A 57157-nucleotide genomic window follows, 5' to 3' on the forward strand; every position below is an offset into this window, starting at 1 on the left:
AACATCATGTTCTTCCTGAAACTTAATCAACGCATGTCGAGAGATATAGACGGAGAGACAATCGGTACGCCCCTTTTGTACCGACGAATGCTCCCGATTTAAGTCCAAAAGCATAAACTGGCCAGCCACCCGCGGGGCCATGTACGCAGGTCGCCCGTCGACCCAATAAGGGGCAGAGGGCAGATAATGCCGTTCGAGGCACACCAGATACGCATCACTGGTCTGTAGCTTTATGGGTGTGCCGTCTTCCCCGTAAGGGCCAGTCAACCTTGTCGCAGAGAATTCCGGGGCCTGGAATGTTCCAAGCCGCAGGGTGGCAGGCTGCTCGAGCCCCGTGAACTTGCCTAATCGAGGCGCGTAGTCTCGTGTCATCCGCTGTCCGCGAGTAGTGATCGGGCACCATTTTGGTAGCCGGACGATGCAGCACTGACAAGCAAAAACCAACACTGCGCGCTGGCGGCTTCCAACAATAAATCCACGTTCATAAACAAGAAATTCACGTCCATGAAGTCACGAGGCAGACTGATCGCCAAAAGAGCACTATCGTACAAAATGCAGCACTGCTTTCGCTGGCTGCCTTGCCGTGAGCCTGCAACCTTCCGCCGCGAGCGATGCGGCCGAAAAGCGCGCAGCCGCTCTATTGTTGGAGGCAAGATGACCGACCGAAACCTGATTGAAGGCGAGGCAGGCAAGAATGCGAGGCAGCCTGCCACGTCGGACCCGCTGGCGCTATCGCGGCGTTCCCTGCTGCAGATGGCGGGCGCCGCGGCAACGTTTGCAGCCATTCCGAACCATGCCGACGCGCAGCCCTCGAATGCTGCAGCCGACGCTGCGAAACCGGAGGGATCCCCTCTCCGGCTGGTGGTGAATCGCGAGCATGTAGAGCTGGCCGTCGATCCCAGGCAATCTCTGCTGGATGTGCTGCGAGAGAAGATCGACCTCACCGGCACCAAGAAGGGCTGCAATCAGGGTGCCTGCGGTGCCTGCACGATCCTTGTGGACGGCCGACGCATCGTCTCCTGCCTTACCCTGGCTGCGATGTACCAGGGTGCGGAGATCACGACGATCGAAGGGCTCTCGGCAAACGGCGAACTGCATGCCTTGCAGGAAGCCTTCATCGAGCATGAAGGCTTCCAATGCGGCTACTGCACGCCAGGTCAAATAATGTCTGGCGTCGGCTGCATTTCCGAAGGGCACGCCGGTTCGACAGAGGAGATCCGGTTCTGGATGAGCGGCAACATCTGCCGATGCGGAGCCTATCCCGGCATCGTCGAAGCGGTCGCCGATGCCGCCAAGAGGGTCTGATCATGCTTCCCTTCCAGATCACCAAGGTTCGCTCCGTGCAGGACGCGCTCCAATCGGCCGCGGTGGGCGGGCGCTACATCGCCGGTGGCACGACGCTCATCGACCTTATGCGCGATGAAGTGGAGCGGCCAGATCGCCTGATCGATATCAACGCCCTGCCATTCAAGCAGATCCGAGCCGAAGGTTCCGACCTGGTGATCGGAGCGTTGGCACGGATGTCCGAGGTGGCAGCCCATCCCGACACGCTCCGCCTTCATCCGGTCATCGCCGAGTCTCTCATCGAGGGCGCGTCGCCGCAGCTTCGGAATATGGCGTCAATGGGCGGCAACCTGCTGCAGCGGGTCCGTTGCCCCTACTTTCGTATGCTGGACGCTGCCTGCAACAAACGGACTCCCGGCTCGGGCTGTTCGGCGATCGACGGGCTCAATGTCGGCCATGCCATCCTTGGCACGAGCGATCATTGCGTCGCTACGCATCCGTCCGACGTTGCAGTTGCCCTCGTCGCGCTCGATGCCAAGATGCGTGTGTGGGGGCCGCAGGGCGAGCGGACCTTTCCGGTGGAGCAACTGTTCCGTTTGCCAGGCGATACGCCGCATCTTGAGCATACGCTGCTCCCGGGCGAACTGATTATTGAGATACGCGTTCCCGGTCTCTCCTACAGTCGGAGGGCCCGCTATCTCAAGGTCCGGGACAGGGCGTCCTATGAGTTCGCACTAATCGCGGCAGCCGCCGTCCTCGACCTTGAAGGCGGCGTGATCCGTCAGGTGCGCCTTGCCGTAGGCGGGGCGGGCACGCGGCCCTGGCGGTTGAGGGCAGTCGAACAGGAGCTGACCGGAAAACCCTTCGAACGCTCGGTCTTGGAAGCGGCCGCGCGTACCGCGCTGGAGGGCGCGCGTCCGTTATCGGGCAACCACTACAAGGTTGAATTGCTGCCTCGGACCATCGTCCGCGCGCTCGAAATGGCGGGAGAAATCGCATGACAACGAACGTCATCGGGAAGCCGATCACACGCGTCGACGGGAGGGACAAGGTTACGGGCCGCGCACGCTACGCGGCCGAATTCAACCAGCCCGACCAGGCCTACGCGGTGATCGTCAATGCCACAGTCGGCCTCGGTCGCATAACCGCGATCGACGATGCGGCAGTCGCGAAGATGCAGGGCGTCATCTCGGTGCTCAGTCATCTCAACGCGCCAAAGCTCCCTTATCGGCCGCACAAGGGGTCGATCGATCCCCAGGCCGGCGAACGTCTCCACGTCTTGCAGGACGACGCGGTCCGCTTCCACGGCCAACCGGTCGCGCTCGTCGTGGCAGACAGCCTCGATCATGCTGAACGCGCAGCGGCTGCGCTTCGGATCATCTACGAGGCGCGACGCCCGGTCGTCGATATTAGCGATCCGGACGCGCAGCCCATCCTTCCGGAGGTCAGCGAGGACCACACTCGCGGCGATGCCGAGGCCGCATTCGCGAACGCGCCCGTGAAGCTCACGGCCACCTACGACATCGCGCGCGAAAACCACAATCCGATGGAACCTCACGCGACGATCGCCACGTGGCAGGGCGAGAAGCTAACCATCTGGAGCAAGAGTCAGTACGTGGTCAACGAGCAGGCCGAGATCGCCGCCATCTTCGGGATTCCGGCGGAAAATGTGCACGTGATCTGCCCATTCATCGGAGGCGCGTTCGGCACCAGCCTGCGCACCTGGTCGCATGTCACTCTGGCTGCAATGGCCGCTCGCGTGACACAACGTCCGGTCAAGCTGGTCCTCACCCGTAAACAGATGTTCTTCGCAACCGGCCACCGGCCGCGGACTCTGCAGCAGGTCTCGCTGGGGGCCATGCATGACGGCAAGCTCACTAGCCTGATTCACGAAGGAACCGGCGAGACAAGCCGGTACGAGCAGTTCGTCGAGGCGCTGGTCACGAGCTCGAGCTACATGGTCTCGTGTCCGAATGTGACCACGCGTTATAGGCTGACCCCGCTAGACACAGGCACTCCAGTGTACATGCGCGGCCCTGGCGAGGCGAGCGGAGTCTTCGCCCTCGAATCCGCACTCGACGAGCTCTCATATGCGCTTGATATCGACCCAATAGAGCTGCGCCGCCGGAACGAGCCGGAAATAGACGAGGGCCAGAACAAGCCGTTCTCCAGCCGACCTCTCATGACATGCTACGAGGTGGGGGCGGAGCGGTTCGGGTGGTCGCAGCGCAAGCCGCAGCCGCGCTCGATGCGGGATGGCCGCCTCTTGATTGGGATCGGGGCGGCCTCGGCCACATACCCAGCCTATCAAGCGCCGTCGAGCGCGCGTGTGCGGTTGCTCGCCGACGGCACTGCCGAGGTCGAGGTCGCCGCCAGCGACATGGGGCCGGGAACCTATACGTCGATGACGCAAGTGGCGGCTGAGACGCTGGGACTACCTTTCGACAAAGTGCGGTTCAGCCTCGGTCGCTCGGACTTCCCGCCGGCACCCTCTCACGGAGGCTCATGGACTATGGCGTCGGTCGGCTCCGCAATCCGGGCCGCCTGCATTGCGGTCCTAGAGGAAGCCGGGAAACGACCCGCAGGCGAGCGACCGCTGGAAGCGATCGCCTCGACTGAGCGGGACACGGACGTCGCCGGCCGTTTCTCCATGCACGCGTTCGGGGCTGTCTTCGCGGAAGTCGCGATTGACCCCGACGTCGGGACGATCCGGGTGCGCAAAGCGCTCGGCGTCTATGGTGCCGGCCGTATCATCAACCCGCTGCTGGCCAGGAGCCAGTGCAGCGGCGGCATGATCGGTGGCATGGGCATGGCCCTGATGGAACGGACGGTGCTCGATGCTCGGGACGGCCGGCCGGTCAACGCGCACATGGCGGACTACCTCATGCCGGTGAACCTCGACATACCTGACATCGAGGTCCAGTTCGTCGATGAGGTCGATCCTCACGTCAACCCGCTTGGAGTCAAGGGTCTCGGCGAGATCGCCCTTGTCGGGATGGCGCCAGCGATTGCAAACGCGGTCTTCCACGCGACCGGGAAGCGCATCCGTAGACTTCCGATCCTGCTCGAGGACATGCTGGAAATTTAGAAAGGCTGCGCCACATCTGAGCGGATCGCTTCGCGACGACAGCCGCACCGCCTCAAACGTGCACCCGCGAATATCCGACCGTCGTAGCTGTCGGTCCGCTCTCGCCCCAGAACGCGACGCCGGAGGATTTGCTCGCGCAATGGGAGCTCTTGGCGCCAAGCAGCCATGCAGAACTGGGCATCCATTGAACGCTCAAGCCGAACACCCGCCAACGCGGCGGCGACAGTTATTGCCGCTCGCCGAAGGAAATCGGATAGGCCGCGCTGCGCACTTCAATCATAGGGTCGGCCACCTCGATGCCATCGGGCACGTTGTTGGGGAGAAACAGCAGGCTTTTGTTCAATCCTTCCTGGTCGGCGGCCTTCGCGGTGATCTCGAGCTTGCCCAGCTTTATGAGTTGCCGATCCTCCGGCCATGGCGTGGACGGGTCGTCGGCCTTGTCGCCCGCTTGGGCGATCTGCGCAAACCAATCGAACGCGACCGGCCCTTTGGCGACCCGCTCGGCTATTTCATCCATCAGATAGTTCGGCCCCTTGGCAGCCGCCGCGGCCGCATCGAGGTACCTGTCCCCCGCCTCCGGAACGAACCGATAGCGCACGATGCTCCTTTTGCCTGAATCATCTACGAATGCGAACGCGTTGACTCCGAAATAGGTGGTCGTGGCCAAGCTTTCGGGTGGTGGATTCTGCTTCGTAACGAAGGGCACCGCGTTGGGGTGAGCCTCCAGATATTTTTCGATCGGCGTAGGCTTTGTCGCGCCGGGCCCGCTCGCTGCTACAGCCTTGAGGAACATGTCGAAGTCTGCGGCGGTGGCGGCGGGAAAGCCGTTGAAGCTGTGCGTAACGACATCCATTTCGGAGCCGTCGCCCAGAGTGAACTTGATCGCGAGCCCATGCGGGCTGGCATTGGGATCGGCATCGGGAATCTCTGGTATGCCCGTCGTATCCGACAGGCGAATAGTCGCTTTGACCTTGCCTGCAAACACGGCCGCCTTGCTGAGCTGGCGCGCCTCCTCAGTCGGCTCGAAGGTCGCATCGAGCACAACGCCCTTGGCGTGCACGGCGCGGGCATGATGCTCGCCGAAGATGGCGTGAATGTCCTTGACCAATTCGGCCGGATCCACGTCCTGCGCTACGCTCCTGTCGCTCAGGCCAAAGGTGCCAAGGACCATTGCGCCGACGGCACACGCTCCAAGTAGTCTCACACTGCCCATGAACGGCCCTCTCCTAGCTGCGTCACCAGCCTACGACAGTCGTATTCGCACTTCTAGCGCTCGATTTTCCTTGGCGCGGACCGCGGAACAACCTGGCGCACTTGTCGTTACATCAGAATTGTCGTTAATTAGCAGTAACAAAAATAAGAGGCCGGCTATGCCCACGACACGACGACACGTCTTTCACTCAACTCTGACGAGGAGAGGATGGGTAGTTCGCGAGGGAGGCGAACCCATCTCCAACCATCCAAATCAAAAGGCTTGTGAGCAGGCAGCCATTGCCGCCGCGCGACGAGACTGGGAGGAGCGTGGAGAACTGACACGCGCCATCCTCCACAGACGCGATGGCAGCATCCGTGTTGCGCGAACCTACGGAAGCCCGGATGGACCTGGTCCGACAGAGCACCGCGCCGGCGACAGGTCCCAAACCCCTTACGGGCTGACGGAAGCAGGGGATGAGCACGGCATCGACCGCTGAGCGTAACGGCGCCGACATCTCTTGACCGTTTCGGCGATATATGTGCCAGGCGCAATGCGCTGCCGCGACTGGCCCTAGAATCGCCAAACAGGCAGCGCGTAACATCCTGCCAAGCTAGCCCTTGTAACTGAGTCTCATCTGCTCGTTCGGGCTGGTTCCCTGGAATTGTCTGGATTTTCTCCTTGAACAAGGATGCAACCAGCAGCGCGCCGCAACGCGGCAAGGCGTTCGCCCACGTCGCGGAAGCGTCCTGGGGCAAAGGTCTCGGCACGTTGCTTCGAATTACCAGGATGACGTTGCGTCACCCCTGGCAAGTGGCAATCGCCATCGTGTCGACATTCATAGCGGCGACACTGCAGCTGTTCATCCCGCGCCTGCTCGGGCGAGCGGTCGATCAGGCCGAAGGCGTGCTTGCCGCAGGCCCGGGCGGCGCGACCGAGCACGCGCTATGGATCACCGCCCTCACGCTGCTGGTGGTCAGCGTGCTGCGCGGCATTTTCACCATGCTCCAGAACTACTACAGCGAGGCAGTCGGTCATCAAACCGGCTACGAACTGCGCCTAGCGTTCTATGAGAAGATCCAGCGCCTGAGCTTCTCGTTCCACGACAAAGTCCACACGGGCGACCTCATCACGCTCGGCCTGCTCGATCTCGACGGCGTGCGTATGTTCTTTTCGACCGGCATCGTGCGCGTAGTCCTGTTGAGCGTCTTGATCGGCGTCGGCGCCTATCTCCTGATCAGCACCGATCTGATGCTCGGCTTGTTGAGCCTCAGCTTCGTTCCATTCGTCGCCTGGCGGTCCTCCGTAACCCAGCTGTCGCTCAGAAGCACATGGCTGACGTTGCAGGAGCGCCTCTCGGTGCTGAGCCAGCTGATGGATGAGAACCTCGGCGGCGTCCGTGTCGTGCGGGCCTTTGCGGCACAGCGGCACGAGATGAAGAAATTCGACCGCGCCAAAGAGCGCGCGCTGGATCTCGCGAAGCAGCGCGTCGACATTCGCGTCAGCAATACCAGCGCGATGAACTTTTCGTTCTTTGCCGCAATGGGGCTGGTGCTGTGGTTCGGCGGCGAGAAGGTGATCGCCGGCGAGATCAGCGTGGGTACGCTGGCGCAGTTCCTTACCTTCATGACCATCTTGCAAATGCCGGTGCGCCAGCTCGGCCTGATGGTCAATTCATTCGCGCGCGCTTCGACCTGCGGCACCCGTCTGTTCGCGCTTCTCGACACCGAGCTCGATATCGAGGACGCGCCTGACGCCAAGCCGCTGGTCGTGACCGAAGGCGTGCTGCGCTTCGACAATGTCGGCTTCCGCTACGAGGGTTCCGGCGAGCGCCCGGCACTGTCCGGCATCTCGTTCGAGGCCAGGCCCGGCGAGACAATCGGCATCGTCGGCCCGCCGGGCAGCGGCAAGTCGACCATCGCGCACCTGATACCGCGCTTCTACGACGTGAGCTCGGGTGCTATCACCATCGATGGGCAGGACATCCGCACGGTGACGCTGCAATCGCTCCGCAAGGCCGTGGGAGTGGTACAGCAGGACGCCTTCCTGTTCACGACCTCGATCGAGAACAACATCGCCTACGGCAATCCATGGGCGCGTGAGCAGCGTATCGAGCGTGCCGCCGAATCCGCGCAATTGCACAACTATATCATCGGGCTTCCGACCGGCTACGGGACCGTCGTCGGCGAGCGCGGCGGATCGCTTTCCGGCGGCCAGCGGCAACGCCTGACGATTGCCCGCACGCTGGTGCTGCATCCGTCGGTGCTGGTCTTCGACGATTCCACCGCCGCCATAGACGCCGGTACCGAGCAGCGCATCCGGTCGGCGATGAAGCGTTTCGCCAAGGAACGCGTCACGCTGATCATCTCGCACCGGCTGAGTTCGCTGATGCATGCCGACCAGATTCTGTTCATCGAGAACGGTCGCATCGTGGAGCGCGGCACGCATGCTCAATTGCTGGCTATGGGTGGGCGCTATCGCGCGCTTTACGACTTGCAGCTTCGCCCCGACGACGAGCGGGCCACGGCAACGGGAGCCGCCTGATGTCGGTCCAAAGCCAGGACGATGAGGACGATGACAAGGCAGACGCCGGCGCGCAGCCGATCAAGGCGGTCGTCGGCTCGCATCGCCATGAAGAGGAGATCTTCGGCAAGGCATACGATCCGCGCATCGTGCGCCGCATCTGGAGCTTCGTGAACCCGTACCGGTCGAGAATTCTCGTCTCGGTCGCGGCCGTGCTGGTGTTCACGCTGACCCAGCTCGCCATCCCGCTGATCATCCGCTATGCCATCGACCATGGCATGGCGGCAGGCCAGCCTAACCACTCGGTGCTCGGCTGGACGGTGTGCGTCTTCGCGGCGACGATCCTGGTCAATTATGCCGCGAGCTACGTGCAGGAAAGCGTCGTCGGCAAGGTGGCCGAGGACGTTCTATCGGACCTGCGCCGCGCCATGTTCGGTCACCTGCAGCGTGTTTCGCTTGCCTTCATGGACAAGACCGAAGTCGGCCGGCTGATGTCGCGACTTCAGGGCGACGTCAACTCGATGCAAGAGTTCCTGGAAACATCGGTCATGTCGGTCGGCGACATCGCGCTCCTGTTCGGCATCGTCACGGTGCTGCTGTGGCTGGATTTGCGGCTCGGCCTGCTGACGCTTTCGACCATGCCTGCATTGTTCATCGTGCGGTTGTTCTGGTTGCCGCGCGCTAAGGTCGCCTTCATGGCGGCGCACGAGACCAACTCCATCGCCAATGGCGCGCTGGCCGAGGGCATCCATGGCGTTCGAACTGTGCAGAGCCTCGAGCGCCAGCACGTGAATTTCGATCTTTACGACGAAAAGGTGCTGACCAATCTGAGGACGCACCTCACCTCCGCGAAATATGCGCAGGTCATGGTGCCGATCGTCGACACGCTGACCGGTATTGCCATGGCAACCGTCATCGTGGTCGGCGGCTCGATGGTGCTGAACAGCAGTCTCGACATCGGCGTGATGGTGGCCTTCCTGTTCTACATCCAGCGCTTCTTCGATCCGATCCGCTCGCTCACCATGCAGTACAGCGTGATGCAGCGCGCCATGGCCTCGGGCCAGCGCATCTCCGAGGTGCTCGACGTGCCGCTCGACATCAACGACAAGCCCGGCGCAATCACCCTCTCGCGCGACAATGATGGATCGGTCGAGTTCCGGCACGTCACTTTCGGGTACCGGCCGAACCTGCCCGTGCTGAAGAATGTCAGCTTCCGGGTCAATCCGGGTGAGACCGTGGCGCTGGTCGGCCCGACCGGATCGGGCAAATCGAGCTCCATGGCGCTGGTGCACCGGTTCTACGATGTCTGGTCGGGTCAGGTGCTGGTCGGCGGGCACGATGTCCGCGACCTGACGCAGGACTCGCTCGGCGAGCAGATAGCGATGGTGCTGCAAGAACCCTTCCTGTTCTCAAGCACCGTGCTGGAGAACATTCGCTACAACAAGATCGACGCGACGCGCGAAGATGTGATCAGGGCGGCACGCGCTGTCGGTGCACACGACTTCATCGAGCAATTGCCGGACGGCTACGACACCATGCTCGAGCAGCGCGGCGGCAATCTTTCGCTCGGCCAGCGTCAGCTGATCAGCTTCGCCCGCGCGCTGGTCGCCGACGCAAAGATCCTTGTGCTCGACGAGGCCACGGCCAGCATCGATTCCTACACCGAGATGCTGATCCAGAAAGCGCTGGCGACGCTGCTCGAAGGCCGTACCGGCCTGGTCATCGCCCACCGCCTGGCAACCGTGCGCGGCGCCGACCGCATCATCGTGCTGCAGAACGGCGAGATCATCGAGAGCGGCAACCACGAGCAGTTGATGAGGAAGAAGGGACTCTACGCGCGCCTCTACAACATGAACTACGCCTCGTTCGACGACATCCCCGATGAGATGCTGGAGGCAACGGTCCCGGCAGGGCAAGCGACGTGAGGTCCTTGCGCGACGTATCCTCTAACTACGCGTAGGCGAGGAAGTCTCTTTGTGGAAGATCGCTCGCGCGGACGAGCTACTCTGGATAGGTCTCGGCGCTCTCCGGCTTCCCTTTGTTGAATAGGATAAAAACCAAAGGGTTGCCGGGCTCGGCCATCGCATCGCTGCGCTGGCCCGTAATCTCTCCGGCCACGCCGCTGCTATACTCCGCAACCACTTCGCCGAAGCTGTTGCGCTGGATGGCCACCTTCTGTCCGGGTTCGACCTTGTCGTTGAGCTTGAGCAGATGTTCCACGATCCCGCCAGCGGTGGCCAGGATCGGAAATGCACTGTCGCCAACGAAGACAGTCACGTCCTTGCCTGTACGGCCCATCGGTCCGGCGACGATGCCGTGATGCTTGAGGACATTCATCGTACCTTCCACGAACAGGGAGATCATCTCGAGGTCCAGCACGCGCGCGGCACCGATCTCCGGCGTAAAGGACGGGATGCCCACGTCCATGAACGCATTGTGCAGGACACCGGGATAGACATGGTTGTCGAAGATCTGGCCGACGGGATAGAGCTCCACCATCGCCTTCACCTCAGGCACATCCATGCCCCCAATATTGAATGCGGTGACTTCGAAGCCGGTTGTTCCGGTGTGGAAGTCGATCGCGAAGTCGGCATTTGGCCGCAGCAGCCGGTTGAACAGGAGCCCGGCGTGCCGGCTGGGCGCGCTGGCGCCGTTCTCGTTGCCGGGCCACTCCCGGTTCATATCGATCAGGTCGATGCCTCTGCCCTGATTGGGCCATCTGCGTTGCATGCCCTCCAGGGCCGGGCGGGATATGTCCGTTACTGCCATCACCGTGCCCGACATCTGCGCCGGATCCAGCTGGTCCACCACCGTCTGGATCGTATGTATGGAACTCATTTCGTCGCCATGCACCCCGCTGACCAGGACGCCGCGCTTGCCCGGCTTTGCTCCCTTGGCGACCGTGACGGACACATACCAATGCTGTCCGGTGGGCATCTCGACCCCCTGGAAATACAGGAAGTGCTTCTGCCCGGGCGCCAGGTCGTTGACGTCGAGCGCGCTGACGACTTTCTTCCCGTCGATCACATCGCCGACATAGACTGTTCCTTGTGAGGCCGGGCCGGCGGCGGGCACAGCCTTGTCCTGCGCATTTGCGGTAGTGGCATTGACGGCGAGAGAGGCCGACATGCCGACCGTGGCTATGGATGCGAGCATGAAGTCTCGACGGTCGAGGCCTTCCTTGTGTCTATCCGGCATGACCAGAAATCCTTGTTTGGAAAACTTCGTTTGATCGAACATGATCAGTCTCACGCGCGCGCGGCAGCCGGGAGTTATGTAACTGTAACGACAGCGAACAATGTCCGCTGCAGCCCCGCCTGGGCGCAGGGCTGATCAGCACCATCGTGACAGATCCGGCAATGCTGGAAACCTCCGCCCTGCAGGCCAAGCGACGTGGGTTCCGTCCGAGCGTTCTGAGCTCCGGCTGTCTTATTCAGTCGCCAAATCGCAGAACACGCTCGCCAGCGCGGAACCGTTGGCGGGCCTCATCGGGCGGTCTGCGAACGGATCAGTTCGTTGACCCGGCTCGCCGCCTCCATCTGCGCCATATGACCGGCATCGGCGAGGACCTCCACCCGCGCGTTCTGCAGCGCTTGCGCCTGCGCGACGGGAATGACGGCGTCCTTGGCGCCCCAGATGACCAGGATAGGGATCTTCAGGGCCGCAAGTTCGTCGACAAGCAGCGTCACCTGCCGGCCATCCCTGTACATGGCTGTCGCCAGACCGCGCAGCGCCTCAGCCACGCCGTCCAGTCGTTTGAACTTCAAGAGATCGTCGACCATCTGTCGGCTGACCAGGTTTTCATCTGCGAACAGATCCTTGAGGACCGGCTTGAGGTCACGGCGGGATTCGGCGGCAACGAAGCCGTCGATATAGCTGGTGTTGATTTCAGAGCCGAACCCAGCCGGGCTGACCAGCGTCAGCGACTTCACAAGACCTTGGTCGCGCAATGCGACGGCACACGCAACCGCACCGCCCATCGAGTGGCCGACGAGATGAACGTTCGCCAGCCCCATCGCCTCCAGGAATTGCTCTACGGCGTCGGCAAGCGCGGCCAGTCCCGGGTTCGGGATCGTCTTGGTCGAGCCTCCGTGACCGGGAAGGTCGAGCGCGAAGACCGGCCTCCCCGCACCGACGGCATCCAGGTTGAAGAGCCAGTTGTTGAGGTCGCCGCCGAAGCCGTGGATGAAGACAATCGGGTCGCCCTCTCCCGCCCGCTCGGCATAACGCAGCCGGCCGCTCTGTGTGTCGGCGAACCGGTAGGCTGGCCCCTGGTCCTCCTCGTCCTCGTCGGCCGCCGGAACATGGAATGCCGCGACATAGGCATCGATGTCGGCGTCGCTCACCTCGCTTGGCGCAAGCACGCCAAGCAGCGCCTTTACCGGGTAGACCTGCCCCACCTCCCCGATCCGTCGGCGCAGCAGGCCGCCATCGGCCGCTTCGACGGCATTGGCGATCTTGTCTGTCTCGACGTCCATGATCTCCTGGCCTGGCCTGATCGTCTGGCCTTCCTCGACGTGCCATGCCGACAAGGTGCCCTCCTGCATCGAAAGCCCCCACTTCGGCATGACGAGCGGCGTAATGTTCGGTTTCATGGTCACCTCACGCCGCCTTTCGCGTTCCGCCGTCGATGGTCTTGCGGACGGCTGCGGCAATCGCTTCGGCCGTCGGCACGTAGATGTCTTCCAGAACTGGAGAAAAGGGTACCGGTGTATGGGGAGCGGTGACCATACGAATGGGAGCCTTAAGGGCGTCGAAGGCCTCCTGCGCGACCGTAGCGGAGATGTCCGCCGCAATGGAGCAGCGTGGATTGGCCTCGTCGACGCAGATCAGCCTTCCGGTGTTCTCGACGCTCTCGATCACCGTGTCCATGTCGATCGGCGAAAGCGTGCGAAGGTCGATGACTTCGCATTCGATGCCTTCCCCTGCGAGCGCCTTCGCCGCATCGACCGAACGGTGGACCGTCTGGCCGTAGGTGACGATCGTGGCATCCTTGCCTTCACGCACCACATTCGCCTCGCCGAACGGGATCGCGTACAACTCCTCCGGTACCTCGCTTTCGTGTCCGTAAAGATTCTTGTGCTCCAGGAAAATGACCGGGTCATTGTCGCGGATCGACTGGATCAGGAGGCCCTTGGCGTCATAGGCATTGGAGGGGCAGACGACCTTCAGGCCCGGGATGTGCGTGAAGATCGGCGTCAGCATCTGGCTGTGCTGCGCCGCGGCCCGGAAGCCCGCGCCGCACATCGCCCGAATAACGACCGGCGTCTCGGCCTTGCCGCCGAACATGTACCGAAACTTGGCCGCCTGGTTGTAGATCTGATCGAGGCAGACGCCCATGAAATCGACGAACATCAGCTCGGCGATCGGCCTCAGTCCACAGGCAGCAGCGCCGATTGCGGCTCCCACATAAGCGCTTTCCGAGAGCGGCGTGTCCATGAGCCGGTCGCCATACTTGGCGTAGAGGCCCTTGGTGACACCGAGCACCCCGCCCCAGGCGTCAGCTTCCCCCGGCGAACCGGTTCCTCCGACGATATCCTCGCCCATCACGATGACGGTCGGGTCGCGGCGCATCTCCTGGTCGATAGCTTCGTTGATCGCGTCCTTGATGCTGAGTTTGCGAGCCATGTTCTCCTCCCTTCGGGATATCGTTGGGAAATGTCAGTAAGCGACGTACACATCCGTCAGCAGATCTCTGGCAGAGGGCAGCGCGGCGGCCTTCGCCTCGGCTACGGCCTCATCGATCAAGCGCGCGACCTCATCGTCGATTTTCTCGAACTCGTTAGCCGACAGGACGCCAGCCTCCCGAACCCTCGCCTGGAAGAATTTGATGCAGTCCTTGTTGGCACGGATGTCCTCCAGCTCGCCCTTCGCTCGGTAGGTCTGCGCATCACCTTCGAAGTGGCCGTGGAAGCGCACCATCTTGCATTCGAGCAGTGACGGACCGCCGCCCTCACGCGCCCGCCTGATGAGCTCGCCCGCTGCTTCGTAGACGGCAAAGAAGTCCGTTCCGTCGACGGTGATGCCGGGAAGACCAAAACCGGTCGCGCGATCGACATAGGAGTCAGAGGCCACGGCCCAGTCGACGGAGGTCGATTCAGCATAGCCGTTGTTCTCCACCACGAAGATCGCGGGCAGGTTCCACACTGCGGCCAGGTTCAGGCTTTCGAGAAACGTCCCCTGGTTGGACGCGCCGTCGCCGACGAACGAAATGCCGACCCCGCCATGGCCGAGCTTCTGGGCGGCAAGTGCCGCACCGCAGATCAGCGGCGCGCCGGCGCCAAGAATGCCGTTGGCGCCCATCATGCCCTTTGAAAGGTCGGCGATATGCATCGAGCCGCCTTTGCCGCGGCAGGCTCCCGTTGTCTTGCCGTATATCTCGGCCATCATCTCCTTCACATCGACGCCCTTGGCGATGCAATGGCCGTGGCCACGGTGCGTCGAGGCGATGCGATCGTTGTCGTTGAGGTGCATCATGATGCCGACGGCAGAGGCCTCCTCCCCCGCGTAGAGATGCACGAAGCCCGGTATGTCGCCGCGGGCGAAGTCGACATGCAGCCTCTCCTCGAACTCGCGGATCGTTCGCATCGTGCGATAAGCCTGAGAGAGCTTCTCCTTGCTCAACGGAAACGGATTGTTGCTCATGAATGTCCTCCCTGCTGACTGATGATTGGCAGTTTCCCGGCCGGTTCCACGAACCAGCCATTCGATGCGGCCTGCGCCATGCAGGCCGACACGTCGATCGTCCGGAAGGCTGCGTCGCGCAGCGTCACGCAGACATCGTCCTTCTCCGAGAAGGTGACCTCGCGCTCACCATCGAGGCAGATGGCGCCCGCCGGCACAGTGAGCCGCGTCGCTGTGTCGACGCCGATCGTCTCGATCCGCTCGATGCCCACCGGCTCTACGAGACCCGGCGCGATCGGCGCCTGAAGGCGGAACGGAGCGGTCTCGGGACGGTCGAAGATCACTCTGCGACCGAATGGCGAGCAGCGTTTGACCGGAGCAAGCAGGCCGACAACCGACGACATTCCGATGCCGCCCGGCTCGCCGAACGTCACGAACAATTCGCGAAACCCGTCCGCCTTCCAGATCGCACGGGAACCGACATAGCGCTCGCGCACGATCGTCACATCGACCAGGGCGATCTCGCGTCGCTCGTTGATGCTGACTTCCAACTGCTTGTTGTCGACGAAGGCGGCGGCCGCAGGCACTAGTCCGCTGACCGCGAGGCCCACAGCGAGCCCGGTGATCGTCGGTTCGCGGGTTTCCGGAAAAGCGTTGTTGGTGCCCGTCGACACACCCGCGATCGGGGTGTTGCCGCATTCGGATACGACCACCCGGTGGGTTCCGTCTCCGCCGAGAACGACGATTGCCGCAACACCCATCCGTCTCATCATACGCGCTGCTGTCGCGCTGTCGGCGGCCTCTCCCGTGACCTTCATCTCGAGGAACTCGAGGTCTGGGAACCGCGCCTCGCCGACATTGGCCGCGCGCACCATCGCGCGTGTGACGTGTCTCCTGATGCCCGCATTCTCCGGCATCATGACAACAGTGCCGACCCCAGCCGCTGCAAGGCCAGCCAGAACACGAAGCACGATATTGGCGCGATCGGTGACCTGCAGGGATCCGGCATGTGCAATGACACGCCGGATATCTCGCGCAGATACCGGATTTGCGATAACGCCGACGACCGGTCCTGCCACTTTGTACTCCCGCAATTGCTTGCAGACAGTCGAGCAAGGGTCGCGCCAAGTCTTTTCTTGGCGTTTTTGTTTATTCTTTCAAAGCCTTCGGTCCAACGACCAATATCATCATAGCACCTTGGCCGATTGCGTGCATCAGGTGTCGCAGCCGGATTGAAAGGACCTGCCAGCAGCCGAAGGCAGAGCCGATGACGAGATACCGGAGAGTCCGACTCGCGTCAGGCTGTTGGCGGGAATGGTACGGGATAGAGGGAAGTGGTGCCCCTGGCCGTCACCACTTCCTGATGCTTTACGGCGTCGGCCTTCCTGCTCCATTTTTCTCCATGTTCTGTCTGAGCAGGTCCTGCATCTTGGGGAGCAGATCATCGACGGGTGGATTGTTCGAGAGGAAGCCGACCTTAAACTGCGGTGGATACTTGATCAGCTCCTTCATGTAGAAGGCCGCCGCGCCGAGCACCGGGACGGCCATCGGAATGTGACGAACGCCGATGCTCACATCTTCTTTGGGATCGGTGTAGAGATTGAAAGCTATGGCACCGCCACTGTCCGTGAATACCGAGCCACTGAACCCGCCCCAATCGCCTCTTTGGACCACCGCGTTTTCAAGTTCTGCGGTCCAGACATATTTGAATTCATCCACGCGAATGGCAGCGAAGTATTGGTTCAAAGCGTATGGACGGCTGCGGCGAGCCGAAAGGCCATCGTCCGCCACAAGGAACGAGGCTTGATCCACGCCGTCGATGTAAGTCGTCTTGGGGAACAGATCGGCAAGTTTGCTGGCTACAAAGGCGGCGACTTACTGTGCCTTGTTTATCGTTTCTTGGGCCTTTTGATGGAGGACCATTTCTTCCGCAGCTTTCAACGGGACCAGCTTGACCGTTAGCTTGTCGATCTTGCCGGTGAAGCGGAATGGCGGCTGGTAGTCGTTGTCGTCCACGCCGGTGCGGGTGTCCACACCGACATCGAAGGTCTCGTAGATCGTCTCGACGAATGGAATGGTATGCGGGATCGTCCTACTGGCGACTTCCTTGCCATCCACCGACAGGACGCCTGTACCGCCTTTGCCGAAACCGGGACCGTCGTACTTGAAATCAAACACGACCGTATGCTTGCCCGGCGTAAGCGCCTCTGGGGCTTCCCATCGGAAGCGTTCCACGTCAAAAAAGTTGTACACGAAGACTGGTTTGCCCTTGAGCAAGTAGAGAGCATGGCCACCGCCGCGCCCGCCGAGCGTGTTGATCATGCCTTCTGCACCTCCCTGCGGAATTTCGACCTCAGCGGTGATGGAGAAAGACTTGCCGGCAATGTCGGGGGCGCTGCTGTAAGGAAGACCAGATGACTCACCCGAGTAGGTGAATACAGTCCGACCCGCTGTCGCGCTCGGTCGCGGCGTAGCTGCGCGAGCGGTGAAGCTGTTATCCAACGGGAACACGCTGTATTTAGCAGCCTCGACCATAAAGAGTTCCTTCATGTCGCGAAGCTTGTCCGGCATCTTGGCGGCGAGGTCGTTGCTCTCCGAGTAATCCTCGGCGAGATTGTAAAGCTCCCAGTTGTAACCGTTGGCGACATCGGGAAACTTGCCGAAGCCCAGATCCCACGGTGGCGAGGGCGGCGTGGTGGCTGCAAGCCAACCGTCTTGGTAAATCGCGCGGTTGCCGACCATCTCGAAATATTGCGTGGTGCGGGTCGATGGGGCATTCGCGTTGGCCTTGTCGAAGGTATAGGCCATGCTGACGCCTTCGATCGGCTTCTGAGCAACGCCGTTGACCATCACCGGCGCCTGAATGCCGGTGGCTTCGAGGATCGTCGGTACGATGTCGATCATGTGATGAAACTGCCTGCGGATGCCGCCGACGTCGTTGATGTGGCCGGGCCATGAAATGGCCATGCCTTGACGGGTACCGCCGAAGTGCGACGCGACCTGCTTGGTCCATTTGAATGGTGTATCAAAGGCCCACGCCCAGCCGACCGCAAAGTGCGGCGTGGTCTGGTCCGAACCCCAAACGTCGTAGAACTTCAACTGCTCCGCGACTGGAATGTTGACACCTTCGATCGCCGCTATCTCGTTCGGAGTGCCGAGGATCGAACCTTCAGCGCTGGTGCCGTTGTCGCCGCTGATATAGATGATGAGTGTGTTGTCGAGCTTGCCCTCGTCTTCGACTTCCTGAATGACCCTGCCGATTTCGTGGTCGGTATAGGCCGTGTAGGCTGCAAAAACGTCCGCCTGACGAATGAAAAGCTTCTTTTCATCGGCACTGAGCGTGTCCCATTTCTGCAGCTTCGCTCCGCCGTATTCGGGCTGGCCGTCCGGCCACGGCGTGAGCTGGGTGTTCGCCGGAATTACCCCGAGCCGTTTCTGGTTGGCGAAGATTGTCTCGCGCAGCTTTTCCCAGCCCTGATCGAACAAGTGCATGTCGCCGATCTTCTTGATCCACTCTGGCGTGGGCTGGTGCGGCGCGTGCGAGCCGCCGGGCACATAGTAGATGAAAAACGGCTTGTCTGGCGCGGCGTTATTCAACCCCCTCATGTAGTTGATCGCATCGTCCGCCATGTCGGTGGTGAGGTTGTAGCCGGGGTGTCCGACCCACGGAAAGACCTGTGTCTGGTCGCGGAAGAGAAACGGCGTCCACTGGTCAGTCTCGCCACCTAGGAAGCCATAGAAGTGATCGAACCCCATGCCGTTCGGCCATTGATCGAATGGCCCGGCCAAACTCATTTGATAGCTGGGAGTGTTATGGTCCTTGCCGATCCACGCCGTCGCGTAGCCGTTCTCCCTCAGGATCGTGCCGATGGTGGCACTCTCCGGCCCGATGACGGAGTCGTACCCAGGGTATCCGGTGGACATTTCGGTGATCACGCCGAAGCCCACCGAGTGATGGTTGCGGCCAGTGATCAGCGCTGCCCGTGTCGGCGAGCAGAGAGCAGTCGAGTGGAACTGCGTGTAGCGCAGTCCGGCGTTCGCGATGCGATCCATTGCAGGAGTTGGGATGACGCCGCCGAAGGTACCCGACACTCCATAGCCCTGATCGTCTGTCATGATCAGGAGCACGTTGGGCGCACCCTTGGGCGGCACCACCTGGGGTGGCCAATACGGTTTCGACTGGCTGGCCTCGAGGTTGATGTCGCCACCGAACTTCGGTGGTGGCGGCGGAAGATATCTTCCATCGATCGTCGTTGTGGCGCTTGGCGAGCCCGGCGTACCGGTGATTGTCTGCGCGTGGACTGTGACGGTGCAAAGCCCGGACGCAATCAGATATGAGAAAAGCAGCCTACGTGAATTCATAGCGCTCTCCTTTGCTTCCTGCGTTAGGATTGCACCTCAGTCACGTCCCCGAATGCGATCCAGCATGAGCCGATGTCGAAGTGCCGCCTATTGTCCTTTGGGGAAGCGATCTTAAGAAAAAACACTTGAAGTACGTGATTGCCTCAAAGCACGCCTGCCCCTTTCAGCAGCAACCAATGTGCTTCAACCCGGTAACGGTCGGCAGCATCGGCCCCGCCGGACCGAGCGCGGCCGACCGGCCTCTCTCAAGGTCTCGCGCGCCGCGTCGTTGGTCGTTCGGATCAACTGCCCGCAACTGATGCAACTGATTTAGTATGGGATTTTCGGGACGGGCCTGCGAAGGTCGCGGAATAGCGCGATCAAGTCGAAGTGTCTCGGTTGGGAGGGTCTATGAGGCAAGGGGGTCAAGCAAAAGGAGAATTGTAATACCAGCTTGAAACCTCTTCGAAATTTTGTGAATAAATCGACAGGCGGCCACGAGACCGAAGATACCGATGGATGACGCGACGGTTTTGGATTTTATGCGCCGGCACGTGGCGGATGAGAACAGCGCGGAGCCGCTCTATCGGCGCATCAAAGCGGCACTCGGAGAGGCAATCGCATCGGCACTGCTGAAGCGCGGTGCAGTGATCCCCAGCGAACGAGTGCTGTGCAAGGAACTTGATGTCTCGCGGGTCACCGTGCGCAAGGCCCTAGACGATCTGGTTGCGGAGGGCCTTCTGCAGCGACGTCACGGCGCCAAGACGGTGGTCTCGTCGCGGCTAGAGAAGTCGCTGGCCACCATGACAAGCTTCTCCGAGGACATGCGCTGGCGCGGTCTTCAACCTGGATGCGTCTGGATTTCAAAACAAATTTCCCGCCCCTCGCCGGCAGAAATGATGGCGCTCGGGCTGTCCCGCGCCGACGGGGTCGCTCGCCTGAAACGCATCCGCACCGCCGACGGCACGCCAATCGCCATCGAAACAGCGGCCGTGCCCGCCCGCTTCCTGCCTCATCCGGAAGAGGTCGGAGATTCCCTCTATGAAGCGCTCGACGCGCGTGGCGCCATGCCGGTTCGAGCCATCCAGCGGATGCAATCGAGCCCGATCAGCGAAGAAGAAGCAGAACTTCTCAATGCTCCCTCGCACATCAGCCTGCTGGTGATGGAACGCCGCTGCTTCCTCGCCGACGGGCAGATCGTCGAGTTCACCGAGACACGCTACCGCGGCGACGTCTACGACTTCGTGATCGAGCTCCATCGATAATACCAGTTACAAACTGGTTGCTAGCTCTTTGTTTCTGCCTAAGATGGCGCTGGACAGCAGGGGTAACCGCGTGGAGTTTGATTTCCGGAAACTCAGGAATGGATTGATCGTGTCCTGCCAGCCCGTAAAAGGCGGGCCGATGGATGAGGCGTCGATTGTTGTCGCCTTCGCGCTTGCGGCTCTTGCCGGCGGGGCCCAAGGCCTGCGCATCGAGTCGGCCGAATATGTGCGCGCTGTGCGGAGCGCGACGGCCGCGCCGATCATCGGGCTCGTCAAGCGCGATCTTGCGGATTCTCCCGTCCGCATCACGCCTTGGATTGACGACGTGAACGCCTTGGCGGAAGCTGGTGCGGACATTATTGCCTACGATGCTACGCTTCGCAAAAGGCCTGTCGCGACCGCCGATCTCATAGCCCGTATTCATTCTCACGGCAAAATAACGATGGCGGACTGTGCGACGATCGACGACGCGCGCGAGGCTCTTGCCGAGGGAGCCGATATCGTCGGCTCTACGCTTGCTGGCTACACCGAAGGACCGGAGCCCACCGAGCCGGATCTGGCCCTGGTTCGCAGCATGCGTCTCCTCACCCCGAACGTGATCGCCGAAGGTTGCATCCGCCTCCCCGGGGATGCCAGGGAGGCACTGGCGGCGGGCGCGCACGCAGTGGTGGTCGGCTCTGCCATTACCCGGCCGGAGCACATTACCTCCTGGTTCCGCACGGAAATGGACCGGCAATATGCCGTGACGGAGTCGGCCGCGCCATGAGTGCGCCCGGCACGACACTGGCGCTCGACATCGGCGGCACGAAAATCCTCGCCGCGCTGGTCGAAGCAAGTGCAGTCGTTGACAGCTTCGAAATGGCAACGCCGCGCGATGGGAATCCAAGCGGCTGGCTGGACACGCTTTCCGGACACACGGCCCACTGGAATGGCCGCTACAGCCGGGCTGGCGTAGCCGTGACGGGCATCATCGATGATGGCTGCTGGTCAGCGCTGAACAAAAAGACACTCGACCTGCCGGATCGATTTCCGCTCACAGCCACCGTTTCTGCCCTTTTCGCCTGTCCGGCTTTTGCCGCCAACGATGCGCAGGCTGCGGCCTGGGGAGAGTATCGCTTCGGCGCCGGAGCGGGGGAGGACATGGTGTTCCTGACAATCTCGACTGGTATCGGCGGCGGCATCATTGCGGGCGGACGCCTGCTGACCGGTATTGCCGGTCATTTCGGCCTCTTCCGTCTGCAGGATTTCGAAGGCTCGGGCGCTGTCGACAGCGCGTTGGAAGATCACATTTCCGGCCATTGGATGGCCGGCATGGCTGCGGCCCACGAGAAAGCAGTCACGGCCCGCTATATATTCGAAACGGCACGCGGCGGCGCGAGCTGGGCTGAAGAGATCATCGCGACATCCGCGCGACGGACCGCCATCCTTTGCCGGAACGTGCAGCTGGCACTGGATCCGTCCCGCATCGTGATCGGCGGCGGGATCGGGCTTGCTCCTGGTTTCCTGGAGCGGATCGAGGCCTGCCTGGAGGATATGCCTGCGAGGCTCCGGCCGAGACTCGTTGCCGCCCGTTTGGGCGACAAGGCCGGCGTCGTAGGCATTGCCGATCTCGCCAACAACCAACCAGAGAATAAAGGGGAAATGATATGAGAACAGCTTTCAAGATGGCAATGCGCCTTCTCGGCTCCGTTTTCGTCGGCGGACTGATGCTGGGCGGCGCCCAGGCTGACGTCACCGTGCTCGGCTGGCCCGGCGGGCCGGAGGAGACTGCGCTCCGTGCCGTCGCCGACGTCTACAACGCCAGGCCGGATGTTGCGGCGGAGAACAAGGTCAAGCTCCTCTTCTTCAACCGTGACGGTTTCTGGGACAAGCTGCAGGCCGATCTTGCGGCAGGTTCCAATGCCTTCGACATCAACCTGCTCGCCACCTATTCCATCGGCCGCTACGCGCCTTTCATGGAGCCGGTGACCCTTTCCGACGGGGCCGGCGAGCTATTCGGCCCGGCAGTGCTCTCAACGATGCAGTTCGACGGCAAGCAGTATGGCGTGCCCACCGACCTCTCGCTGCATTTCATGTATTACCGCAAGGACCTGATCGACGCCTTGATGAGCGACGATGCCGCCAAGGCGCGCTATGCCGAGATTTCTGAGAAGCATCTGGGCAAGGCTCTTCAGCCGAAGAACCCGGACGACTGGACCTGGGACGATTTCGCTGCGACAGCGCTCTATTTCACCAAGTCCGTGAATCCCGACAGCCCGACACGCTACGGCACCGTGCTGCAGCTGAAGAACCTGCTGTTCAACATCATGGTCTGGCAGTCGATACCGCGCTCCTATGGTGGCGACTGGAAGGATGCACAGGGCAATATCACGATCGACTCTGATGCCTTCCGCAAAGGGCTGGAGCTCTACAAGCTGCTCTACGACGCCGGGGCGACGCCGCGCGACTCGCTCTCCTACGAATTCGCTGAAGCCAATGCCGCCTTCGCCTCGGGACAGGTGGCGGCCATGCTGCAATGGAATGCGGCGGCTACCGACCTGACCGATCCGCAGAAGTCGCCCACAGTGGCAGAAGTGACGAAGACGATGGCTCCCCCGGCGGGCCCGGAGGGCCGCAAGACGCATATCCACGGCCTCGGCCTGGGTCTGAACAAGAACGCCCCCAACAAGGAGGGTGCGAAGGCGTTCCTCTCCTGGCTCTCGACCAAGGAGGCAGCTCTCGACTATGCGCGCAACGGCGGGGCGCCGGCGCTTGCCCCGAAAGCCGTGGCTGAGATTGCCGACAAGCGGCCGGATCTGGTGCAGCTTGGCGAATATGCCGGCGCCTACGGCTATGTCATGAATGGCGGCGCCTCGGCCAACGCGCTCGCTATCTATGAGCTGCAAGCCAAGGAATTCACCGGCTACTGGTCGGGCCAGCAAGACATCGATACAGCGCTGGCCAATGTGAAGAAAGGCATGACCGATCTTCTCAAGTAGCAGCAGCAAATCCCCTTGGCGGGTCATCCGCCAAGGGGCCCCTTGCCCGATACGAAACAGGCGCTTTTAAAAACGTGCAGCTCTCCGAACGCACTGAATGGACTCTGCTGGCCACCCCATTGGTGGCCTTTCTGCTTCTGAGCCTCGGCTTCCCGGCGATTGTGAATCTTGTCTATTCCGTTTCAGAGATCAGTTTCGCCACGCTGCGCAGCCCCGTCCTCTCGGGCTTCGGCAATTTCGCGGCCGTGCTGCAGGATCCGGACTTCTGGCGCGCCAACTGGTTTTCGCTGCGTTTCGGTCTGCTGACGGCGCTGCTGGAATGCGGCCTCGGCCTGTTCCTGGCAGTCTTCCTCGCGCCGCTCTTCAAAAACCGAAGCTGGCCTCTCGCCATTCTCATGATGCCCATGATGGTAGCGCCGGCGCTGATGGGCCTCATGTATCGGCTGGTCCTGCACGAATTTGCGGGACCAGTGCCCTATTATCTGTGGCAGTGGTTCGGCGACAGTCCGTCCTTTCTCGGCCCCAATTCGGCTTTCTGGACGCTCATTGCCGTCGAAACGCTGCAATGGACGCCCTTCGCCTTCCTGCTGTTCCACATGGCCTATCATGCGATCCCGGAACACCTGCGCGAAGCAGCCGCCATCGATGGCGCCGGCGCGTTCCAGCGTTTCCGGATGATCGAGCTGCCGCTGATGGTGCCCACACTCGCCGTTGCGCTGCTGATCCGCTTCATCGACGGCTTTCGCGTCTTCGACAATGTCTATGTGCTGACCGGCAGCGGCGCGGGCGGCGCCACGGCGTCGCTGTCGATCTACATCTATGAGGCTTTCTTCAAGCAAGGGACCATCGGCAAGGCGGTGGCAGCGTCCGTCCTGCTCTTTCTCGCCTCTTTTGCCGTGCTCTACGGCCTCAATGCCCTCGCCCGGCGTAAGAGGAAGTGAAGTAACCATGCTCAACCTTGTCCGCTGGATCGTCTTCGCGCTCGCGGCTTTCGCGATGAACTTCCCGGTCATCGTCACGCTGGTGACGTCGTTCAAGAGCGCCCGCGAGCTTTCGACCAATCCCGGCCTTCTGGTCAAAGCGCCAACGCTCGAAAGCTATCTTGCGGTTCTGCAGGTCTCGGAGCGGCTGAACATATTTCTCTATCTCGCCAACAGCTTGATCGCTGCCGCCATCGGGACCGGAATTGCCGTGCTGCTGGCGCTTCCCACCGCCTATGCCATGGTTCGTGGCCGGTTCGGCGAGCGGACTCTGCTCCCCTTGATCGTGAACCTTCGCGCCGTGCCACTCATCATCTTCGCAATTCCGATCTACATGATGTTCCAGTGGCTGAACCTGCTCGACACGCGGCTCGGCCTCGGCCTTGTGCTCGCCGTCGTCAACGTCCCTCTGGTGCTGGTGATCCTGGTGAACGCGATCTCCGACGTACCGGTCGATCTCGACGAGGCGGCCCGGATGGACGGCGCCAGTCGAACGGGCATACTTCTCAGGATCATCGCGCCGGTTTGCCGGCCCGCCATCGCTACGAGCCTGATCTTCGGCTTCATCACTGCCTGGAACGAATTCTTGTTCGGACTGATCCTGACGACATCCAAGGCCGTGCCGGTGACGGTCGGCGCCTCCTTCTTCTTCGCCACCAGCGCGGGCGGCGTGCAATGGGGCGTAGCGGCGGCCGTCATGATGATCGGCGCGCTTCCGCCGATGCTGCTCGGCCTCGTCATGTACCGCAAGATCAGCAGTTCCATGATCGGGGGCGCCGTGAAAGGCTAGCGCATCGGCCGAAAAGTGCGAAGCGGTTTTCGGACGAATCCGATGCGCAAACAAACAGATAGAGTGGCGTGGTGGTTCAATTTGAACGCACGCCGCTCTAGCCCTGAACAACCGGTGGGATCAGAAGGAAGGCTTCTATACCTCCCCTTCCCTTCAGATTGATCCGCCCTCGCGACTCGAAACTGTATCGACCCGCGAGAGCTCTGCGCGCTGCTTCTGAGACCTGGATCCGGCCGGGCAAGCTGTTTGCCTCGAGCCGGCTCGCCACGTTCACCGTGTCGCCCCACACATCATAGATGAACTTGTGGTGACCGATGATTCCCGCAACCACGGGTCCTGTGTGGATGCCAACTCGAATCCGAAGCGGGCTGTCGTGGGTTGTGCCGTTGATTTGCTCCAACACCGTCAGCATGCCGAGCCCGAACTGCGCGATCAGATCCGTGTGGTCGGGCTGCGGCTCCGGGAGTCCTGTCGCCGCCATATAGGCGTCGCCAATCGTCTTGATCTTCTCCACCCCGAGCCGAAGGGCGAGCATATCGAATTGGGAGAACACTCTGTTGAGGCGCTCCACCAGCCGGGATGGTGTGATCAGCGCCGCCGCTGGTGTGAACTCGACAAGGTCGGCGAAAAGAATGGAAACATTCTCGAACCGGTCGGCGATGAGCGTCTCGCCCGCGTTGAGGCGCGCTACGACCGGGCTCGGAAGGATATTGCGCAGTAAGGCCTCCGAGCGCTCCTTCTCGGCTTCGAGTTGGGCCAGATATTCCTGCTCCCTGTCATGCCAGCGCTTGCGATCCAGGCAGGCGTTGATACGGGCGCGCAGCAATATGTGATTGAAAGGTTTCGGCAAATAGTCGTCCGCGCCTGCCTCGATACAGCGGATGACGGCATCCGTCTCGCTGAGCCCCGAAATCATGATGACCGGAATGGAGTGCCATCGTTCATCCGCCTTCAGCCGTTCCAGGACCTCGATGCCGTTCATGTCGGGCATCAGCAGATCGAGCAGGATCAAGTCGAACCGATCCTGCTCCAGGATGGACAATGCTTCCAGACCTGAGCTGGCTCCCACGACCTCATGACCCTCATGCATCAGGCGGCGGTTGAGCAGGTCGCGGTTGGTGCTGTTGTCGTCCACCACGAGTATGCGCCCGGCCTCATTGTGCTTCGGCGAACTTTCGTCCGGGCGGAGCGAATGAAGGAGGCTGACGATAGCTGCCTCGGCTGCAGCAGCCGGTTGGCTTTCGGCGATGTCAGCGCGAGCCGTATCGCCTCGACTGAGATCCACGATTGCGTCGATCCGATTGAGCAGCTGCCGCGCCTCGACCAGCAGCCTTTCGAGATCAGGCCGCAACGCATCTGCGCCGATGGAGCGGTCCAGATCCTCGATCACCATCTCGCTGTAACCGATGATCGCGTTGAGCGACGTGCGCAAATCGTGCCGGAGTTTTGCCTGGAAGCTATCCGGATCGTCCCCGCCTGTTTCCGCGTCTGCCTTGATCTCGAGGATCCGGTCGACGAGGTCGCTGAGCATGCCGGCGGCGATAAGAACCTGGTCGAGATACGGGAGCACGTCGTCGAGCCGAAGGCGCTGTCCCTCCTCGACGATGATTTCCTGGTAACCGAGGATCGCTCGAACCGGCATCACCAGATCCTGCCATATGATGGCAAGGGAGGCGCGCCGCTTGAATTCCGCATCGACCCTGGTGCGCGCCATCAGCCGGTCTTTCTCGCTCCCTAACGCTTTATCTTTTGTCGGCGCATCGGATTTGCCGAAAGCCGCTGCGCAGTTTTCGGTCCGCTGCACTGAACCAACGATCACCGCCGGGCCAGCAGGCGTTGCATTTTCTCCAGGAGCCGTGGCAGCTCGATCGGCTTGGTGTCGTAATCGTCGCATCCCGCAGCCAGCGCCCTCTCCCGGTCCGCCGTCATCGCGTGAGCGGTAAGAGCGATGACAGGGATCGAGCGGGTCTCTGGATTGGCCTTGAGGCGCTGGGCCGCCTCCCATCCGTCAAGGACGGGCAGGCTCATGTCCATGAGCACGAGATCCGGGAGCTCCGTCCCAGTCATTTCCACACCGCTCGCGCCGTCATAGGCGACCAGAACGTCGTAGCCGTGCCGAACCAGCCGTCGGGACAGCATGTCCCTGTTCAGCTCGTTATCCTCGATCAGAAGGATCTTCGCCATGGCAGGCTCTCATCCCCCGCCCCGGCCAGGCGGCACCATCCGGGAGGACGCGACACGCGCGGCATCGACCATGGCACGCACGGTCGCGATGAGTTCTGCGCGACTGTAGGCCCCTTTCTGAAATACGTCCATGGCATGACCACGCAACCACTCGAGCTCGTCCCTGGTCAGATCCTTGGACGTCACGATGACGACGGGAATGTCGCGCCAGGCTGCGGCCTGTCGCACCGCCCGCAAAACCTCGAAGCCATCCACCTCGGGCATCATGAGGTCAAGCAGCATCACAGCCGGCACTGCCCGCGCGAGCTGCTCCAGACCCTCGGCGCCGTTGGCCGCCTCGCGCACCCTCCAGCCCTCCTTGACCAGCATCCGGCGCAGCATCGCGCGCGTCGACTGGTCGTCATCCACTACGAGGACGTCCGGCGCGACCTCCGGGCGCTGGACGCGGGCCAGCAGCCTCAGCAACTCCTTGGGATTGATCGGTTTGGTGAGGTGCTCCGCGGCTCCGAGCGCGAACCCCATGTCACGGTCGTCCAGCACGGTCACCAGGATGACCGGAATATCGCAGAGATCCGTGTCGGTTTTGAGCAACCGCAGGATTTCCCAGCCATCGAATTCCGGATTGACCACGTCGAGGATGATCGCGTCGGGTGTACCCTCCCGCGCCAGCCGCAAACCATCCGCGCCACCGCCGGCCGTGATCACCCGATAGCCCTCCTGGGTCAGCGGCCCGGCAAGCGATTTGGTTGCTTCACGCCCATCCTCCACCACCAGCACAGTGCCGACGACACGGTGCTCCCAAACCGGCTGCGGCGCCGCGAGGGCAGTATCGGAATCGATATCCGGAACGGTAACCTTGAACGTCGAGCCTTCGCCGAATGTGCTGTCCACGGTTACGTCGCCGCCGAGCATGCGGCAGAAATGCCGGGTAATCGCCAGCCCTAGTCCTGTCCCGCCATATTTCCGGGTCGTAGACGCATCCGCCTGGCTGAACGGCCGAAACAGCCCGGTCAGCTGGTCCGGTGTCATCCCGATCCCCTTGTCCGTGACCTCGAACTCTACTCCGTCGCCGCCGCTCAGACCCCTCCGCCTTGCCGTGAGCGTTATCCGCCCCTTGGTCGTGAACTTCGCGGCGTTGCTGAGCAGGTTGAGCAGGATTTGCCGAACCTTGATTGGGTCAGAACGCAGCATCCCAAGCTGCGCCTCGCAATTCACCGTCAAAGCGTTGCCGTTCTTCGCTATCAGAGGTTCGACGGTGGCTCCTACCTCATCGAGCAGGGCGACTACGTCGAAGCTCTCCAGGAACACGTCCATCTTGCCTGCCTCGATCTTCGACAGGTCGAGTATGTCGTTGATCAGGCCGAGCAGGTTCCTGCCCGCGCCGCGTATCTTTTCGAGATCGGGCCTAAGCTCGGACGGCACCAGATCCTCAGACTCTTCGAGGAGGATCTCGCTGTAGCCGATAATCGCGTTCAGTGGCGTTCTGAGCTCGTGGCTCATGCTGGCGAGGAAGTCCGATTTCGCCTTGCTTGCCCTGATGGCCTCGTCACGAGCGGCGGCAAGCTCGGTGGTGCGCTGACCTACAAGCTCTTCCAGACGATTGTTGAGCTGTTGCAGACGGACGTTCGCGTCGTAAATCTCGCGCGTCTTCTCCTCGGCAATCGCCTCCGCAGCCTTTCGCGCCTGTCTCTCCCGTTCCAGGCGACGCTCTAGTTGCTCGATACTACTCACGCCGAGCGTCTCGTTGGGTGACGACGAACCGTGCCGCTGTCCCCGCACCGGCGGAAAGGTCTTCAATCTGGAGATCGGCGTTCTCGCCGAAATGAGCGAGGCAGCCGCGGATCAAGCCCTCTGCAAGGGGCGCGAACGGTCGAGTGGACTGATATGTGAGACGCAGGTGTCCGGGTTCGGACGCATCACAGCTGAAACTGGGCAGCTCGGCCTCGGGGTAGAGCTTGCGCACCTCCACATGTATGTAGCTCTCTACATTTTCGAGAAAACTGAAGGACGAATTCGTTCCTTCAAAGTATCTTGGATACAACACGGAAAATCTACCGAATAGATGCTCGCCGAATACCTTCATTAATTCGGAAGTTGGAATGCCCGTTTCCTTGCTGAGACAGGATACAAGCCTTATCATCTCCGCGTGGTCGTATGTGCCGACCGACGTGTAGACTCCCCCGGAGGCAAGTTTAGCCCCATCAACGATGCGGTCGACGATTTCGGGCGAGAACTTTTCCTCGACCATCTCGAGGAACTCTGTGAAGACAATTCCCTTCATGGTCTGATCGTCCTCTGCTCTGCAGAATCGACATCATCCCTTCAGGTCCCGTAGTGACCGGGGGCCTTGCCATCGCCCGATGGGCAGAATGCCACCGATTATCTTCCGTTGGAAGGGCAAGTAACTGCTGCGCTGCGACACTGATCGAATAACCGGCTCAGCACACGCCTCAGACGGCAGAGGTTCCTCCTTCCAGAATCCTCCAGTCGAATTCGCGTGCCCAATCAGCGAAACTGTGCCAGCGGACCTCCGGAAATTCGCGATGCAACGCGGCGATATCGGCATCGTAACCGCAGCGGTCGAACCATTCGAACATGCGCGCGGCATCCTCGCTTTGCCGGCGAGCCGCAGCGATCGGGATTTCCTGATAGTTGATCGTCCGGCCGATGGCTTGTGACAGGATCTTCGCTTGCTCCTCGCCCGACAATTCGTCCCCGGCGATATCGAAGCGTTTTCCGAAGACCTGATCGCGCCGCTCTACGAGCGCGGTGACGAAGGCCCCGATGTCCGCCAGGCCTATCAGCTGGAGGACGCGCCTCGGCGGCAGTGCAAAGGCGTATGTGCCCTGGCGCAGGGCGCCGATCGACCATGCCGCGACGATGTTCTCCATGAAGGCGACCGGCGCGCTGATCGTATAGGGGATGCCAAGGCCGGTGATGTGCTCCTCGACGAGATATTTGCTTTCGAAATGCGGGATGCCCGTCTTCTTGTTGGCGTCGCCGACGGACGAGTAGATCAGATGCCCGACGCCGGCGGACTTCGCCGCATCGGCGGCAATGATCCCCTGACTGGTCTCGGCCTCGCAGCCGGCTTCATAGCTGTTGCCCATCAGGAACATGGTATCGACGCCGGCTGCAGCCCTGATAATGGAGGCTGCGTCACCGAGATCGCCGACCACGACTTGGGCGCCGGCCGACGCCAGGTGCCGTGCAGCGGTGCTCTCCGGCTTGCGGGTGAGCGCCTTGACGACATGTCCCTTGGACAGCAATGCCTGCGCTACTGCTCCTCCTTGCTGGCCGGTAGCGCCGGTAACCAGAACGCTTCGTTTTGTGCTCATGCCTTTGCTCCTTGTTTCCGATGAAGCAAAGTTAGGGACTGCAGCATTGATCCATAATGAGCTATAATTGGGAAACATCGTCCCGAAAACCGGCACAATGTTCGATCTCAACGATATCATGGTGTTCGCTCGTGTCGTTGAGGCCGGCAGTTTCACGGCCGCCGCACGCCTGCTCGGCATTCCCAAAACGACGGTTAGCCGCCGCGTTGCCGCGCTCGAGCGGGAGGTTGGTGTGCGACTGCTGCAGCGCACGACGCGCAGCCTCAGCGTAACGGATGCAGGACGTCTCTATTACGACCAGAGCAGCCAGGCGCTGCGGACGATCGAAGATGCGAATCTACAGCTCGCGCAAGCAAGCGCCGAGCCCTGGGGCACCATTCGCATTTCGGCTCCTGTCGGCTTTGGCGGTTACTTCCTGACGACCACCGTGTTCGATTTTCTTGCGGTCTACCCGAAAACCAAGGTCGAGCTGCGCCTCACGGATGACAGGCTCAATCTGGTCGAGAACGGAATCGATCTCGCTTTCCGCACCGGAATCCTTCCCGACTCCACCCTGATCGCCCGCAAGCTCGGCTCCACGCACAGGATCTTGTGTGCCAGCCCGGACTAATCTTGCGCGGTATGGCGTCCCGGAAGGGCCGGCGCACCTCGCTCGTCATCGCTGCGTCATCGCGGGCCCGTCGGCCACTGGCGTTCAGTGGGTACTGGACGGGCCGCATGGCCAGGAAACGGTGATTGTCTCTGGACGCTTTGCCGCAAACGAGATGCAAGCCGTGATTGCCGCCGCGATCGCCGGTTACGGCATCGCCCAATTGCCTTATCGCACCGCGGAGGCGTCTATCCGGGAGGGACAGTTGCACCGCATTCTATGCGACTATACGACGCCGGTAGGAGGCCTTTATGCCGTATATCCAAGCAGCCGGCATCTTTCGCCCCTGGTCAAGGTGTTCATCGATCTTGCAACCGAGCGATTAAGCGGCGCAGGACATTCCATGGAGCGGGCAACCATCGACCAGCTTGGCTGAGCCTGTTTATTCCAACTCGATGAAATCCACCTGCCTGTCTGCAAGTCGATAGAATCCGTTCTGTGGGACGGGCAGCTCCAGCATTGCTCGCCGGGACAGCCCCATATAGAGGCCGCGCAATATTCTCCCCAACAGCCCGTGAGAGATTGCGATTGTTGGCTGGGAAATATCAGCAAGCCATCCTTTCGCGCGATCGCAAACGTCGTCAAAAGTTTCACCATCGGGCGATCGGAAATACCAATCGAAGCCGTCCGCTCCTTGCAGGGCGCCGGGATATTCCATGTCGATTTCGAAATGCGTCATGCCGTCCCAGGAGCCAAGCGTTACCTCCATGAGACGAGCCTCATCCTTGGACGGCAGTTGAATTGAGCGTGTAATACGCTCGGCCGTCTGCTGTGCCCGTCCCAGAGGGCTCACCTGCACCTCGAATTGCGATTCAATCCCCAAGATTTTGCGCGCCAGAAGCCTTCCGAGTTGATCGGCTTGTTCGATTCCGCGCAGGGTCAGGGGCGAGTCCATCTGTCCTTGAAAACGGCCGGCTGTATTCCAGACCGTCTCCCCATGGCGAAGCAGATAGATCATTTGGTCAAGCCCTCAGCCGAACACCATCTCCGCAATGGAAAGCCAGAACGCGCAGCTGATCACCGCGAAAGCCGTCGAGATGGTCATCTGGTTCGAGGTGAGCGCCTGGCCGGTGCCGAGCTGAACCGCGATCAAATAGGTGTTGATGCCTGCTGGCAGCGCGGCGGTGGCGACGGCCACCTTGGCCGAAAGCGGAGGGAGGCCGAACAGCCAGGCGAAGCCGAGCGTCGCCGCCGGCATCAGGAAAAGCTTCAGTAGCGACAGGACGACCGCAAGCTGCACGTTTCCAGAAATGCCGAACCTGCGCAGCCCGAGCCCGACCGCAAACAGCGCCAGCGGTCCGGCAATGCCGGCAAGTGAGTCGACGAAGCGCACGGCAAGATGTGGGAGCGGCAGGCCCGTGAAGCGCCAGGCGAGCCCGAACAATATGCCGATGATCAGTGGGTTGGCGAGGATCTTGCGCAAGAAGCCGGAGAGCAGCACCAGCGGCGGGTCCAGCTTTCCGCTTTCGCGCCCGAACAGCTCGAACAGGATGACGGAAGCCATCATCATGGTCGGCAGGTGGATCGAGACGATCAGCGAGAGGACATTGATGCCGTCCTGCCCATAGACACCGAGGACGAAAGGTATTCCGACCAGCACGGTATTCGAAAATGCCGCAGCCACCCCGCCGACGATGCCGGCTGCACGATCGCGTCCGAAAATCCGTGTGGTCACCAGGTGTCCCACGGCCCAGGCGACGATCACCGCCGAGAAATAGGCTGCCCACAGCCGCCAGGGTGCGGCGCCGTGGAAATCCGCGTCGACCATCGTGCGGAAGAGAAGCAGCGGAACGGCCACGCCGACGGCGAATTGCGAGAGCGCTTCGCCGATCTCCGCTTTCAGATAGCCGCTCCAGCCGGCGACGTAGCCGACCGCGATGAGCCCGAATACGAGGAGAACCGTTTCTGTGAGCGGAGACATTGTCGCCTGATATGCGAGCCCGCCACGGCCGGCAATCCTCGCCCGGCGATCCCCTCCCCGCTCGCATCCGGCAACGAGTGCCCGATCTGAGAGCGCCTGCTTGTTTTTCTTGCCGCTTTCCCATCCCTATATGCCGCGCTTCGGGGCATGATCCCGAAAAGTTCCAGACTTTTCGGGCAAGAGCATGCGGAATAACAAGGCGTTAGAGCAGAATGGCTCTGCTGCGATTCATCCTGCTCTAAGGGAGGGTTGATGCTCCGTATTCTTTTGATCGTCGCTGCGGCGCTTCTGTGTTCGCCGGCCACGGCCACCGAGGCCGGTTGGGCGCTGCTGCGCGAGGGCGGATACGTAGTGCTCCTTCGCCACGCAATGGCCGGTGGGGGGAGCGACCCTGCCAATGTCAACGTCGACAACTGCTCCACCCAGCGCAACTTGACCGAGAGAGGCCGCCAGCAGGCCGATCGGCTCGGCGTGCTCCTTTCTGTCCGGGCAGCCCCAACCGAGAAGGTCCTGTCGAGCCGCTACTGCCGTTGCCTGGAGACCGCCCAGTATGCCTTTGACGACATGAAGCCCGAGACTTTCGAAGCGCTCGACCCCCTGCCCGCCGACCCAAAGCTGGCGTCTGCACAGGAGGCCGAGATCGTCGAGCGTGTGAAATCCTTCTCGGGCTCAGGCAACCTCGTGATGATCACCCACAAGGAGAACATCGAGGCGTTGACGGGCGTGTCGCCCCGCGAGGGCGAGGCGGTGATCGTCCGCGCCGACGGCGACAAGTTGCGCGTTCTGGGGCGGGTCATCTTCGATTGAAGGCCTGCCCAGCTGCTGAGGCGTGTAGGATAGTCGCGACATCCGCCGCTGACGCCCGGTCCTGGCCTGTTCTGGAAAACTTTGCCGGCGATTCGCCCGTCAGCTTTGCCGCCGCGGGTGCATGTCCGCGCGACCGGGCAGTTACACGTCCCTCGCCGTCAGCAGGTTAGCGTCGCGCGCGAGCCGCCAGCGGCCGTCCGGCTCCTTGCGCATGATGGTCAGCGCATAGCCCGACCGCCGCGCGGGTGTGCCGCCGGGCGCCGTCGCCGTCATGTCGATATGGCTGCGAAAATACGCCCAGTCGCCGAAGATCTGGATTTCCTGGATGTCGCTCTTGCTCTCGATGAGGACGCCCTTCATGCCGTTGAAGGCGGCCGCGAAGACCTTCTTGCCGAACGGTTCGGCTCCTGGAACCAGGAAGATTGCATCGTCCGTCATTAGGTCGAGCACGGTCTGCAGGTCGCCCGAGTGGCTCGCTTCGAACCAGGTTTTGACCAATTCGCGGATAGCCCGCTCGTCATCGGTCATGTCGAAACTCTCCTGTCGATACCCGAAAAGCTGCTGTCGATATAGGGCGAGAGCCTCGCCTTGTCCGAACATTCGCCCTTTTCCTGCCCCAAAAAACCGACTAGAGAGCCCAATCCAACCAGGCCCAACCAGGCATCGAGGTACAAGTGTCAACGACTTTCGACAAGGTTGCGAAGATCATCGCCGATACGAGCGAGATCGACCGCGACACGATCACACCGGAAAGCCACACCATCGACGATCTCGGCATAGATAGCCTCGACTTCCTCGACATCGTGTTCGCCATCGACAAGGAATTTGGCATCAAGGTCCCGTTGGAGAAGTGGACGCAGAACGTCAATGACGGCAAGGTCTCGACGGAGGAGTACTTCCTTATGAAGAACCTCTGCGCCAAGATCGACGAGCTGGTGGCAGCCAAGGCCGCCGCTTCCGGATCGCCAGCCGGGGCATGAGCCCGCGCGACGTCGTCATCACAGGCATCGGCCTCGTTTCCGCACTGGGTGAAGGGAACGAGGCTCACTGGCGCAAGCTCACCGCTGCGCAGCCGGAGCCGGTGGTGGACCAGGAGCGTTTCCCGCCCTACAGCATCCATCCCCTGCCAGAGATCGATTGGGGTTTGCAGATCCCCAAGCGCGGCGACCAGCGCCAGATGGAAACCTGGCAGCGGCTCGGCACCTACGCGGCTGGCCTTGCGCTCGATGATGCCGGCATGAAGGGCGATGACGCGCTCTGCTCGACCATGGACATGGTGATCGCCGCTGCCGGGGGAGAACGCGACGAAGCGGTAGATACCGCAATTCTGAGTGCCTCCCGAAGCCGCCCGGATGTCGGCGTGCTGCTGAACGAAAAGCTGACGACCGAGCTCAGGCCGACGCTGTTCCTGGCGCAGCTCTCCAACCTGCTCGCCGGCAATATCTCCATCGTCCACAAGGTTACCGGCTCATCGCGCACCTTCATGGGGGAGGAAGGATCCGGCGTATCGGCCATCGATACGGCAGCTGCCCGCATTCGCTCCGGCCAATCCACGCACGCCCTCGTAGGCGCTGCCCTCAACTCCGATCACCCCGATACGTTGCTCAGCTACGAGCTCGGCGGCTACCTCCATCGTGGCTCCTGGCGGCCCGTTTGGGACCGCGCAGGTTCCGAGGGCGGCGGCGTCGTCAGCGGTTCAGGTTCGGCCTTCCTTGTGCTCGAGTCGCGCGAGCATGCCGAGAAGCGCGGCGTAGCCGTTTATGCGAAGCTTGCCGCTGTCGCGTCCGACAATGCCGGGCGCAAGGACGGGTTGGCCGATGCGGTCGAGACATTGCTGCGCAAGGTCGATCCGGATGGTCGAAGCCAGCTTGCCGTTTCCGGCGCTTCCGGTGCGCATCAAGCGACGAAAGCGGAACGTGAAGCGCTCGAACTCTTCAATCTGCCGGTCCGCGCTTTCTCGACACTCACCGGCCATATCAAGGAAGCACAGTTTCCCTTCGCCGTTGCCCTTGCGGCATTGGCAATCAAACACGGCAGCGCCTATCCTCCATTCGACCGGCAGTCCGAAAAGGACTTCGCAGGCAATCCGCAGGCGGTGCTTGCGACGGCCATCGGCTTTTATCGTTACGAAGGCGCCGCACTCGTTACAAAGGCCTGAGAGGCGAAGATCATGACGAAAACCACCGATCACCTCGGCAGGCCCGTGGTCGCCGTCACCGGCATCGGCGTCATCACCTCGCTCGGCGTCGGCAGGAAGGACAATTGGGAGGCTCTCACCTCCGGCCGCTCGGGCATTCGCGGCATCAGCCGATTTCCGATCGACCATCTCAACACGCGCATCGCCGGCATGGTGGATTTCCTGAAATCCAGCGGCAGCGGCGCCAGCGCGCTGACTTACGAGCTCGCCGAGACCACCGCCCTTGAAGCGATCGGACAGAGCGGGCTGAGCGACAGCGATTTCGGTGGGCCGCTCTTCTTGGCCGCACCGCCTGTCGAGCTCAGCTGGAAGTCGCGCCTCGGGCTATACGCATCGGCCGACGAAGCGGAGGGTTACCAGCGGCTGCTTTCAGTCGCGAGCCGGCAGAACAATTCCGGGATATTCGAGACTGTCCAGTTCGGCATGATCGCCGGGCATTTGTCGGACCGGCTCGGCACACGCGGCCTGCCGATCACGCTCTCTACAGCCTGCGCCTCCGGCGCGACCGCCATCCAGCTCGGCGTCGAGGCGATCCGCCGCGGCGAGTGCGACAGGGCGATAGCGATCGGCGCCGACGGCTCGGCGACGGAGGAGGCAGTGATCCGCTTCTCGCTTCTCTCGGCGCTTTCCACGCAAAACGATCTGCCCGAAAAGGCCTCGAAGCCCTTCTCCAAGGATCGGGACGGCTTCGTGCTCGCCGAAGGTGCGGGAGCACTGGTACTGGAATCGTTGGAATCCGCCAAGGCACGCGGCGCAACGGTGCTCGGCATCATGAGCGGCTGCGGCGAGCGGGCCGATGATTTCCATCGCACCCGCTCCAAGCCGGACGGTTCGCCGGCGATCGCCGCCGTGCGGGCGGCGCTGGCAGACGCCGGCATCGGCGAGGACGGCATCGACTACATAAACGCGCACGGCACATCGACCCCGGAAAACGACAAGATGGAGCACCTGTCGCTGTCAACCGTGTTCGGCGAGCGCATCAAGAAGATCCCGATCTCGTCGAACAAGTCGATGATCGGACACACGCTTTCGGCGGCCGGCGCGGTCGAGGCAGCCTTTTCGCTGATGACCATCAACGAGGGCGTGATCCCGCCGACCATCAACTACGACAATCCAGACCCGGCGATCGACCTCGACGTGGTGCCGAACGTCAAGCGCAGCGCGGATGTCGGCGTCGTGCTCTCCAATTCCTTTGGTTTCGGCGGCCAGAACGCCTGCCTCGTCATGGCACGCGAGCCGCGATAGTTCTTAGTAGTGTTGATCTTTTAGACGGCGCTAAAGTGATCGTTATCTAAGCAGATACTGGTAGCGTCACCCTCTCCTTCGCGTTGCTCAGAATTTTGCTTGTCCTGGACTATCCAAATGGTTCCGGGCATATGCTAAACATATGCACGATGGGTGGGGGACATACTATCGATGAAAGTAAAGTCATTTCTTTTTGCCGCTCTTGCGGCAGGATTGATCGTTGAGGCAGCCGGCGCAGCCAAGATGTATGAGTTCTACATCCAGGACTTCAAGCTCAAGGACGGTGTCGCCCATGTGGTCGTCAAAGCGGTGAATCAAAGCGGCAAATTTGCCTCGGGTCTCGCCATCCGTTGCGAATTCAAGGATCAGAGCGGGAAAACTCTGGACGTTGGCTGGCGCCGCAATCTGATTGTTGCTGCTGGAAAGAGCGAGACATTCACGCTCTTGTCCAAGAAGAATATGGAGAAGGCGCGATCCGTGAAGTGTTCCGCTCTGCAGTATGGATACTAGCGCATCGGGCCGAAGGACCGCGTCAGCGAAAAGTGCGTAGCGGCTTTCGAACGAATCCGATACGCAAACAAACAGTTAGAGCGGCTTGCTGATCCATATTGATGGCACGCCGCGCTAATGCGGCCGCTCGCGGCGCGACCGCGCGATTGACGCCTCTTGCGCAGAATGGCATTTGGCCAGCTTGAAGAGTCGGCTCGACGGGGAGGCCGCTGCCGTGGCGCGCTCCGACACTCTTCCAGCACCCTTTGCGGCCAAAGGGATAAAATAGTCAGGGGCCCTCCCATGCCGGCTCCTGTCGCGCGGTGCAAGGTAGATCAATGCGCGCACTACAACTCGTCGACGATAGGCGGCTCGAGGCTGTCGACCTGCCGCCCCCGCCGCCGCCCGCACATGGCGAGGTGACGCTGAGGATCAAGGCCGTCGCGCTGAACCACATTGACGTATGGGGCTGGCGCGGCATGGCCTTTGCCAAGCGCAAGATGCCGCTGGTCATTGGCGCTGAGGCTTCCGGCGAGGTCGACGCGGTCGGCCCCTCGGTTGCAGGGCTTGTTCCAGGCCAGTTGGTCTCGATCTACGGCGCACGCACCTGCGGGCTCTGCCGCGCCTGCCGCGAGAAGCGCGACAACCTTTGCGAGAACGTCTCTGGCGTGCACGGCTTCCATCTCGACGGCTTCGCGCAGGAAAAGATCAATATACCCGCGAGGCTCCTGGTCCCTGCCCCGCCCGGGGTCGATGGGATCGGCGCTGCCGTGGTCCCGGTGACCTTCGGCACGGTCGAGCACATGCTGTTCGACAATGCCAGGCTGGAGCCGGGCGAGACGATCCTGGTGCATGCCGGAGGGTCCGGCATCGGCACCGCGGCCATCCAGCTTGCCAAGCGGATCGGCTGCACCGTGATCACCACGGTCGGCTCTAACGACAAGGTCGAAAAGGCGAAGGCGCTCGGCGCCGACCACGTCATCAACTATCGTGAGGACCGCTTCGAAGGCGTGGTGCGCAAGCTGACCAGGAAGAAGGGCGTCGATGTGGTCTTCGAGCATGTCGGTGCCGACACTTTTGCCGGCTCCATGCTCTGCCTGAGGCGCGGCGGCCGGCTGGTCACCTGCGGCTCCACTTCGGGCGTGTCGACCGAGATCAACCTGATGCAGCTCTTCCAGCAGCAGCTAAAGCTGCTCGGCTCATTCGGCTGCCGCATGGAGAACATGGCGGATGCGCTGCAAAAGATGGCTGCCGGCCAGGTGAAACCCGTGATCGACACGGAGGTCGGCTTCGAGGACATCGGGCGCGCCTTGCAGCGCATGGAAGGCCGCGACGTGTTCGGCAAGATCGTGCTCAGAATGGTCTGATCCGGGATGCGGTCGCTCCGACAGGGCTGCTTGGTATAGGGATGAGGGCGCAGCTTTTTCGCGCGGCCGGCCGGCGCTTGCGCATGGCCAACTACTGGCTCATCGCACAGGCCGCGAAGGCCGCGATCTTTATCCTTCGGCTGCTGCCGATGGACGCAGCGCTCAACTTCGCCGACCGCACGGCGCGCCGGCTCGGGCCCCTTTTCGGCCGCCATCGCGTCGCGCTCGATAATCTCCGGAGCGCCTTTCCCGACAAGAGCGAGGCAGAGATACGCGCAATCGCCCTCGACATGTGGGGCAACATGGCGCGGCTCGGCGCCGAATACATCTATCTCGACCGGCTGTTCGACTATGATCCGGCACGCCCGGACACCGGCCGGATAGTGGCGCGCGGCACCGATATCTACGAGCGCCTCGCCGGGGAGAAGAAGGCGCACATCTTCTTCACTGCTCATCTCGGCAATTTCGAGCTGATCCCGGTCGGGGCCGAAACCTTCGGGCTCCACACCACGGCATTGTTTCGGCCGCCGAACAACCCCTATATTGCCGAGTACATATTTTCGACCCGAAGCACCGCGATGGGCAAGCTGCTCGCCTCGCGCCGGGGCGCAGCGATCGAGCTTGCCCGCATCCTCGAAAGTGGCGGCAATATCGGGGCGCTCGTCGACCAGAAGTTCCAATACGGCCTGCGGACCACCTTCTTCGGCCGGCCCTGCGAGACAAGCCCGCTTCTGCCCAAGCTTGCCCGGCAGTTCGACTGCGATGTTTATCCCGCGCGCAGCACACGACTGCCTGGCAACCGCTTCCTGCTCGAAATCGAAGAAAAGCTCACGCTGCCGCGTGATGCCGAAGGCAAAGTCGACGTGCTCACCACGGCGCAACTCATGAACGACGTTGTCGAGCGCTGGGTGCGCGAAGCGCCTGGCCAGTGGATGTGGTTCCACAAACGCTGGAAGCTCTCCCCGCCCCGCAAGGGCCGCAGAGCCGGCAAGGCGACGCAGGCCTGACCGAGGCGTTCATCTTCGCGACCGTCGTCTGTCTGATTGCCGCAGCCGCCTCTTGGTCACGCGGTGCCAAGTACGTCCATAACGATGGAGTTTGACGCTCACCCACGCGGTTGTTTCACGTAGGCAATATAACCGCGAACGTCGGCGGCAGGTTCGGCATATGCATCGCCCAGCGTCTCTTCCATCGCCGCCATGTAGGTCTTCGCCCAGTCCGGCAGCGGATAGTCGATCACCGCGAGAAATTCGAGCGTCGCGGCCAGCCTGATATCGGCAATGGACGGTCTGTCGCCGCCGATGAAGGGCTTGCCGTCCATGTAGAATTTGTGGAAGACCTCGAGCGGCTCCGCGAGCGCCTCCACGGCCGCCATCCGGGCCTTCTCTTTCGTTTCCGCGTCGGCATCACTGTACCCCACCTCGCCGGCATACTGACCGAAGTTGAGAGCCGGGTAGGTCGCCCGTGCGAGGTACGGATAGAGCGTGCCGATCAGGTAGAACATGGCACTGTCGATCATCGCCCGCCTGGCCGGGTCTTTCGGGTAGAATTGCTCCAGCCCGTGCTTATTGCAGAGATACTGCATGATGGCGCAGCTTTCCCACAAAGCGCCTTTCGGCAGGTCCTCCGATTCGATCATCGGCGTCAGATGCGAAGGGCATCTTGCCGAATACTCGGCCGAACGCGTCTGGCCGAAGACATCGCGTTCGCTAAAATCGACGCCTGCGGCGCGCAAGAAGACCCGTGCAGTCATGTTGTTGACGCTGGGCTTGATAACATTGAGCGTAATTTCGGTCATGTGCGGTCCTCCCATCGGCCGTTGCGATCAGTACGGGTTCTTCGGCGCACGATCCTCGGAAAGCGAGGGTCGGCTTCGTTCGGTCAGCGTCTCGATGGCATCGGCCAGATGCGCCTCGGCGATTGCGTAGTCGCCGCGCGCAAGCCTGATCCTGTGCGCCTCCGTCAGCACGTCGACGTGGCTGAAGCCCGCCGGCGGCTCGAAGCGGTACGAGGCCAACTCGACCAGCAGGCCGAGCGGGTCCTCGAAATAGACGGAATCCATGAAGCCGCGGTCCTTTACGCCGCTGTGCTTGATCCCTCGTTCATCCAGGCGCGCCACGGCCTGCTGGAAGGTCGCGCGCGAGACCGCAAACGCAATGTGGTGCACTGAGCCGATATCGGTCGACGTGCGACTTGGATCGGGTTTGCGGGTCTCGTCGGTAAAGATCGTTATGAGGCGGCCATCGCCCGGATCGAAATAGAGATGGCTCTCGGTCGCCTTGTCCAGGTTGGGCTGCTCGAACACGAAAGGCATGCCGAGCACACCCTCCCAGAAATCGATCGACGTCTGCCGGTCGGCACCGACCAGCGTGATGTGGTGGACTCCCTGCGACTGAAGTTTTCGCATCGCTGTTCCTCCCTTGTTCAAGCGCCATGCCGCACAAGCTTCGACTTGTATTCGCTGCGCTCGAGCGTGCCCCATGGCACCAGCTCGACCCGCGTGGTGACAACCAGCGCGTCTCTGAGACGCGTCTGAATTCTTTCGGCGAGCCGCAGGTTGCCCTCGCGGCCTCGGGCGAGCTCCACCGAAACCGGCAGAGGCGGCTCCTGCCTGACGCCTGCGGCCGGCGGTCGTATCAGGATACGCCCGCTGACCGCCGGGGCAAATTCATTCACAAGCTCCCGGATCGCCGAGGGAAAGATATTCACGCCACGCACGATCAGCATATCGTCGGTGCGGCCGATGCAACGCAGCCTCGGTGCAGTTCGCCCGCATCTGCAGGGCGACGTCCAAACTTCGACATGGTCGCGTGTGCGGAGCCTCAGCAGCGGTGCCGCCTCGTGCCGAAGATGGGTAAGCACGAGCTCGCCCCTGGCGCCGTCTTCCATCGCGATCGGCTCGCCGTTCTCGGGATCGATCAGCTCGGCATGGACGAAGCCGCGGGCACCCAGATGCATGCCGCATTGCTCCTCGCATTCGCCCCAAAGCGATACGCCTATGTCACCGATGCCCATCGCTTCGGTGACCTTGGCGCCCCAGGATTCCTCCAGACGCGCCCGCATGGCCGGCTCTCCGCCGCCCGGTTCGCCCGCGACAAGCAGCCGCCGGACACTCGAACCTTTCAGGTCGAAATTGCGGTCGGCCGCCCATTCCGCCAAATAGGCAGCATAGGAGGGTGTCATCACGGCGGCTGAGGGTTTCAGGAGGCGGATCGCCGTCATCAGCCGCTCGGTATTCCCCGTGCCGACCGGAATGTGGCACATGCCAAGTCGATCGAAAGCGCCAAGCGCGGCGCCGGCAACGAACGGGCCGGCATTGTAGGTCGAAATGATGGCCTCGCCCGGCTTGATGCCGGACGCCGAATAGCTGCGGGAGGATCCCGTCACCCAATTGTCCAGGTCGCCCGCCGTCAGCGGAATGTAGCTGGGCGTCCCGGTCGTTCCGCTCGTGGAGAAGATACGTATGATCCGATCGGGCGAGGCAGCGACATGCGTCCCTATCGGATCGGCCTCGCTGACACTTGCCCGGATCTCGGTCTTTTCCGTGAACGGAAGCCGGGCAATGGCATCGAGACCGCCGATCATCTTGGGCTCCGCAAATCCTGCTTGGCCAAGCTTCGCCTGGTAGAAACGCGAGTGCGCCAGTAGATACTCGATTTGCCGACGATAGAGCGCGTCATCCAGCCGAACCTGGTCGCTCCATGGCATCGTCTCGAGATCGGACTCAAGCATGATCAGTCCCCGCTTTGGTCGCCCCTCCTGTAGGTGACGGCTGCTTCCGCATGCGCTGTCATGGCAAACCCGACCGGGTTCTGCAGCTCCTCGAAGAGATGAGCGAGAATCCCGCCGGTGCGGGCAAGCAGCGGGATCGCCTTGATCATCGCGGCGGGGAATTCGAGGTCCAGAAGCACTGCAGCGATCGGCATTGAAACGTTCATGACCAATGGCTTGCCCCAGACCATGCTAACCGCGGCGCCGATCCGTCTCGCCATGGCCACATTCGACCCGCTCACCTTGCGCACATCGGCAAGCGTGAGAATTCGCTCGGCACGCGGATCGGTCGGACGATGGATGGGATGGCCAAATCCGGGCACCTTGCGGCCCGAATTGCGAATATCCTGCACCAGGCCGAATGCCACGGCGTCCGCATCTTCTCCAGCCGCTACCCGGGCCTGCGCCTCCGTCAGAAGCTTGCCGCATAATTCGGACGTTCCAAGCAGGACTGGACCGCAGCCGAGCAGCCCTGCCGCGAGAGCACCCTGCAGCGAGTCGGGATCGGCCGACAGCGTCATCCGTGCCGCTTGCACCGTCGGCACCATGCCGTGCTCCGCGATGGCGATGAGCAGAAGGTCCAGAAAATAGCGCTGGCTTTCCGTAGGCTCCCGGCCGGTCAGCAGCAGGTAGAAATACTCGGTGAAGCTGAGGCGCCCCATAAGGTCATGACAGAGGTCGCGGCCGCGCACTTCGATGCTGTCGGCTTTTGCCACGCAGATCTGCGTGGTCGGCTCACGGGGCTTGCCAGAATGCATCCGCTCCCCCTTCGCAACACCTGTCGTCCTGGCTGCTGAATTCGCAGGATGCGAGAAGTGTATTTCAAATCAGGGATATGCACCAGAAGCAGCGGCGCGATGCCTTCAATAGTTCGCCTGAGTTCTATACCCGGCCGGTTGCAACCTTCTAAGAAGACGCTAGCCGCCGTAATAGTTCACGACGGCATGGCGAGCCTCGGCAAAAAAAAGCCAGCGCTCGACGGCGACACCTGATCCAAAGAGCAGAACCGCGAGCAGTTGCAGGAGCAGGGCCAATACCCCCTGCCCGGCTACTGCGACCAGGACCAGGCACGCCGCGGGCGCGATCCCGCCGAAAATGATTGCAAGCCGCGACAGCTTGGCAGCGTGCTTGCGGGCGATGCGATAGCCCATTTCGCGGGTGAGATAATTGTCGTTGATATGCGGCCGTTCAAAAAGCCGCACACGGCCGATCGACCCTAGGCCGGTCGCGCTTTCCGGCGTCGAGATCGGCCGAAGCGAGCGGAGCCTGCCCCACCAGGCGATCTTGGCGCCCCATGCAGCGGCGAGAAGAATGATCGCAGCGACAGAAAATCCTGTAGCGGTCGCTCCTCCGGCAATATGAAGCAGCCCGCCGAGGAGCACGCCGCCGGCCGCACCGAACAGCAGATAGCAGAGCGGGGTCAGCGGAGTATGCCAGGCATCGACCGACTTCAGCGAGGCATAGATCATCGCCGTGCAATAGACGGTCACCGCAGCACCGGCCGCACCGAGAAGGCCGGGCAGTTGGAGGTAGCGCCCCTCGACCACCGAAGCCCACGCGGAAACGAGCAGCGGCACGAATGTGACGATCGCCATCACGCCCTCGCGCGACAGCCAGCTCGAGCGCCATTGAGTGAGCGCGCGCCAGGCGCGTTGCGGATTGCCGAGATGCAATGTCGACGACATCAGCCCGGCTGAAATCAGAAGCAGCGCCAGGACATGCGCGACCTTTGTCCAGAGCAGCGCAGGATCGAGCAATCCGAGGCCAAGCACTGCTGCCAGCCCGTAGCCAAGGCCGGAAAGCGTCGTGAAGACGATGATGGAGAATGCAGGATGCACTTAGCGGCTCCGGTCGCAGGAACTGAGGTGCGGCCAGTCACAGCCGAAGTCGCGCCCCTTCGCACCCCCCTCTGTCCTGCCGGACATCTCCCCCACAAGGGGGTAGATCGGACGGCCGCATTGGCTTCGCCAACCGTTAGCGTCAGTGATTGGCGAAACCCAAAATGACGGCCGATCTCCCCCCTTGTGGGGGAGATGTCCGGCAGGACAGAGGGGGGCAACGTAGAGCGCTGACATCAATCGCTATCACAAAGTCACATTCGATCCAACACACTATCCAGCCACGCAAAGAACCCCCTTGCTCCATCAGTATTCTCCGCGACCGGCAGCAGATCCGCGCTATCGGCGAGCGGCTTCCTCGGCCGCGGCGGCAGGTATTTGTTGACCGGCCGCGTCCCCTGCTCCGGCATCAGGTCCATGCCGCCGCGTTCGGCGACCATGATCGACACCTCCGATCCCGGGTCGCCGAGGTCGCCGAAATGCCGGGCGTTGGCCGGGCAGGTGCGAACACAGGAAGGCACCCTGTCCACCTCCTCGAGTGTCTCGTTGTAGATGCGGTCGATGCAGAGCGTGCATTTCTTCATGACACCGGCCGCGAGGTCCATTTCGCGCGCGCCATACGGGCAGGCCCAGGCGCAGAGCCCGCAGCCGATGCACTTGTCCTCCTCGACCAGCACGATGCCGTCCGCCGACCGCTTGTAGGAAGCGCCTGTCGGGCAGACGGTGACGCAAGGCGCGTCCTCGCAGTGCAGGCAGGATTTCGGAAAATGCACGATGCGTGCCTCGCCGGCCTCCCCGACGATCTCGCCGCCTTCCGGCACGACTTCGAATGTGTGGATGCGGTTGAGAAACGTCCCCGAGACGTCGGCGCCATATGGATGCTGATCCGAGAGCGCTGCGCCATAGCCGCCGGTGTTCCATTCCTTGCAGGACACTACGCAGGCATGGCAGCCGACGCAGACGTCGAGGTCGATGACGAGGCCGAGCTTCTTCGGCGACGGTTTCGAAGGGAGCAGCGTCATTCGGCCCACTCCTCGCCATAGCGCAATTCCTGTGGGCGCTCGCGCGGCCGGCCGGGCTGAGCGACGGCCGCAAAGCGCGGCTCCGAGGTTTCGGCCCGCGCTATCTTCTCGATGCGCACGCGCAGATCGTACCATGCCGCCTGGCCAGTCACCGGATCGGAATTCGACCAGCGCATGCCGTCGCCCTTCGGCGGTAGAAGTTCGTGAATCAAGTGATTGAGCAGAAAGCCTTTTCGGGCCTCGGGCGCATCGCGATCGAGCCCCCATGCGCCTTCGCGCTTGCCGATGGCGTTCCACGTCCAGAGCGTGTTGCGGTTTGCCGCCTCGGTGCGCGCGACCTCGACCCTGATACGGCCGTGATGCGAGATCACTTCGGCCCAATCGCCGTCGGCAAGGCCCAGTTCGTCGCAAACCTGTCCCGGCACATACAGCACATTTTTCGTATGGATCTGCCTCAGCCAGGCGTTCATCGAGCCCCACGAATGGTACATGGCGGCGGGCCTCTGGGTGACGGCATGCAAAGGATAGGCTTTGCCATCGACCATCGACTCTTCCAGCGGCGGATACCATTCCGGCAGCGGGTGGAAGGCATCCAGGATGCGCTTGCGATGTGTCCCCGGCGCTCGAGGCTCGCGCTTTCCTTCGGCCGACAGACGGAATTTCTGCAGTGATTCCTGATAGAGTTGAAACGTCACCGGCTGCGGCTGATCGAAGAACCCCATGCGCACCGCAAATTCCTGGTAGGCTTTGTTGGCGTGCTTGAAGAATTGCGCTTCCAGTGGAATGTGCGCTGAGAAGAACGAGCCGTTCTCGATATAGCGCTGCAACTGGTCTGGATTGGCCGCGCCGCGCCCTGCGCGCTCGCCCGCGGTCCCGCGAAAGCCTGCCAGCGGACCGATGCCCGGCCGCCGCTCGTGGCGTACAATGTAGTCGGCATAGTCCTTGTAGAGTGCCCTGCCCCGATGGCCCACAAAGCCCGGCAGGTTGAGCCGAACGCCGAGGTCGATCAGTACCGACTGGAACGGCCTGACGTCACGGTCAGGCTCGACCACCGGCCAGCGAATAGCGTCCTGAACTGCATCCGGCTCGGAGATCGGCCGGTCGAGCAGCGAAATGCAGTCGTGCCGTTCCAGATATGTGGTATCGGGCAGCACGAGGTCGGCATAGGCTACCATTTCGGAAGCGTAGGCATCGGAATAGATGATCTTCGGGATGCGGTACTCGCCCGTGGTCGGATCCTTGTCTTCCAGCATCTTGATAACGCCGGCTGTATTCATCGAAGAGTTCCACGCCATGTTGGCCATGTAGAGGAACAAGAGATCGACCGGGTACGGATCGCCGGCATGGGCATTGGCGATCACCATGTGCATCAGCCCGTGCGCTGCGAAGGGCGCATCCCAGGAGAATGCCTTGTCGATGCGAGCCGGGTTGCCGTCGACGTCGATCAGCAGGTCTTCCGGTCCTCGTGGAAAGCCGAGATGGGGACCCGACAGCGGCTTGTTCGAGCCGAAATGCTCGGCGCGTCCATGCGGTGTCGGATGGGCCTCGACCGGCTTCGGATAGGGCGGCTCGAACCGGAAGCCACCCGGGCAGTCGACCGCACCGATCAGCACCTGCAGCATGTGCAGCGCGCGCGCAGTCTGGAAACCATTGGAATGGGCCGAAATTCCGCGCATGGCATGGAAAGAGACCGGCCGGCCGATGAAGCTCTCATGCCGCTCGCCATGGATATCGGTCCACGGCTGGTCGACCGTGATCGCCTCGTCGAAGGCGACGCGCGCGATTTCGGCGGCAAGCCCTCGGATCGTTTCGGCCGAAACACCCGTCTTCTCTGCGACCGCTTCGGGCGCGTATTTCGGATCGAGATATTTCTCGGCAAGCAGTTGGAAAGACGGCACGGCGTGGCGGCCGTCGGGCAGTGGATGACGCCCGGAGAGCGCTGGGCGCGAACCCTTGGTGCCGGTTGGGACGACCTGTTCGGTGACGCCGTCGAAGATCAGCGGCTTGCCTTCGTCGTCACGGGCAAAGAGGCCATAGTCGGCGTCATCAGGCGCATCGATCACCAGCCAGGGCGCGTTCGAGTAGCGAATGAGATAATCGACGTCGATCTTGTGCGCCTTCATGAGCAGGTGCACGATCGAGAGGATGAGCAGCCCGTCCGTGCCGGGCCTGATCCCGATCCAGTTGTCGGCAACCGCCGAATAGCCGGTGCGCACTGGGTTGACCGAAACGAAGCGGGCTCCGCGCTTCTTGAGCTTCGAAATGCCGATCTTCAGCGGATTGGAGTCGTGATCCTCGGCGACGCCGAACATGATGAAGAGCTTCGTGCGCTCCCAATCGGGCGAACCGAACTCCCAAAAGGCGCCACCGATCGTCATGATGCCGGCCGCGGCCATGTTCACGGAGCAGAAGCCGCCATGCGCGGCATAGTTGGGGGTGCCGAACTGCTGCGCCCAGAAGCCCGTGAGCGACTGCGACTGATCGCGGCCGGTGAAGAAGGCGAGCTTCTTCGGATCCGACCGGCGCAATGCGCCGAGCCACCGGGAAGCCGTTTCCAGCGCCTCGTCCCAGGAGATCTCCTGGAACTGGCCTGAGCCACGGGGGCCAACACGTTTCAGCGGTGCACTGAGCCTGGCAGGCGCGTAGTGCTGCATGATACCCGCCGAGCCTTTGGCACACAGCACGCCGCGGTTCACAGGATGATCGCGATTCCCTTCGATGTAGCGGATCTTCCCGCCCTTCAGATGCACATCGATGCCGCAGCGGCAGGCGCACATGTAGCAGGTCGTCTTGCGCACCTCGTCGGAAACCGGGGCCGACAGAGCGACCTTTGGATCGGATGGCATTTGCGGCTCTCCCTTGCTTCATCCTTTAGGGGAGCCGCTTGCGAAAGCAATGCCCGTCAGCGTCCTCGAGCGCCGCCGAGCCTAAAATTTGTCTATACTTATTAAATCGCTGTGACGCTTCGGCGTCGTGAACCCCTCGGGGGTCAGTTGACCACCACGATGCGCGTGTTGCCTGGCCCGACCTGCTTCACCATGGAATAGAATCTGGCGGCGTTGGCCGTGTGCAGCCTTATGCAGCCATGCGACGCCGGCGAGCCGAGCCGCCTCACATAATTGGTGCCGTGGATAGCGTAGCCGCCACGGAAGAACACCGAATAGGGCATCGGCGACATCTCGTATTTGCGCGAGTACCACATGCGGTGAAGCCGTGTCGGGCTATAGCTGCCCGGCGGGGTAACGTAACCCCTGCGCGCGGTCGAAACGGGCCAACTATAAACAACCCTGCCGTCCTGCAGGACGGTCATTGTTTGGGAAGAAATATCGATGCGCGCCAGGAGCGCGGCGCTCCAGCCTTCGACGGTCATGCCAAAAAGCATGGCAGCCGACACAATTGCCATGAAAGCAGTTTTTTTCATCTGGAACACCCCGTTCGCCCACTCCAACGCTAATTATATTTTCTAAATGCCAGGTGAACGAATAGTACAAAGACTCCTCGAGGTTTTCGCCAAACAAAGCTTGTCGACTTGATCAATTGGCCGCGACGGTAGCGTTATCGCGTCATAGGTGGAACCTGAGCGTCAGCGCGCCCGCAGATCGGATGACCGCAGCCCGTTGATCCGCGCACGCAACTGATGCGCTTGCCAAACACCGCGCTTGGCACTCAAATCGGTCCATGAACGAAAAACTCGCCAAGGCGATCGACGACCGCGTCGATGAGCTCATCGCGCTCACCATCGACCTGATACGCTTCCCGACCGTCAATCCGCCGGGTGAGGCCTACACCCCTTGCGCGGAGTATATCGGCGAGCGGCTGAGGAAACGCGGTTTCGGCCTCGAGTTCATCCGTGGCGAAGGGGCGCCAGGCGACAGTGACCGTTATCCGCGCACCAATGTCGTCGCGCGTCTCGACGGCCGCACACCGGGACCAACGGTGCATTTCAATTCCCATATCGACGTGGTCGAAGCCGGCGACGGCTGGACGGTCGATCCGTTTGCTGGCGTCGTCCAGGACGGCAAGGTCTTTGGCCGCGGCGCCTGCGACATGAAGGGCGGGCTGGCAGCATCGATCATCGCCGCCGAGGCCTTCATGGCGGTCTACCCGGACTTCTCGGGTGCGATCGAGATTTCAGGAACGGCCGACGAGGAATCCGGCGGCTTCGGCGGCGTCGCTCATCTGGCGCGCCTGGGCTATTTCTCGAAGCCGCGCGTTGACCACGTCATCATCCCCGAGCCGCTCAACAAGGACCGCATCTGCCTCGGCCACCGCGGCGTCTGGTGGGCCGAGATCGAGACCAAAGGCGAGATCGCGCATGGCTCGATGCCTTTCCTGGGCGACTGCGCGATCCGACACATGGGCGCCCTCCTGCACGCGTTCGAGCATGAGCTTTTCCCGGCCCTCGACCGCAAGCAGACGAAAATGCCGGTGGTCCCGGAGGGCGCGCGGCGCTCGACCATGAACATCAACTCGATCCATGGCGGACAGACCGAGGACTTCCGCCCCGGCCTCCCCTCGCCCAACGTCCCCGACTGGTGCCGGATCATCATCGACCGCCGTTTCCTGCTCGAAGAGGATATCACCGAGGTGAAGGGCGAAGTGACAGCCATTCTTGAACAGCTGAAGCGTGAACGGCCGAAATTCGACTACCAGATTCGCGATTTGATGGAAGTGCTGCCGTTGATGACGGAGCGCAGCGCTCCGGTCGCCGCCGCTGTGGCTCAAGGCGTTCGCAACGTCTTCGGCAAGGAGCCGGACTATGTGATTTCGCCCGGCACTTACGACCAGAAGCATATCGCCCGGCTCGGCCATCTGCACGACTGCATTGCCTATGGCCCCGGCATACTCGACCTTGCCCACCGGCCCGACGAATGGGTGGGCATCTCGGACATGGTGGAGTCGGCGAAGGTGATGGCGATCGGGCTCGACGTGCTGCTGCGTGGAGGGCGCGGCTAAATTCGCTTTGAGTTTACCGACAATTCAGGCCGCTGGTTGATGGTCTGAAAAACCACGCAGTAGCGTTCGGTGAGCTTCAGCAGCGAATCGATCCGTTCCTGCGGCTCGTCGGTATCGAGCTCGAATGCCAGCCGGATCGCCCTGAAGCCGACCGGGGCGTCCTTGGCGACCCCTAGCGTGCCGCGGAAATCGAGATCGCCTTCGGCCGAAACGGTGGCGTCGTTCAGCTTGAACTCCAGCGCCGTCGCGACGGCTTTGAGCGTCACGCCAGCGCAGGCGACGAGCGACTCGAGCAGCATGTCGCCCGAGCACAGCTCCAGCCCGCTGCCGCCGGTTGCCGGATGAAGACCTGCAACTGCGAGCGCGCGTCCGGTCTCGACTTTGCAGGCGATCGCCTGGTCGTCGATCGAGCCCCGCGCTCTGAGAGTTATCAGTGCCTTTTCCGGCGTCTCGCGATAGGTTTCTTTGAGCGGAGCCTGCAGCCCTTTGAGTGTTGTGGCGTCCATTGTAGCTCCTTCAATTTGCCTGCCGGCGACAGCGTGGCGTGCCTGACGGGCATATTGGCACAGGATTCCTTTTCAGGCGCAACCGGCGAGAACAAACTTGATTTACTCGCCAGGAAATTCGCGCTTTGATCCGCGCGGTTTGATGACGGAGCCCGAATCTATGAAGACGTGGAAAACCATTGTCGCCGCGACGGTCTTCGCGCTGGCGATCTGCAGCGGCGCGTTCGCCGCGCGCACCGACCTGGTGCTCGGCATCACGCTCGAGCCGCCGCACCTCGATCCGACCGCCGGGGCCGCGGCAGCGATCGATGAGGTGGTCTACGCCAACGTCTTCGAGGGGCTGACGCGTATAGGCAGCCACGGCGAGGTACTGCCGGCGCTGGCCGAGAGCTGGACGATTTCCGACGACGGCAAGGCCTATACTTTCAAGCTGCATACCGGCGTGAAATTCCACGACGGCTCGCCATTCGACGCCAGCGACGTGAAGTTCTCGCTCGACCGGGCGCGGGCGGAAAACTCCACCAACGCCCAGAAAGGCCTGTTCGTGGCGATCGACACGGTCGAGGTGATCGACCCCGCGACCGTCAAGGTGACGCTCAAGCACCCGCAGGGCTCGTTCCTCTACAATATGGGCTGGGGCGACGCGGTGATCGTCGCGCCTGAAAGCGCTGAGACGAACAAGGAAAAGCCTATTGGAACCGGGCCGTTCAAGTTCGAGAATTGGGCGAAAGGTTCCTCGATCACGATCGTCAAGAACCCCGACTACTGGGGTGAGCCTGTGGCGCTCGACAAAGCCGAGTTCCGTATCGTGCCGGACGCGGCGGCGGCCGTGCCGGCGCTACTGGCAGGCGACGTGCAGGCATTCCCCTTCTTCCCGCCTGAAGCTGCCGCGCAGATCAAGGATGATCCGCGCTTCAAGGTGGTGGTAGGCTCGACCGAAGGGGAGACTCTTCTTTCGACCAACAACAAGCGCAAGCCCTTCGACAATCTGAAGGTGCGCCAGGCGATCGCTCATGCGCTCGACCGCGAGGCGATCATCGAGGCCGCATCTTCAGGTTACGGCACGCCAATCGGCTCGCATTTCGCTCCCCACAACCCCGCCTATATCGATCTCACCGGCACCTATCCGCATGATGCCGCGAAGGCGAAGGAGCTCCTCAAGGAGGCCGGCTATCCGGATGGCTTCAAGGCAACTTTGAAGCTGCCGCCGACCCCCTATGCGCGGCTTGGCGGCGAGGTGGTCGCGTCCCAGCTTCGCGAGGTCGGCATCGAACTTCAGATCATCCCGGTCGAGTGGGCCGATTGGCTGAAGCAGGTCTTCACCGACAAGGACTACGACCTCACCATCGTCTCCCACACCGAGCCGAACGACATCGATATCTACGCCCGCAAGGACTACTACTTCAATTACGACAATCCGGCCTTCGACAAGGTCATTGACGAGCTGAACCTCACATCGGACGAAGCCAAGCGTACCGAACTCTATCAGCAGGCGCAGAAGATCCTGGCCGCTGATGCGGTGAACGGTTTCCTGTTCGAGCTGCCGAAGATCGGCGTATGGGACGCCAAGCTCGAGGGCCTCTGGGAAAACGCGCCGATCCAGGCCAACGACCTGACCAAGGTGAAGTGGACGGAGTAGTTGCAAGGGCTGGTGAGTTCATGAGCAGTAGGCGGCACTCTACGTTGCCCCCCTCTGTCCTGCCGGACATCTCCCCCACAAGGGGGGAGATTGGCCCTTCATGTATGCTTTCGCTAATCGCCTACGTCGCCGGTTGGCGAAATCCAAGCGGCCGTCCAATCTCCCCCCCTGTGGGGGAGATGTCCGGCAGGACAGAGGGGGGCGCGACGGGGCGCAAACGACGCCGACCTAACCTGAATGCCGAACACCACGGCGCCCACCCATGCTCGCCTATCTCCTGAAGCGCCTCGCGATCGGCCTGGCGACGCTTGTCGTCGCTTCGATCGTCGTCTTTGCCGTGCTCGAGATCCTGCCGGGCGACCCGGCGCGGCTTATGCTCGGCATGAATGCAACGCCGGATGCGGTGGAGGCTCTGCGTGAACAGATGGGCCTCAATCAGCCCATCGTCCTCCGCTATCTCCACTGGATCGGCGGGCTGCTCACCCTCGATTTCGGCCGCTCCTACACCTATTCGGTGCCGGTGATCGACCTGGTCTCGGAACGGCTCGTCGTCTCGCTGCCGCTCGCTTTGCTCGCGCTCATTCTCTCGACGGCGATCGCCATTCCCGTCGGCATCTTTTCCGCCGAACGCCGCGGCCGTGCGGCGGATGCCGTGACTATGGGCGCGGCGCAGCTCGGTGTCGCGATCCCCAATTTCTGGTTCGCATTGCTTCTGATCTATGTGTTCGCCGTGTGGCTTCGGCTGGTTCCCGCTGGCGGCTTTCCCGGTTGGAGCGCTGGCTTCTGGCCGGCTTTCAAGGGCTTGATCCTGCCGGCGGTCGCACTGGCCCTGCCGCAGGCCGCGATCCTCGCCCGCGTCACGCGCTCGGCACTGCTCGAGGTGCTCAACGAGGATTACATCCGCACTGCCCGCGCCAAGGGCATGCCTCGAAAGACCGTGTTGTGGCGGCATGCTCTGCGCAACGCCATGATCCCGGTCGTCACGATACTCGGCCTGCAATTCGCCTTCCTGCTTGCCGGCACGATCATCATCGAGAATGTCTTCTACCTGCCCGGTCTTGGGCGGCTGGTCTTCCAGGCGATCACGCAGCGCGACCTGATCGTCGTGCAGAGCGTCGTCATGCTGCTGGTGGCGGCGGTCATCGTCGTCAACCTTCTGGTCGACATATCCTACGCGATCGTCGACCCGCGGCTCAGGATCGCGCGATGACCCTGCCCGCCCTACCCCGCGCCGAAAGCCTCGGCAGCGTCATCGCCAAGGCCTTCGCCAGCCGCTCCTTCATCGTTGGCTTTGCGATTACCGGGGCAATCGCCGCAATCGCGGTCCTGTCCTTCTTCTGGACACCCTACGACATCACCCGTCTCGTCATCGCTGACAAGATGCAGACACCTTCGGCAGCCCACTGGTTCGGGACAGACCATTTCGGCCGCGATATCTTCTCCATGGTCATGATCGGCGCACGCAATTCGATAGCGGTCGCGCTCGTCGCCGTCGGGATCGGCATGGGGATCGGCGTGCCGCTTGGCGCCTTCGCGGCCGCCCGAGGCGGCCTGATCGACGACATCGTGATGCGTCTCAACGATGTGGTCTTCGCCTTCCCTGCCCTGCTTTCCGCGATCATGATCACCGCCATCTTCGGGCCGGGCGCGATAAACGCCATCATCGCGATCGGCATCTTCAACATCCCGGTCTTCGCGCGCGTTGCGCGGGCCGGCGCGCTGGCGCTCTGGCCGCGCGAGTTCATTCTCGCCGCGCGCGCCGCCGGCAAGGGCAGGACGCTGATCACGATCGAGCACATCCTGCCCAACATTGCGAGCGCGCTTCTGGTGCAGGGCACGATCCAGTTCGCGCTCGGCATCCTGGCGGAGGCCGGGCTTTCCTATGTCGGCCTCGGCGCCCAGCCGCCCATGCCGAGTTGGGGTCGCATGTTGTTCGATGCGCAGACGCGAATGATCATGGCGCCTCACCTGGCACTGTTTCCCGGTCTTGCCATCGTGTTCACCGTCCTCGGCCTCAACCTGCTCGGCGACGGTCTTTCCGATGTGCTCGATCCCAAATTGAGGCGGGCGCGGTGAGCCTGCTCGAAATCCGGAGCCTGAAGCTCGAGATCGGCGGAACGCCGATCCTGAACGGCGTCGATCTGACGATCGAGCCGGGTGAAGTGATGGGTCTGGTCGGAGAATCCGGGTCGGGCAAGTCGATGACGGCGCTGACGGTAATGCGACTGCTGCCGGCCGCCGCAGCGGCCACTGGGAGCGTGCGCTTCGAGAAGACCGAGATCCTCGCGGCGAGCGAGGACCAGATGAATGCCCTCCGCGGCGATGATATCGGCATGGTCTTCCAGGAGCCGATGACGGCACTGAACCCTGTAAAGACGATCGGCGAGCAGGTTGCCGAAGGCATACGCTGGCACACCGGCGCAAACCGCCGGGACGCCGAGGACCGGGCGCGCAAGATGCTCGATCGAGTCGGGCTCCCGGCAGCAAAATTCCCGCTGTCACGCTATCCGCACGAACTTTCCGGCGGTCAGCGTCAGCGCGTCGTCATTGCCATCGCCTGCGCGCTGAAACCGAAACTGCTCATCGCCGACGAACCGACGACGGCCCTCGACGTCGTGCTCCAGAAGCAAATCCTGGAGCTGCTGCGTGACCTGGTCGACGAGAACCGCATGGGCCTTCTGCTCATATCGCACGACCTTGCAGTCGTTGCCGACATGGCCGAACGCATCACCATTCTGCGCAGCGGCGGCGTCATGGAAGAAGGCGAGACGGCCCGCACGCTCTCCGAGCAAAATCACCCCTACACACGCCAGCTAGCGCAGGCATCGATGCATGTGCCGGCGCGCGCGAGGCATCACGCCAACCCGGGCGCGCCGGGTCCTTTGCTCGAAGTCGAAAACATTTCGCGCCTCTATCCCGGCGCGCGGCCGTCGCTGTTCAGATCCGGCAAGCCGACGCATGCGGTAAATGATGTCTCGTTCACCTTGAAGCACAGCCAGTCGACGGCGCTTGTCGGTCGCTCCGGCTGCGGAAAATCGACTCTGGCGCGCATGGTGCTGGCACTGGACCGGCCGAGCGGCGGCAGGATCCGTTTTATGGGCGAGACGCTCACCGGCAAGGAGGGGTCGGAGCTCAGAGCTGCCCGCCGCAATATGCAAGTGGTCTTCCAGGACCCTTATGGTTCCTTCAACCCGCGCCACAAAGTGGAGCGGCTGGTGGCCGAGCCGCTGCATCTCCTGGACGAAAAGCCCGATACAGCCGAGCGTCGGCACCTGGTCCTCCAGGCACTGCACGAAGTGGGCCTGAGGCCGGAAGATATGGACAAATATCCACACGAATTCTCCGGGGGGCAGCGGCAACGGCTGTCCATCGCCCGCGCGCTGATCACCCGGCCGAAGCTGATTGTCGCCGACGAGCCGGTTTCGGCGCTCGACGTGTCGATCCGCGCGCAAATCCTCGATCTATTCGCCGCGCTGAATGACAGGCTCGGGGTCGCCTACCTCTTCATCACCCATGATCTGACGGTCGCCCGTGCCATAACCGACGATGTGATGGTCATGGATGAGGGCCGAATCGTGGAAAGGGGCAAGACGGCCGACGTGCTGAACCATCCTCGCTCGGATGCAGCCACGGCCCTGGTCGCGGCCGCTCCAGATCTGCACCGGGCGGTTGCCAGGCGGCTCCAGGAACAGGGATAACGGCGCCTGCTTCCTCACCCGGCCGCGACAAGATCCTTCGCTTCGACGTTCAGCACTGCAAGCGTGCGCTTGAGCATCTCTATCTCGGTGTCGGCAAGCTTCGCATCGGCCTTGGCGATATCTGCCATGTGGCGGGCAAGCTGCTTGCGGCGGTCGAAATCGAGTTCTCGGAACATCGCCAGAGCCTGGGCGCCGGTCGTCTCGTAGCCGAACTCGTTCAGATATTCGACGACGCCATCGATGCTCTTCTCGCTGATGCCGAACGCCTCCCGGCAGATGCGCCGGAATGCCTCCATCTCGGACTCGCTTACCGTTCCATCGGCGAGGATCATGCGGAAGAGAAGCAGCAGCTCGGCGGACAGCACGGGATCGTCAGCGACCTTGCGCACGCCAGGATCGCCCTCGAAAAATGACAACAGCTTTGCAAGAAGCCGGTGCGGCATTCGTTCCCTCATTCGATTTTGC

51 protein-coding genes and 1 pseudogene (1 of these 52 only partly in view) are annotated in these 57157 nt (G+C 62.1%); 25 read left to right on the forward strand and 27 right to left on the reverse strand.

The window, feature by feature from the left end; genetic code table 11:
- A protein-coding gene (locus tag SAZ10_RS01310; RefSeq protein WP_318607351.1) for an AraC family transcriptional regulator crosses the window boundary here: on the reverse strand, window positions 1–372 show its 5' portion. It extends 543 nt beyond the left edge of the window; 372 of the gene's 915 nt are visible here — the first part of the coding sequence; the start codon lies at window positions 370–372; the stop codon falls past the left edge of the window.
- Window positions 373–654: 282 nt separating this feature from the next.
- Between SAZ10_RS01310 and SAZ10_RS01315 the strand changes: the two genes are divergently transcribed.
- Genes SAZ10_RS01315 through SAZ10_RS01325 form a run of 3 tightly spaced genes read left to right on the forward strand, consistent with a single transcriptional unit; the run spans window position 655 to window position 4372 of the window.
- Entirely contained in the window at window positions 655–1305 is a 651-nt protein-coding gene (locus tag SAZ10_RS01315) for a (2Fe-2S)-binding protein (RefSeq protein ID WP_318607352.1), read from the forward strand.
- 2 nt (window positions 1306–1307) lie between these two features.
- The gene (locus SAZ10_RS01320; protein ID WP_318607353.1) at window positions 1308–2285 is read left to right on the forward strand and encodes a xanthine dehydrogenase family protein subunit M; all 978 of its coding nucleotides are present in this window, start codon (window positions 1308–1310) and stop codon (window positions 2283–2285) included.
- Window positions 2282–4372 carry a xanthine dehydrogenase family protein molybdopterin-binding subunit gene (locus tag SAZ10_RS01325; RefSeq protein WP_318607354.1) on the forward strand — a complete coding sequence of 697 codons (2091 nt, stop codon included), beginning with the start codon at window positions 2282–2284 and terminating at the stop codon, window positions 4370–4372. The genes SAZ10_RS01320 and SAZ10_RS01325 overlap by 4 nt, the downstream gene beginning before the upstream one ends.
- 226 nt (window positions 4373–4598) lie before the next feature.
- On the opposite strand, the gene SAZ10_RS01330 is transcribed toward SAZ10_RS01325, so the two are convergent.
- On the reverse strand, window positions 4599–5585 hold the full coding sequence (locus SAZ10_RS01330) for a catalase family peroxidase (RefSeq protein WP_318607355.1): 987 nt from the start codon (window positions 5583–5585) through the stop codon (window positions 4599–4601).
- Between the two features lie 157 nt (window positions 5586–5742).
- Between SAZ10_RS01330 and SAZ10_RS33545 the strand changes: the two genes are divergently transcribed.
- The 3 genes from SAZ10_RS33545 to SAZ10_RS01340 all read left to right on the forward strand — a co-directional run bounded on the left by SAZ10_RS33545 (window position 5743) and on the right by SAZ10_RS01340 (window position 10012).
- Window positions 5743–6063: a DUF2188 domain-containing protein gene (locus tag SAZ10_RS33545; RefSeq protein ID WP_412535136.1), complete on the forward strand. Its 321-nt coding sequence runs from the start codon at window positions 5743–5745 to the stop codon at window positions 6061–6063.
- Window positions 6064–6245: 182 nt separating this feature from the next.
- Complete coding sequence (locus SAZ10_RS01335; RefSeq protein ID WP_318607356.1) at window positions 6246–8108, forward strand: ABC transporter ATP-binding protein; 1863 nt, start codon at window positions 6246–6248, stop codon at window positions 8106–8108.
- Entirely contained in the window at window positions 8108–10012 is a 1905-nt protein-coding gene (locus SAZ10_RS01340; protein WP_318607357.1) for an ABC transporter ATP-binding protein, read from the forward strand. Before SAZ10_RS01335 ends, SAZ10_RS01340 begins: the two co-directional genes overlap by 1 nt.
- 76 nt (window positions 10013–10088) lie before the next feature.
- Here SAZ10_RS01340 and SAZ10_RS01345 read toward each other — a convergent pair whose 3' ends face one another.
- From SAZ10_RS01345 to SAZ10_RS01375, 7 genes are all read right to left on the reverse strand, one after another.
- Window positions 10089–11285 (reverse strand): succinylglutamate desuccinylase/aspartoacylase family protein, encoded by a 1197-nt coding sequence (locus SAZ10_RS01345; RefSeq protein WP_318607358.1) that lies wholly within the window; start codon window positions 11283–11285, stop codon window positions 10089–10091.
- A gap of 287 nt (window positions 11286–11572) precedes the next feature.
- Window positions 11573–12682 (reverse strand): acetoin dehydrogenase dihydrolipoyllysine-residue acetyltransferase subunit, encoded by a 1110-nt coding sequence (locus tag SAZ10_RS01350; RefSeq protein WP_318607359.1) that lies wholly within the window; start codon window positions 12680–12682, stop codon window positions 11573–11575.
- Window positions 12683–12689: 7 nt separating this feature from the next.
- On the reverse strand, window positions 12690–13715 hold the full coding sequence (locus tag SAZ10_RS01355; RefSeq protein ID WP_318607360.1) for an alpha-ketoacid dehydrogenase subunit beta: 1026 nt from the start codon (window positions 13713–13715) through the stop codon (window positions 12690–12692).
- 33 nt (window positions 13716–13748) lie between these two features.
- Window positions 13749–14732 carry a thiamine pyrophosphate-dependent dehydrogenase E1 component subunit alpha gene (locus SAZ10_RS01360; protein WP_318607361.1) on the reverse strand — a complete coding sequence of 328 codons (984 nt, stop codon included), beginning with the start codon at window positions 14730–14732 and terminating at the stop codon, window positions 13749–13751.
- The gene (locus tag SAZ10_RS01365) at window positions 14729–15790 is read right to left on the reverse strand and encodes an ATP-NAD kinase family protein (protein WP_318607362.1); all 1062 of its coding nucleotides are present in this window, start codon (window positions 15788–15790) and stop codon (window positions 14729–14731) included. The genes SAZ10_RS01360 and SAZ10_RS01365 overlap by 4 nt, the downstream gene beginning before the upstream one ends.
- Window positions 15791–16079: 289 nt before the next feature.
- Window positions 16080–16523, reverse strand: a complete 444-nt coding sequence (locus tag SAZ10_RS01370) for a hypothetical protein (protein ID WP_318607363.1) — start codon at window positions 16521–16523, stop codon at window positions 16080–16082.
- A 63-nt stretch (window positions 16524–16586) separates the two neighbouring features.
- On the reverse strand, window positions 16587–19073 hold the full coding sequence (locus SAZ10_RS01375; RefSeq protein WP_318607364.1) for an arylsulfatase: 2487 nt from the start codon (window positions 19071–19073) through the stop codon (window positions 16587–16589).
- 494 nt (window positions 19074–19567) lie between these two features.
- Here SAZ10_RS01375 and SAZ10_RS01380 point away from each other — a divergent pair, with 494 nt between their 5' ends.
- The 6 genes from SAZ10_RS01380 (at window position 19568) to SAZ10_RS01405 (ending at window position 25065) form a co-directional block, all read left to right on the forward strand.
- Window positions 19568–20317, forward strand: coding sequence for a GntR family transcriptional regulator (locus SAZ10_RS01380; protein WP_318607365.1), 750 nt, complete (start codon window positions 19568–19570; stop codon window positions 20315–20317).
- A 139-nt stretch (window positions 20318–20456) separates the two neighbouring features.
- Complete coding sequence (locus SAZ10_RS01385; protein ID WP_318607366.1) at window positions 20457–21083, forward strand: putative N-acetylmannosamine-6-phosphate 2-epimerase; 627 nt, start codon at window positions 20457–20459, stop codon at window positions 21081–21083.
- Window positions 21080–21967 carry an ROK family protein gene (locus SAZ10_RS01390; RefSeq protein WP_318607367.1) on the forward strand — a complete coding sequence of 296 codons (888 nt, stop codon included), beginning with the start codon at window positions 21080–21082 and terminating at the stop codon, window positions 21965–21967. Before SAZ10_RS01385 ends, SAZ10_RS01390 begins: the two co-directional genes overlap by 4 nt.
- Window positions 21968–21981: 14 nt before the next feature.
- Window positions 21982–23295, forward strand: a complete 1314-nt coding sequence (locus tag SAZ10_RS01395; RefSeq protein WP_412535150.1) for an extracellular solute-binding protein — start codon at window positions 21982–21984, stop codon at window positions 23293–23295.
- A gap of 74 nt (window positions 23296–23369) precedes the next feature.
- A complete protein-coding gene (locus SAZ10_RS01400) occupies window positions 23370–24236 on the forward strand; it encodes a sugar ABC transporter permease (RefSeq protein WP_318607369.1) in 867 nt (288 codons plus the stop codon).
- Between the two features lie 7 nt (window positions 24237–24243).
- Window positions 24244–25065 carry a carbohydrate ABC transporter permease gene (locus SAZ10_RS01405; protein ID WP_318607370.1) on the forward strand — a complete coding sequence of 274 codons (822 nt, stop codon included), beginning with the start codon at window positions 24244–24246 and terminating at the stop codon, window positions 25063–25065.
- Window positions 25066–25162: 97 nt separating this feature from the next.
- Here the strand turns inward: SAZ10_RS01405 and SAZ10_RS01410 are convergent, their stop codons facing one another.
- The 5 genes from SAZ10_RS01410 to SAZ10_RS01430 form a co-directional block, all read right to left on the reverse strand.
- The gene (locus SAZ10_RS01410; protein WP_318607371.1) at window positions 25163–26779 is read right to left on the reverse strand and encodes an adenylate/guanylate cyclase domain-containing protein; all 1617 of its coding nucleotides are present in this window, start codon (window positions 26777–26779) and stop codon (window positions 25163–25165) included.
- Window positions 26780–26880: 101 nt separating this feature from the next.
- Window positions 26881–27249, reverse strand: coding sequence for a response regulator (locus tag SAZ10_RS01415; protein WP_318607372.1), 369 nt, complete (start codon window positions 27247–27249; stop codon window positions 26881–26883).
- A 9-nt stretch (window positions 27250–27258) separates the two neighbouring features.
- Entirely contained in the window at window positions 27259–28980 is a 1722-nt protein-coding gene (locus SAZ10_RS01420; protein ID WP_318607373.1) for a response regulator, read from the reverse strand.
- Window positions 28973–29530 carry a heme NO-binding domain-containing protein gene (locus SAZ10_RS01425; protein WP_318607374.1) on the reverse strand — a complete coding sequence of 186 codons (558 nt, stop codon included), beginning with the start codon at window positions 29528–29530 and terminating at the stop codon, window positions 28973–28975. Before SAZ10_RS01425 ends, SAZ10_RS01420 begins: the two co-directional genes overlap by 8 nt.
- 169 nt (window positions 29531–29699) lie before the next feature.
- Entirely contained in the window at window positions 29700–30587 is an 888-nt protein-coding gene (locus SAZ10_RS01430; protein ID WP_318607375.1) for an NmrA/HSCARG family protein, read from the reverse strand.
- Window positions 30588–30684: 97 nt separating this feature from the next.
- Here SAZ10_RS01430 and SAZ10_RS01435 point away from each other — a divergent pair.
- Window positions 30685–31612, forward strand: a pseudogene (locus SAZ10_RS01435) (LysR substrate-binding domain-containing protein).
- Window positions 31613–31618: 6 nt separating this feature from the next.
- On the opposite strand, the gene SAZ10_RS01440 reads toward SAZ10_RS01435, so the two are convergent.
- On the reverse strand, window positions 31619–32194 hold the full coding sequence (locus tag SAZ10_RS01440; protein ID WP_318607376.1) for a histidine phosphatase family protein: 576 nt from the start codon (window positions 32192–32194) through the stop codon (window positions 31619–31621).
- Between the two features lie 12 nt (window positions 32195–32206).
- Window positions 32207–33157 (reverse strand): AEC family transporter, encoded by a 951-nt coding sequence (locus SAZ10_RS01445; protein ID WP_318607377.1) that lies wholly within the window; start codon window positions 33155–33157, stop codon window positions 32207–32209.
- A gap of 252 nt (window positions 33158–33409) precedes the next feature.
- On the opposite strand from SAZ10_RS01445, the gene SAZ10_RS01450 reads away from it, so the two are divergent.
- The gene (locus tag SAZ10_RS01450) at window positions 33410–33964 is read left to right on the forward strand and encodes a histidine phosphatase family protein (protein ID WP_318607378.1); all 555 of its coding nucleotides are present in this window, start codon (window positions 33410–33412) and stop codon (window positions 33962–33964) included.
- 141 nt (window positions 33965–34105) lie between these two features.
- Here the strand turns inward: SAZ10_RS01450 and SAZ10_RS01455 are convergent, their stop codons facing one another.
- Window positions 34106–34492, reverse strand: coding sequence for an SgcJ/EcaC family oxidoreductase (locus SAZ10_RS01455; RefSeq protein WP_318607379.1), 387 nt, complete (start codon window positions 34490–34492; stop codon window positions 34106–34108).
- Window positions 34493–34638: 146 nt separating this feature from the next.
- On the opposite strand from SAZ10_RS01455, the gene SAZ10_RS01460 reads away from it, so the two are divergent.
- From SAZ10_RS01460 to SAZ10_RS01485, 6 genes are all read left to right on the forward strand, one after another.
- A complete protein-coding gene (locus SAZ10_RS01460; protein WP_318607380.1) occupies window positions 34639–34944 on the forward strand; it encodes an acyl carrier protein in 306 nt (101 codons plus the stop codon).
- Complete coding sequence (locus SAZ10_RS01465; RefSeq protein ID WP_318607381.1) at window positions 34941–36122, forward strand: beta-ketoacyl-ACP synthase; 1182 nt, start codon at window positions 34941–34943, stop codon at window positions 36120–36122. Before SAZ10_RS01460 ends, SAZ10_RS01465 begins: the two co-directional genes overlap by 4 nt.
- A 12-nt stretch (window positions 36123–36134) precedes the next feature.
- Window positions 36135–37406 (forward strand): beta-ketoacyl-ACP synthase, encoded by a 1272-nt coding sequence (locus SAZ10_RS01470; protein WP_318607382.1) that lies wholly within the window; start codon window positions 36135–36137, stop codon window positions 37404–37406.
- 171 nt (window positions 37407–37577) lie between these two features.
- On the forward strand, window positions 37578–37916 hold the full coding sequence (locus SAZ10_RS01475) for a hypothetical protein (protein ID WP_318607383.1): 339 nt from the start codon (window positions 37578–37580) through the stop codon (window positions 37914–37916).
- A 317-nt stretch (window positions 37917–38233) separates the two neighbouring features.
- On the forward strand, window positions 38234–39262 hold the full coding sequence (locus tag SAZ10_RS01480; RefSeq protein WP_318607384.1) for a zinc-binding dehydrogenase: 1029 nt from the start codon (window positions 38234–38236) through the stop codon (window positions 39260–39262).
- A 41-nt stretch (window positions 39263–39303) separates the two neighbouring features.
- Window positions 39304–40269 (forward strand): lipid A biosynthesis lauroyl acyltransferase, encoded by a 966-nt coding sequence (locus tag SAZ10_RS01485; RefSeq protein WP_318607385.1) that lies wholly within the window; start codon window positions 39304–39306, stop codon window positions 40267–40269.
- A gap of 98 nt (window positions 40270–40367) precedes the next feature.
- Here the strand turns inward: SAZ10_RS01485 and SAZ10_RS01490 are convergent, their stop codons facing one another.
- The 8 genes from SAZ10_RS01490 to SAZ10_RS01525 form a co-directional block, all read right to left on the reverse strand.
- Entirely contained in the window at window positions 40368–41060 is a 693-nt protein-coding gene (locus tag SAZ10_RS01490) for a glutathione S-transferase family protein (RefSeq protein WP_318607386.1), read from the reverse strand.
- Window positions 41061–41087: 27 nt separating this feature from the next.
- Window positions 41088–41669, reverse strand: coding sequence for a VOC family protein (locus tag SAZ10_RS01495; RefSeq protein ID WP_318607387.1), 582 nt, complete (start codon window positions 41667–41669; stop codon window positions 41088–41090).
- Between the two features lie 17 nt (window positions 41670–41686).
- Complete coding sequence (locus SAZ10_RS01500; protein ID WP_318607388.1) at window positions 41687–42994, reverse strand: phenylacetate--CoA ligase family protein; 1308 nt, start codon at window positions 42992–42994, stop codon at window positions 41687–41689.
- Window positions 42995–42996: 2 nt separating this feature from the next.
- Window positions 42997–43791 (reverse strand): citryl-CoA lyase, encoded by a 795-nt coding sequence (locus tag SAZ10_RS01505; protein ID WP_318607389.1) that lies wholly within the window; start codon window positions 43789–43791, stop codon window positions 42997–42999.
- Window positions 43792–43950: 159 nt separating this feature from the next.
- On the reverse strand, window positions 43951–44871 hold the full coding sequence (locus SAZ10_RS01510; protein ID WP_318607390.1) for a dimethyl sulfoxide reductase anchor subunit family protein: 921 nt from the start codon (window positions 44869–44871) through the stop codon (window positions 43951–43953).
- 254 nt (window positions 44872–45125) lie between these two features.
- The gene (locus SAZ10_RS01515; RefSeq protein ID WP_318607391.1) at window positions 45126–45893 is read right to left on the reverse strand and encodes a 4Fe-4S dicluster domain-containing protein; all 768 of its coding nucleotides are present in this window, start codon (window positions 45891–45893) and stop codon (window positions 45126–45128) included.
- On the reverse strand, window positions 45890–48739 hold the full coding sequence (locus SAZ10_RS01520; protein ID WP_318607392.1) for a molybdopterin oxidoreductase family protein: 2850 nt from the start codon (window positions 48737–48739) through the stop codon (window positions 45890–45892). Before SAZ10_RS01520 ends, SAZ10_RS01515 begins: the two co-directional genes overlap by 4 nt.
- 143 nt (window positions 48740–48882) lie before the next feature.
- Window positions 48883–49314, reverse strand: a complete 432-nt coding sequence (locus tag SAZ10_RS01525) for a L,D-transpeptidase (protein ID WP_318607393.1) — start codon at window positions 49312–49314, stop codon at window positions 48883–48885.
- A gap of 257 nt (window positions 49315–49571) precedes the next feature.
- Between SAZ10_RS01525 and SAZ10_RS01530 the strand changes: the two genes are divergently transcribed.
- Entirely contained in the window at window positions 49572–50849 is a 1278-nt protein-coding gene (locus SAZ10_RS01530; RefSeq protein WP_318607394.1) for an acetylornithine deacetylase/succinyl-diaminopimelate desuccinylase family protein, read from the forward strand.
- On the opposite strand, the gene SAZ10_RS01535 is transcribed toward SAZ10_RS01530, so the two are convergent.
- Window positions 50846–51355 (reverse strand): OsmC family protein, encoded by a 510-nt coding sequence (locus SAZ10_RS01535; RefSeq protein ID WP_318607395.1) that lies wholly within the window; start codon window positions 51353–51355, stop codon window positions 50846–50848. The two genes, SAZ10_RS01530 and SAZ10_RS01535, sit on opposite strands and share 4 nt — an antisense overlap.
- 160 nt (window positions 51356–51515) lie before the next feature.
- Here SAZ10_RS01535 and SAZ10_RS01540 point away from each other — a divergent pair, with 160 nt between their 5' ends.
- The 4 genes from SAZ10_RS01540 to SAZ10_RS01555 all read left to right on the forward strand — a co-directional run bounded on the left by SAZ10_RS01540 (window position 51516) and on the right by SAZ10_RS01555 (window position 56692).
- The gene (locus tag SAZ10_RS01540; protein WP_318607396.1) at window positions 51516–52994 is read left to right on the forward strand and encodes an ABC transporter substrate-binding protein; all 1479 of its coding nucleotides are present in this window, start codon (window positions 51516–51518) and stop codon (window positions 52992–52994) included.
- A gap of 262 nt (window positions 52995–53256) precedes the next feature.
- Window positions 53257–54204: an ABC transporter permease gene (locus SAZ10_RS01545; protein WP_318607397.1), complete on the forward strand. Its 948-nt coding sequence runs from the start codon at window positions 53257–53259 to the stop codon at window positions 54202–54204.
- Window positions 54201–55070 carry an ABC transporter permease gene (locus tag SAZ10_RS01550; RefSeq protein ID WP_318607398.1) on the forward strand — a complete coding sequence of 290 codons (870 nt, stop codon included), beginning with the start codon at window positions 54201–54203 and terminating at the stop codon, window positions 55068–55070. Before SAZ10_RS01545 ends, SAZ10_RS01550 begins: the two co-directional genes overlap by 4 nt.
- On the forward strand, window positions 55067–56692 hold the full coding sequence (locus tag SAZ10_RS01555) for a dipeptide ABC transporter ATP-binding protein (protein ID WP_318607399.1): 1626 nt from the start codon (window positions 55067–55069) through the stop codon (window positions 56690–56692). Before SAZ10_RS01550 ends, SAZ10_RS01555 begins: the two co-directional genes overlap by 4 nt.
- A 14-nt stretch (window positions 56693–56706) precedes the next feature.
- Here SAZ10_RS01555 and SAZ10_RS01560 read toward each other — a convergent pair whose 3' ends face one another.
- Window positions 56707–57135 (reverse strand): TerB family tellurite resistance protein, encoded by a 429-nt coding sequence (locus SAZ10_RS01560; RefSeq protein WP_318607400.1) that lies wholly within the window; start codon window positions 57133–57135, stop codon window positions 56707–56709.
- Window positions 57136–57157 lie beyond the last annotated feature (22 nt).

Source organism: Mesorhizobium sp. BAC0120, assembly GCF_033542235.1.
Classification (GTDB): domain Bacteria; phylum Pseudomonadota; class Alphaproteobacteria; order Rhizobiales; family Rhizobiaceae; genus JAWRCU01.

Bases quoted from the DNA above. Each gene is read 5' to 3' on its own strand.
- SAZ10_RS01505 (WP_318607389.1), bottom strand. From the start codon at position 43,791: ATGCATTCTGGCAAGCCCCGTGAGCCGACCACGCAGATCTGCGTGGCA.
- SAZ10_RS01495 (WP_318607387.1), bottom strand. From the start codon at position 41,669: ATGCGAAAACTTCAGTCGCAGGGAGTCCACCACATCACGCTGGTCGGT.
- SAZ10_RS01480 (WP_318607384.1), top strand. From the start codon at position 38,234: ATGCGCGCACTACAACTCGTCGACGATAGGCGGCTCGAGGCTGTCGAC.
- SAZ10_RS01325 (WP_318607354.1), top strand. From the start codon at position 2,282: ATGACAACGAACGTCATCGGGAAGCCGATCACACGCGTCGACGGGAGG.
- SAZ10_RS01560 (WP_318607400.1), bottom strand. From the start codon at position 57,135: ATGCCGCACCGGCTTCTTGCAAAGCTGTTGTCATTTTTCGAGGGCGAT.
- SAZ10_RS01315 (WP_318607352.1), top strand. From the start codon at position 655: ATGACCGACCGAAACCTGATTGAAGGCGAGGCAGGCAAGAATGCGAGG.
- SAZ10_RS01475 (WP_318607383.1), top strand. From the start codon at position 37,578: ATGAAAGTAAAGTCATTTCTTTTTGCCGCTCTTGCGGCAGGATTGATC.
- SAZ10_RS01485 (WP_318607385.1), top strand. From the start codon at position 39,304: ATGAGGGCGCAGCTTTTTCGCGCGGCCGGCCGGCGCTTGCGCATGGCC.
- SAZ10_RS01320 (WP_318607353.1), top strand. From the start codon at position 1,308: ATGCTTCCCTTCCAGATCACCAAGGTTCGCTCCGTGCAGGACGCGCTC.
- SAZ10_RS01520 (WP_318607392.1), bottom strand. From the start codon at position 48,739: ATGCCATCCGATCCAAAGGTCGCTCTGTCGGCCCCGGTTTCCGACGAG.
- SAZ10_RS01490 (WP_318607386.1), bottom strand. From the start codon at position 41,060: ATGACCGAAATTACGCTCAATGTTATCAAGCCCAGCGTCAACAACATG.
- SAZ10_RS01330 (WP_318607355.1), bottom strand. From the start codon at position 5,585: ATGGGCAGTGTGAGACTACTTGGAGCGTGTGCCGTCGGCGCAATGGTC.
- SAZ10_RS01425 (WP_318607374.1), bottom strand. From the start codon at position 29,530: ATGAAGGGAATTGTCTTCACAGAGTTCCTCGAGATGGTCGAGGAAAAG.
- SAZ10_RS01410 (WP_318607371.1), bottom strand. From the start codon at position 26,779: ATGGCGCGCACCAGGGTCGATGCGGAATTCAAGCGGCGCGCCTCCCTT.
- SAZ10_RS01405 (WP_318607370.1), top strand. From the start codon at position 24,244: ATGCTCAACCTTGTCCGCTGGATCGTCTTCGCGCTCGCGGCTTTCGCG.
- SAZ10_RS01455 (WP_318607379.1), bottom strand. From the start codon at position 34,492: ATGACCGATGACGAGCGGGCTATCCGCGAATTGGTCAAAACCTGGTTC.
- SAZ10_RS01345 (WP_318607358.1), bottom strand. From the start codon at position 11,285: ATGCCGGATAGACACAAGGAAGGCCTCGACCGTCGAGACTTCATGCTC.
- SAZ10_RS01340 (WP_318607357.1), top strand. From the start codon at position 8,108: ATGTCGGTCCAAAGCCAGGACGATGAGGACGATGACAAGGCAGACGCC.
- SAZ10_RS01355 (WP_318607360.1), bottom strand. From the start codon at position 13,715: ATGGCTCGCAAACTCAGCATCAAGGACGCGATCAACGAAGCTATCGAC.
- SAZ10_RS01530 (WP_318607394.1), top strand. From the start codon at position 49,572: ATGAACGAAAAACTCGCCAAGGCGATCGACGACCGCGTCGATGAGCTC.
- SAZ10_RS33545 (WP_412535136.1), top strand. From the start codon at position 5,743: ATGCCCACGACACGACGACACGTCTTTCACTCAACTCTGACGAGGAGA.
- SAZ10_RS01500 (WP_318607388.1), bottom strand. From the start codon at position 42,994: ATGCTTGAGTCCGATCTCGAGACGATGCCATGGAGCGACCAGGTTCGG.
- SAZ10_RS01440 (WP_318607376.1), bottom strand. From the start codon at position 32,194: ATGATCTATCTGCTTCGCCATGGGGAGACGGTCTGGAATACAGCCGGC.
- SAZ10_RS01470 (WP_318607382.1), top strand. From the start codon at position 36,135: ATGACGAAAACCACCGATCACCTCGGCAGGCCCGTGGTCGCCGTCACC.
- SAZ10_RS01415 (WP_318607372.1), bottom strand. From the start codon at position 27,249: ATGGCGAAGATCCTTCTGATCGAGGATAACGAGCTGAACAGGGACATG.
- SAZ10_RS01525 (WP_318607393.1), bottom strand. From the start codon at position 49,314: ATGAAAAAAACTGCTTTCATGGCAATTGTGTCGGCTGCCATGCTTTTT.
- SAZ10_RS01535 (WP_318607395.1), bottom strand. From the start codon at position 51,355: ATGGACGCCACAACACTCAAAGGGCTGCAGGCTCCGCTCAAAGAAACC.
- SAZ10_RS01360 (WP_318607361.1), bottom strand. From the start codon at position 14,732: ATGAGCAACAATCCGTTTCCGTTGAGCAAGGAGAAGCTCTCTCAGGCT.
- SAZ10_RS01445 (WP_318607377.1), bottom strand. From the start codon at position 33,157: ATGTCTCCGCTCACAGAAACGGTTCTCCTCGTATTCGGGCTCATCGCG.
- SAZ10_RS01380 (WP_318607365.1), top strand. From the start codon at position 19,568: ATGGATGACGCGACGGTTTTGGATTTTATGCGCCGGCACGTGGCGGAT.
- SAZ10_RS01450 (WP_318607378.1), top strand. From the start codon at position 33,410: ATGCTCCGTATTCTTTTGATCGTCGCTGCGGCGCTTCTGTGTTCGCCG.
- SAZ10_RS01395 (WP_412535150.1), top strand. From the start codon at position 21,982: ATGGCAATGCGCCTTCTCGGCTCCGTTTTCGTCGGCGGACTGATGCTG.
- SAZ10_RS01430 (WP_318607375.1), bottom strand. From the start codon at position 30,587: ATGAGCACAAAACGAAGCGTTCTGGTTACCGGCGCTACCGGCCAGCAA.
- SAZ10_RS01545 (WP_318607397.1), top strand. From the start codon at position 53,257: ATGCTCGCCTATCTCCTGAAGCGCCTCGCGATCGGCCTGGCGACGCTT.
- SAZ10_RS01350 (WP_318607359.1), bottom strand. From the start codon at position 12,682: ATGAAACCGAACATTACGCCGCTCGTCATGCCGAAGTGGGGGCTTTCG.
- SAZ10_RS01390 (WP_318607367.1), top strand. From the start codon at position 21,080: ATGAGTGCGCCCGGCACGACACTGGCGCTCGACATCGGCGGCACGAAA.
- SAZ10_RS01385 (WP_318607366.1), top strand. From the start codon at position 20,457: ATGGATGAGGCGTCGATTGTTGTCGCCTTCGCGCTTGCGGCTCTTGCC.
- SAZ10_RS01375 (WP_318607364.1), bottom strand. From the start codon at position 19,073: ATGAATTCACGTAGGCTGCTTTTCTCATATCTGATTGCGTCCGGGCTT.
- SAZ10_RS01515 (WP_318607391.1), bottom strand. From the start codon at position 45,893: ATGACGCTGCTCCCTTCGAAACCGTCGCCGAAGAAGCTCGGCCTCGTC.
- SAZ10_RS01540 (WP_318607396.1), top strand. From the start codon at position 51,516: ATGAAGACGTGGAAAACCATTGTCGCCGCGACGGTCTTCGCGCTGGCG.
- SAZ10_RS01550 (WP_318607398.1), top strand. From the start codon at position 54,201: ATGACCCTGCCCGCCCTACCCCGCGCCGAAAGCCTCGGCAGCGTCATC.
- SAZ10_RS01465 (WP_318607381.1), top strand. From the start codon at position 34,941: ATGAGCCCGCGCGACGTCGTCATCACAGGCATCGGCCTCGTTTCCGCA.